General features: G+C 44.6%; 56 protein-coding genes (2 of these 56 running past the window's edge). 23 read left to right on the forward strand and 33 right to left on the reverse strand.

Translation table 11 applies throughout. From position 1 onward, the window contains the following. From tsaA to OCV56_RS12280, 6 genes are all read left to right on the forward strand, one after another. Positions 1-127 carry the end of a tRNA (N6-threonylcarbamoyladenosine(37)-N6)-methyltransferase TrmO gene (gene tsaA / locus OCV56_RS12255; protein WP_086715213.1) on the forward strand. 569 nt of this gene lie to the left of the window's left edge, so the window shows 127 of its 696 coding nt (coding positions 570-696); its start codon lies off the left edge, out of view; its stop codon occupies positions 125-127. A 101-nt stretch (positions 128-228) separates the two neighbouring features. Next, on the forward strand, positions 229-1,944 hold the full coding sequence (locus OCV56_RS12260; protein ID WP_086715215.1) for a proline--tRNA ligase: 1,716 nt from the start codon (positions 229-231) through the stop codon (positions 1,942-1,944). A 170-nt stretch (positions 1,945-2,114) separates the two neighbouring features. Beyond that, a complete protein-coding gene (locus tag OCV56_RS12265; protein ID WP_086715217.1) occupies positions 2,115-2,804 on the forward strand; it encodes a tellurite resistance TerB family protein in 690 nt (229 codons plus the stop codon). A 164-nt stretch (positions 2,805-2,968) separates the two neighbouring features. Beyond that, positions 2,969-3,172 carry a YaeP family protein gene (locus OCV56_RS12270; protein WP_008222923.1) on the forward strand — a complete coding sequence of 68 codons (204 nt, stop codon included), beginning with the start codon at positions 2,969-2,971 and terminating at the stop codon, positions 3,170-3,172. A 1-nt stretch (position 3,173) separates the two neighbouring features. Then, on the forward strand, positions 3,174-3,365 hold the full coding sequence (locus tag OCV56_RS12275) for a DUF4250 domain-containing protein (RefSeq protein WP_004738555.1): 192 nt from the start codon (positions 3,174-3,176) through the stop codon (positions 3,363-3,365). A gap of 231 nt (positions 3,366-3,596) precedes the next feature. After that, entirely contained in the window at positions 3,597-3,923 is a 327-nt protein-coding gene (locus OCV56_RS12280; protein ID WP_086715219.1) for a hypothetical protein, read from the forward strand. Between the two features lie 332 nt (positions 3,924-4,255). Here the strand turns inward: OCV56_RS12280 and glyA are convergent, their stop codons facing one another. Further along, positions 4,256-5,506: a serine hydroxymethyltransferase gene (glyA, locus tag OCV56_RS12285; protein WP_048612231.1), complete on the reverse strand. Its 1,251-nt coding sequence runs from the start codon at positions 5,504-5,506 to the stop codon at positions 4,256-4,258. A gap of 347 nt (positions 5,507-5,853) precedes the next feature. Between glyA and OCV56_RS12290 the strand changes: the two genes are divergently transcribed. The 3 genes from OCV56_RS12290 (at position 5,854) to OCV56_RS12300 (ending at position 9,127) form a co-directional block, all read left to right on the forward strand. Beyond that, entirely contained in the window at positions 5,854-6,456 is a 603-nt protein-coding gene (locus OCV56_RS12290; protein WP_017060757.1) for a YitT family protein, read from the forward strand. 82 nt (positions 6,457-6,538) lie between these two features. After that, on the forward strand, positions 6,539-8,047 hold the full coding sequence (locus tag OCV56_RS12295; protein WP_086715222.1) for a winged helix-turn-helix domain-containing protein: 1,509 nt from the start codon (positions 6,539-6,541) through the stop codon (positions 8,045-8,047). Between the two features lie 144 nt (positions 8,048-8,191). After that, positions 8,192-9,127: a hypothetical protein gene (locus tag OCV56_RS12300; protein ID WP_228761201.1), complete on the forward strand. Its 936-nt coding sequence runs from the start codon at positions 8,192-8,194 to the stop codon at positions 9,125-9,127. Positions 9,128-9,223: 96 nt separating this feature from the next. Here the strand turns inward: OCV56_RS12300 and treC are convergent, their stop codons facing one another. From treC to gmhB, 5 genes are all read right to left on the reverse strand, one after another. Next, on the reverse strand, positions 9,224-10,909 hold the full coding sequence (treC, locus tag OCV56_RS12305; protein ID WP_086715224.1) for an alpha,alpha-phosphotrehalase: 1,686 nt from the start codon (positions 10,907-10,909) through the stop codon (positions 9,224-9,226). Positions 10,910-11,050: 141 nt separating this feature from the next. Next, positions 11,051-12,475: a PTS trehalose transporter subunit IIBC gene (gene treB / locus OCV56_RS12310; RefSeq protein WP_086715226.1), complete on the reverse strand. Its 1,425-nt coding sequence runs from the start codon at positions 12,473-12,475 to the stop codon at positions 11,051-11,053. Between the two features lie 204 nt (positions 12,476-12,679). Beyond that, a complete protein-coding gene (treR, locus tag OCV56_RS12315; RefSeq protein WP_086715228.1) occupies positions 12,680-13,624 on the reverse strand; it encodes a trehalose operon repressor TreR in 945 nt (314 codons plus the stop codon). Positions 13,625-13,713: 89 nt separating this feature from the next. Then, positions 13,714-14,049, reverse strand: a complete 336-nt coding sequence (locus OCV56_RS12320) for an MliC family protein (RefSeq protein WP_048664565.1) — start codon at positions 14,047-14,049, stop codon at positions 13,714-13,716. Between the two features lie 63 nt (positions 14,050-14,112). After that, a complete protein-coding gene (gmhB, locus tag OCV56_RS12325) occupies positions 14,113-14,697 on the reverse strand; it encodes a D-glycero-beta-D-manno-heptose 1,7-bisphosphate 7-phosphatase (protein WP_017060762.1) in 585 nt (194 codons plus the stop codon). A gap of 207 nt (positions 14,698-14,904) precedes the next feature. On the opposite strand from gmhB, the gene metN reads away from it, so the two are divergent. The 3 genes from metN (at position 14,905) to OCV56_RS12340 (ending at position 17,503) form a co-directional block, all read left to right on the forward strand. Continuing rightward, positions 14,905-15,939, forward strand: coding sequence for a methionine ABC transporter ATP-binding protein MetN (gene metN, locus OCV56_RS12330; protein ID WP_017060763.1), 1,035 nt, complete (start codon positions 14,905-14,907; stop codon positions 15,937-15,939). Beyond that, positions 15,929-16,612 carry a methionine ABC transporter permease gene (locus tag OCV56_RS12335; RefSeq protein ID WP_017060764.1) on the forward strand — a complete coding sequence of 228 codons (684 nt, stop codon included), beginning with the start codon at positions 15,929-15,931 and terminating at the stop codon, positions 16,610-16,612. The genes metN and OCV56_RS12335 overlap by 11 nt, the downstream gene beginning before the upstream one ends. A gap of 81 nt (positions 16,613-16,693) precedes the next feature. Further along, positions 16,694-17,503: a MetQ/NlpA family lipoprotein gene (locus OCV56_RS12340; protein WP_086715231.1), complete on the forward strand. Its 810-nt coding sequence runs from the start codon at positions 16,694-16,696 to the stop codon at positions 17,501-17,503. A gap of 109 nt (positions 17,504-17,612) precedes the next feature. Here OCV56_RS12340 and OCV56_RS12345 read toward each other — a convergent pair whose 3' ends face one another. From OCV56_RS12345 to syd, 3 genes are all read right to left on the reverse strand, one after another. Continuing rightward, entirely contained in the window at positions 17,613-18,818 is a 1,206-nt protein-coding gene (locus OCV56_RS12345) for a carbohydrate porin (protein ID WP_086715232.1), read from the reverse strand. Positions 18,819-19,221: 403 nt separating this feature from the next. Beyond that, positions 19,222-19,998, reverse strand: a complete 777-nt coding sequence (locus OCV56_RS12350) for a Zn-ribbon-containing protein (protein WP_017630798.1) — start codon at positions 19,996-19,998, stop codon at positions 19,222-19,224. 4 nt (positions 19,999-20,002) lie between these two features. After that, entirely contained in the window at positions 20,003-20,548 is a 546-nt protein-coding gene (gene syd / locus OCV56_RS12355; RefSeq protein WP_017089736.1) for a SecY-interacting protein, read from the reverse strand. Positions 20,549-20,679: 131 nt separating this feature from the next. Between syd and queF the strand changes: the two genes are divergently transcribed. The 6 genes from queF to OCV56_RS12385 all read left to right on the forward strand — a co-directional run bounded on the left by queF (position 20,680) and on the right by OCV56_RS12385 (position 28,994). Continuing rightward, positions 20,680-21,525, forward strand: coding sequence for an NADPH-dependent 7-cyano-7-deazaguanine reductase QueF (gene queF / locus OCV56_RS12360; RefSeq protein WP_086715234.1), 846 nt, complete (start codon positions 20,680-20,682; stop codon positions 21,523-21,525). 59 nt (positions 21,526-21,584) lie between these two features. Next, on the forward strand, positions 21,585-23,843 hold the full coding sequence (locus OCV56_RS12365) for a tetratricopeptide repeat protein (RefSeq protein ID WP_086715235.1): 2,259 nt from the start codon (positions 21,585-21,587) through the stop codon (positions 23,841-23,843). A gap of 118 nt (positions 23,844-23,961) precedes the next feature. Further along, a complete protein-coding gene (locus OCV56_RS12370; protein ID WP_086715237.1) occupies positions 23,962-25,527 on the forward strand; it encodes a sensor domain-containing diguanylate cyclase in 1,566 nt (521 codons plus the stop codon). Between the two features lie 242 nt (positions 25,528-25,769). Further along, complete coding sequence (ppnN, locus tag OCV56_RS12375) at positions 25,770-27,134, forward strand: nucleotide 5'-monophosphate nucleosidase PpnN (protein WP_086715239.1); 1,365 nt, start codon at positions 25,770-25,772, stop codon at positions 27,132-27,134. Positions 27,135-27,294: 160 nt separating this feature from the next. Then, the gene (gene xni / locus OCV56_RS12380) at positions 27,295-28,065 is read left to right on the forward strand and encodes a flap endonuclease Xni (RefSeq protein ID WP_086715241.1); all 771 of its coding nucleotides are present in this window, start codon (positions 27,295-27,297) and stop codon (positions 28,063-28,065) included. Between the two features lie 167 nt (positions 28,066-28,232). Continuing rightward, complete coding sequence (locus tag OCV56_RS12385) at positions 28,233-28,994, forward strand: DNA/RNA non-specific endonuclease (RefSeq protein WP_086715243.1); 762 nt, start codon at positions 28,233-28,235, stop codon at positions 28,992-28,994. Between the two features lie 59 nt (positions 28,995-29,053). Here the strand turns inward: OCV56_RS12385 and rlmM are convergent, their stop codons facing one another. The 7 genes from rlmM to pomA all read right to left on the reverse strand — a co-directional run bounded on the left by rlmM (position 29,054) and on the right by pomA (position 36,211). Then, positions 29,054-30,145 carry a 23S rRNA (cytidine(2498)-2'-O)-methyltransferase RlmM gene (gene rlmM / locus OCV56_RS12390; RefSeq protein ID WP_086715245.1) on the reverse strand — a complete coding sequence of 364 codons (1,092 nt, stop codon included), beginning with the start codon at positions 30,143-30,145 and terminating at the stop codon, positions 29,054-29,056. Next, complete coding sequence (locus OCV56_RS12395) at positions 30,142-30,540, reverse strand: DUF423 domain-containing protein (protein WP_086715247.1); 399 nt, start codon at positions 30,538-30,540, stop codon at positions 30,142-30,144. Before OCV56_RS12395 ends, rlmM begins: the two co-directional genes overlap by 4 nt. After that, positions 30,530-31,153: an alpha/beta fold hydrolase gene (locus OCV56_RS12400; protein WP_086715249.1), complete on the reverse strand. Its 624-nt coding sequence runs from the start codon at positions 31,151-31,153 to the stop codon at positions 30,530-30,532. The genes OCV56_RS12395 and OCV56_RS12400 overlap by 11 nt, the downstream gene beginning before the upstream one ends. Further along, complete coding sequence (locus OCV56_RS12405; protein ID WP_086715251.1) at positions 31,146-32,054, reverse strand: transcriptional regulator GcvA; 909 nt, start codon at positions 32,052-32,054, stop codon at positions 31,146-31,148. The genes OCV56_RS12400 and OCV56_RS12405 overlap by 8 nt, the downstream gene beginning before the upstream one ends. Before the next feature lie 668 nt (positions 32,055-32,722). After that, complete coding sequence (gene thiI, locus OCV56_RS12410) at positions 32,723-34,171, reverse strand: tRNA uracil 4-sulfurtransferase ThiI (protein ID WP_086715253.1); 1,449 nt, start codon at positions 34,169-34,171, stop codon at positions 32,723-32,725. A gap of 315 nt (positions 34,172-34,486) precedes the next feature. Next, positions 34,487-35,434 carry a flagellar motor protein MotB gene (locus OCV56_RS12415; protein WP_086715254.1) on the reverse strand — a complete coding sequence of 316 codons (948 nt, stop codon included), beginning with the start codon at positions 35,432-35,434 and terminating at the stop codon, positions 34,487-34,489. A gap of 12 nt (positions 35,435-35,446) precedes the next feature. Beyond that, on the reverse strand, positions 35,447-36,211 hold the full coding sequence (gene pomA / locus OCV56_RS12420; RefSeq protein ID WP_086715256.1) for a flagellar motor protein PomA: 765 nt from the start codon (positions 36,209-36,211) through the stop codon (positions 35,447-35,449). A gap of 298 nt (positions 36,212-36,509) precedes the next feature. Between pomA and xseB the strand changes: the two genes are divergently transcribed. The 3 genes from xseB to dxs are packed head-to-tail and all read left to right on the forward strand — an operon-like array spanning position 36,510 to position 39,562. Continuing rightward, positions 36,510-36,752 carry an exodeoxyribonuclease VII small subunit gene (gene xseB, locus OCV56_RS12425; protein WP_004734405.1) on the forward strand — a complete coding sequence of 81 codons (243 nt, stop codon included), beginning with the start codon at positions 36,510-36,512 and terminating at the stop codon, positions 36,750-36,752. A gap of 20 nt (positions 36,753-36,772) precedes the next feature. Continuing rightward, on the forward strand, positions 36,773-37,657 hold the full coding sequence (gene ispA, locus OCV56_RS12430) for a (2E,6E)-farnesyl diphosphate synthase (RefSeq protein WP_050649650.1): 885 nt from the start codon (positions 36,773-36,775) through the stop codon (positions 37,655-37,657). 21 nt (positions 37,658-37,678) lie between these two features. Then, positions 37,679-39,562: a 1-deoxy-D-xylulose-5-phosphate synthase gene (gene dxs, locus OCV56_RS12435; RefSeq protein WP_086715258.1), complete on the forward strand. Its 1,884-nt coding sequence runs from the start codon at positions 37,679-37,681 to the stop codon at positions 39,560-39,562. Positions 39,563-39,678: 116 nt separating this feature from the next. On the opposite strand, the gene OCV56_RS12440 is transcribed toward dxs, so the two are convergent. From OCV56_RS12440 to OCV56_RS12510, 15 genes are all read right to left on the reverse strand, one after another. Beyond that, a complete protein-coding gene (locus tag OCV56_RS12440) occupies positions 39,679-40,038 on the reverse strand; it encodes a putative quinol monooxygenase (RefSeq protein WP_008218634.1) in 360 nt (119 codons plus the stop codon). Positions 40,039-40,111: 73 nt separating this feature from the next. After that, positions 40,112-40,618, reverse strand: coding sequence for a phosphatidylglycerophosphatase A (gene pgpA, locus OCV56_RS12445; RefSeq protein ID WP_086715260.1), 507 nt, complete (start codon positions 40,616-40,618; stop codon positions 40,112-40,114). Then, the gene (gene thiL, locus OCV56_RS12450) at positions 40,618-41,592 is read right to left on the reverse strand and encodes a thiamine-phosphate kinase (RefSeq protein ID WP_086715263.1); all 975 of its coding nucleotides are present in this window, start codon (positions 41,590-41,592) and stop codon (positions 40,618-40,620) included. The genes pgpA and thiL overlap by 1 nt, the downstream gene beginning before the upstream one ends. An 87-nt stretch (positions 41,593-41,679) precedes the next feature. Next, on the reverse strand, positions 41,680-42,147 hold the full coding sequence (gene nusB, locus OCV56_RS12455; protein ID WP_004734399.1) for a transcription antitermination factor NusB: 468 nt from the start codon (positions 42,145-42,147) through the stop codon (positions 41,680-41,682). Next, on the reverse strand, positions 42,147-42,617 hold the full coding sequence (gene ribH, locus OCV56_RS12460; protein ID WP_004741508.1) for a 6,7-dimethyl-8-ribityllumazine synthase: 471 nt from the start codon (positions 42,615-42,617) through the stop codon (positions 42,147-42,149). The genes nusB and ribH overlap by 1 nt, the downstream gene beginning before the upstream one ends. Before the next feature lie 279 nt (positions 42,618-42,896). Beyond that, entirely contained in the window at positions 42,897-44,006 is a 1,110-nt protein-coding gene (gene ribBA / locus OCV56_RS12465) for a bifunctional 3,4-dihydroxy-2-butanone-4-phosphate synthase/GTP cyclohydrolase II (protein ID WP_086715265.1), read from the reverse strand. A gap of 108 nt (positions 44,007-44,114) precedes the next feature. Continuing rightward, positions 44,115-44,771 carry a riboflavin synthase gene (locus tag OCV56_RS12470; protein WP_008218644.1) on the reverse strand — a complete coding sequence of 219 codons (657 nt, stop codon included), beginning with the start codon at positions 44,769-44,771 and terminating at the stop codon, positions 44,115-44,117. Between the two features lie 69 nt (positions 44,772-44,840). After that, the gene (gene ribD / locus OCV56_RS12475; RefSeq protein WP_086715362.1) at positions 44,841-45,920 is read right to left on the reverse strand and encodes a bifunctional diaminohydroxyphosphoribosylaminopyrimidine deaminase/5-amino-6-(5-phosphoribosylamino)uracil reductase RibD; all 1,080 of its coding nucleotides are present in this window, start codon (positions 45,918-45,920) and stop codon (positions 44,841-44,843) included. A 40-nt stretch (positions 45,921-45,960) separates the two neighbouring features. Beyond that, the gene (nrdR, locus tag OCV56_RS12480) at positions 45,961-46,410 is read right to left on the reverse strand and encodes a transcriptional regulator NrdR (RefSeq protein ID WP_004734394.1); all 450 of its coding nucleotides are present in this window, start codon (positions 46,408-46,410) and stop codon (positions 45,961-45,963) included. Between the two features lie 154 nt (positions 46,411-46,564). Then, entirely contained in the window at positions 46,565-47,815 is a 1,251-nt protein-coding gene (locus OCV56_RS12485; RefSeq protein ID WP_086715268.1) for a glutamate-5-semialdehyde dehydrogenase, read from the reverse strand. Positions 47,816-47,881: 66 nt separating this feature from the next. Further along, entirely contained in the window at positions 47,882-49,066 is a 1,185-nt protein-coding gene (gene proB / locus OCV56_RS12490; protein ID WP_171349567.1) for a glutamate 5-kinase, read from the reverse strand. Positions 49,067-49,142: 76 nt separating this feature from the next. Then, positions 49,143-49,532 carry a sigma factor-binding protein Crl gene (gene crl / locus OCV56_RS12495; protein ID WP_086715272.1) on the reverse strand — a complete coding sequence of 130 codons (390 nt, stop codon included), beginning with the start codon at positions 49,530-49,532 and terminating at the stop codon, positions 49,143-49,145. 144 nt (positions 49,533-49,676) lie between these two features. Beyond that, positions 49,677-50,930, reverse strand: coding sequence for an esterase FrsA (gene frsA, locus OCV56_RS12500; protein WP_086715274.1), 1,254 nt, complete (start codon positions 50,928-50,930; stop codon positions 49,677-49,679). 89 nt (positions 50,931-51,019) lie between these two features. Then, the gene (gene gpt, locus OCV56_RS12505) at positions 51,020-51,484 is read right to left on the reverse strand and encodes a xanthine phosphoribosyltransferase (protein WP_086715276.1); all 465 of its coding nucleotides are present in this window, start codon (positions 51,482-51,484) and stop codon (positions 51,020-51,022) included. Positions 51,485-51,568: 84 nt separating this feature from the next. Continuing rightward, complete coding sequence (locus OCV56_RS12510; RefSeq protein ID WP_086715278.1) at positions 51,569-52,858, reverse strand: NCS2 family permease; 1,290 nt, start codon at positions 52,856-52,858, stop codon at positions 51,569-51,571. Positions 52,859-53,921: 1,063 nt separating this feature from the next. Here OCV56_RS12510 and OCV56_RS12515 point away from each other — a divergent pair. Next, complete coding sequence (locus OCV56_RS12515) at positions 53,922-55,394, forward strand: aminoacyl-histidine dipeptidase (RefSeq protein ID WP_086715280.1); 1,473 nt, start codon at positions 53,922-53,924, stop codon at positions 55,392-55,394. Positions 55,395-55,530: 136 nt separating this feature from the next. Here the strand turns inward: OCV56_RS12515 and OCV56_RS12520 are convergent, their stop codons facing one another. Then, complete coding sequence (locus OCV56_RS12520; protein WP_086715282.1) at positions 55,531-56,070, reverse strand: DUF3332 domain-containing protein; 540 nt, start codon at positions 56,068-56,070, stop codon at positions 55,531-55,533. A gap of 272 nt (positions 56,071-56,342) precedes the next feature. Between OCV56_RS12520 and OCV56_RS12525 the strand changes: the two genes are divergently transcribed. Continuing rightward, positions 56,343-57,389 (forward strand): succinylglutamate desuccinylase/aspartoacylase family protein, encoded by a 1,047-nt coding sequence (locus OCV56_RS12525; RefSeq protein WP_017060792.1) that lies wholly within the window; start codon positions 56,343-56,345, stop codon positions 57,387-57,389. A 173-nt stretch (positions 57,390-57,562) separates the two neighbouring features. On the opposite strand, the gene OCV56_RS12530 is transcribed toward OCV56_RS12525, so the two are convergent. Continuing rightward, positions 57,563-57,671, reverse strand: the 3' portion of a protein-coding gene (locus OCV56_RS12530) for a DUF3622 domain-containing protein (RefSeq protein ID WP_017056240.1). 209 nt of this gene lie beyond the right edge of the window; 109 of the gene's 318 nt are visible here — the last part of the coding sequence; its start codon lies off the right edge, out of view; the stop codon is at positions 57,563-57,565.

The following is a 57,671-nucleotide window of genomic DNA, read 5'->3' on the forward strand; positions in this document are numbered from 1 at the left end:
TCCTCGTCCTGCCTATAAGAAAGGTAGGCCAGACAACAAGGAATATGCGGTAAATTTGTTCGATCTGAACGTGAAATTCGTTGTTGAGGCGCTTTTCATCAATGTAACTGACATTGAACGCTTTTGAGATCCCAAATAGGCTGATATTATATGCGGCTATATCAGATTTGCTGTGGTCACGAACGACAGCAAGTTTTCTTTTATCAATGATGAAACGGATACCATAGAATGCGTACCAGTAACTACCTTCTTTCTACTCTGAAAGAGACTCCAAACGACGCAGAAGTTATCAGCCACCAGCTGATGCTACGTGCAGGTATGATCCGTAAGCTAGCTTCAGGTTTATATACTTGGCTACCTACTGGTCTACGTGTACTGCGTAAAGTCGAAAATATCGTTCGCCAAGAGATCGATAATGCAGGTGCCGTTGAAATCTTGATGCCCGTAGTTCAACCGTTTGAGCTTTGGGAAGAGACTGGCCGTTCTGAAAAGATGGGTCCAGAGCTACTTCGTTTCACAGACCGTCACTCTCGTCCGTTCGTTCTTAGCCCAACAGCTGAAGAAGTAGTGACGAGCCTAGTACGCAACGAGATCAGCTCTTACAAACAGCTTCCTCTAAACCTGTACCAAATCCAGACTAAATTCCGTGATGAGCGCCGCCCTCGTTTTGGTGTAATGCGTGCACGTGAATTCTCTATGATGGATGCATACAGCTTTGATATCGACAAAGAAGGCTTAGAAAAGTCTTACCAAGCGATGCACGATGCTTACTGTAAAGCATTCGACCGCATGGGTCTTGAGTACCGTCCAGTATTGGCAGACTCTGGCGCAATCGGCGGCAGCGGCTCTCAAGAGTTCCACGTTCTTGCTGAAAGCGGCGAAGACCTAATCGCATTCTCTTCTGAATCTGATTACGCAGCAAATATCGAGAAAGCAGAAGCACTAGCTCCTACTGAAGAAGTTGCAGCGCCAACTCAAAAGATGGAACTGGTTGATACGCCAAACGCAAAAACAATTGCTGAGCTTGTAGAACAACACGGTCTAGCTATCGAGAAGACCGTTAAGACTCTATTCGTTAAAGCATCTGATGAAGTAGAAGCAGATATCATCGCTCTAATCATCCGTGGTGACCACGAGCTTAACGAAGTGAAGGCAGAAAACCTTCCACAGGTTGCTTCTCCACTAGAGATGGCTTCTGAAGAAGAAATCCGTGCACTTGTTGGTGCAGGTCCTGGTTCACTTGGCCCTGTTGGCCTAGAGCTACCATTCATCGTTGACCGCTCTGTTGCTGTAATGAGCGACTTTGGCGCTGGTGCAAACGTAGACGGTAAGCACTACTTCGGTATTAACTGGGGCCGTGACGTAGAGCTTGCTCAAGTTGAAGACCTACGTAACGTAGTTGAAGGCGACCTTAGCCCATGTGGTCAAGGTACTATCCAACTTAAGCGTGGTATCGAAGTTGGTCACATCTTCCAACTAGGTAATACTTACTCTAAAGCAATGAACTGTAACGTGCTTGGCCCTGATGGTAAGAGCGTAATCCTAGAAATGGGTTGTTACGGTATCGGTGTTTCACGTGTTGTTGCATCTGCTATCGAGCAAAACCACGATAAATTCGGTATCACTTGGCCAGACGCACTAGCGCCGTTCCAAGTAGCTATCGTACCAATGAACATGCACAAATCTGAGCGCGTTAAAGAAGCCGCTGAGAAGCTATACGCTGAATTAACAGCTATGGGTATCGAAGTTCTATTCGATGACCGTAAAGAACGTCCAGGTGTTATGTTTAAAGATATCGAGCTAGTGGGTATTCCTCACACTATCGTTATCGGTGATCGCAGCATGGACGAAGGTAACTTCGAATACAAAAACCGCCGCACTGGTGATAAAGAAGCTATCGCAATGGACACGGTTATCGAGCACCTTAAAGCTCAACTAGCTTAGTAATCCGATTACTGACTAGATAAACATTGAAAGGCTGCCATTAGGTAGCCTTTTTTGTTCCTGCTATTAATCACCTAACGTAAAGAAATGTCAGTTAATCCTCTGTTCATCTAACAGTCCGTATATTGATGTCATCAACTTTTTAGACATGCTCACCATTGGAGGTATCGATGGATATCAAAAGCTTACTGAACCAAGCACTTAAATCAGATCTCGTTAAACAAGGTACTCAGAAACTTTCACAAGGGTCTTCTAGTTTAAGTGGCCTTTCTCAAAGCAGTAATGGCAAGAGTAGCAGTAAAAGTACACTCGGCGCCTTCGGTGCTGGCGCTGTTGGTGGTGGACTGTTAGGGGCGTTAATGGGCTCTAAAAAGACCAAGAAAATGGGTAAGAAAGCGGCAGGGATTGGCGGCGCAGCAGCACTGGGCGCTTTGGCTTATAAAGTCTATAACGACTACCAATCTAAACAAGGGCAGACTCCCAATGTCGAACAGGCTCAGTTTGATGAAAATGATGCAAACCACAGTGTTCTGATTCTACGATCGATGATAGCCGCGTCTAAAGCTGATGGCCATGTTGATGAAGAAGAGATGGCTAAGATAGAACAAGCCGTCGAGAATATAGGCGCTGATTATCAACTGACTAAATTGGTATCTGAAGAACTGCACAAGCCACTCGACCCAAGCGAAATCGCTCAACTGGCAACGTCACCTCAACAGGCGAGTGAGATCTACTTAGCCTCTTTAATTGTGGCCGACGAACAGAACTTCATGGAAAAGGCGTACCTAAAAGAGCTCGCGAAGCAACTCAACCTTGCTGATGAAGTCACCTATCAACTTGAACAACAAGTCTCTGGCTAATCGTTAAATACCAAACAAATCAGTAAAGAGAAGCCTAAGCAGCGAACTAACCAAGTCAGATATTGAGCAAGGACAAACTAACTCTGAACTTGATCAGATCCACTTTGTTTTTGCTTATCTCTATGTGTATATTGAGATCAGTTATCATTTGGTTAGGTATAAAAATGAAAGTATACGATTGTTGTGATTTGGTTCGTGAACTGTATTCTCAAATTGGCAGTGGCGACCAAGGCTATATCCCTAAAGCGATCACCTGCGCAGTAAAAACATTGAATGACCTTGCTGCCGATGAGTCTCTTCCTAAAGAAGCTCGCGAACGTGCAGCCTTTGCCGCTGCTAACTTACTGATTTCAGATTTCGAGGACTAATATGAACCTCGCTAACTTTGAAAAAATGGATCCAGTGATGTTGATGAGCATCGTCAACATGAAGCTTCGTGACGACTTCGGCGGTGATTTAGATCGAGTGGTCAACTTCTACGAAATCGACAAAGCGGCATTGATCGCGAAGCTCGCGTCTGCTGGTTTTGAGTATCTTCCAGAAGCCAAACAGTTTCGATAACCATCAAAACAAGCTTGATTTTGAAAGGCCAACCTCAGTGTTGGTCTTTTTTATTGGTGATACGTATTAAATAAACATGTAGTTAGCCAGTTATAAATTATCTGTCTACATCTATACTTTTATATCTTAGAGTCAGCGAACGCTCCTTGAACCAAGGCATATTGTTGTATAGTCTAACTAAAATAATACGTAAAACTCATCACTCAATATGATGACACCGAAGGATTAACAATGAAAAAACTCGGACTTTTGGCAGTTTTTGCTGCAACACTGATGGCAGGTTGCGCTTCAAATACACAGCAAGACAACTTTCGTGAAGCCTCTTTTGAGCTGTGTAACACTGAAGTCGATATTTACTCGGTAAGCCATGATGAAAGAGTACGAATTGTCTGTTCTGATGGCTCTAAATTCGCTTTAAACAACGAAGATACGCTAGAAGTAATGCGTGATATCAATATTGACTACTGTGACGGCGAAGGCTTAGGTAAATTTAACGAGAGCCGCCATTATTACTCATTCAAGTGTAAGTCTGGCACCCTGCTTAGTATCAGAAAGTAGAACCAACATAAGAAAATCACCAAGGGTTGATGTGCAAATATCAGCCCTTTTTTAGTACCCGCCTTTTTGTGCCTCAGACTCTGCTGACCACCAGATACAAAAAAGGCTCCCAACAGGAGCCTTTCAAACCGTATTTTTCAATCAAATAACTTTGGTTCAAGGAAAAGGCGTAGAGTTTTCAACACCCTTCCCTAAAACAAAAAGGCCCCCAACAGGAGCCTTTCAAATCGTACTTTTCAGTCAAATAGCTTTAGTTCAAGGAAAAGGCGCGGAGTTTACGAATGTAAATGAGCACCTTTGACACAGAAATTAAGCTATTTGAGCCAGAAAAATTAAGCGTAAACAGGTAGACGCTTACAGATCTCTAATACTTTTGCTTTAGTCGCTTCGATAACAGACTCATCACCCATGTTATCTAGGATGTCACAGATCCAACCTGCTAGCTCTTTCGCGTCTGCTTCTGAGAAACCGCGACGAGTGATAGAAGGAGAACCGATACGGATACCTGAAGTAACGAATGGGCTACGTGGGTCGTTTGGTACTGAGTTCTTGTTCACAGTGATGTTCGCTGCACCTAGTGCCGCATCTGCTTCTTTACCTGTGATGTCTTTGTCGATTAGGTCAACTAGGAACAGGTGGTTCTCTGTAGAACCTGAAACGATGTTGTAACCACGTGCTAGGAATTCAGCAACCATTGCTTTTGCGTTAGCCACTACACGAGCTTGGTATTCTTTGAACTCTGGCTCTAGAGCTTCTTTGAACGCTACTGCTTTACCCGCGATAACGTGCATTAGAGGGCCACCTTGGCCACCTGGGAATACTGCTGAGTTTAGCTTCTTGTAAAGATCTTCGCCTTCGTTAGAAAGGATAAGACCACCACGAGGACCCGCAAGCGTCTTGTGCGTTGTTGTTGTAACAACGTGAGCGTGTGGAACTGGGTTCGGGTAAACGCCCGCAGCGATTAGACCAGCAACGTGAGCCATATCTACGAAGAAGTAAGCACCTACTTTGTCAGCAATTTCACGCATGCGCTTCCAATCACAAACTTGAGAGTAAGCTGAGAAACCACCGATGATCATCTTAGGTTTGTGCTCGATAGCTAGCGCTTCCATCTCTTCGTAATCGATTTGACCTGCTTCGTCGATACCGTAAGGAATGATGTTGTAAAGCTTACCTGAGAAGTTTACTGGAGAACCGTGAGTTAGGTGACCACCATGTGCAAGGCTCATACCTAAAACGGTATCACCAGCATTCAGTAGCGCCATGTATACAGCGTTGTTTGCTTGAGAACCTGAGTGAGGTTGTACGTTTGCGTATTGAGCGCCAAACAGTTCACATGCACGTTCGATTGCTAGAGTTTCAACTTTATCTACGTACTCACAACCACCGTAGTAACGCTTGCCTGGGTAGCCTTCAGCGTATTTGTTTGTAAGCTGAGAACCTTGAGCTTCCATTACACGTGGGCTTGTGTAGTTTTCTGAAGCGATAAGTTCGATGTGCTCTTCCTGACGAAGAGTTTCTTCTTGGATAGCTGCGAATAGGTCCGCATCGTAATCAGCAATGTTCATGTCACGCTTAAGCATCTGTATCTCCTGACTCAGATTGTACTGAAAGTTTCAAAAAAACCACACAACGACCGAAAGCAAACGTTTCCGTCACCGTTTTGATGTGACGCATTCTACATAATTTGAGCTAGGTCATAAAGAGCTAATTGCAATTTTATCATGCAGTTTTTTCATAATCACAAATAAGATTCATCATGGTTATTAAGCTGATCCAACCAAAGATGACGCTTACTGTCAATTTTACGCTTTACACCCTGTAAAACGCAGATTACATAGGTTTACCTTAATTTTGCACCTCAAGCTACCGAAAGCTAAGGTTTTTATCTACTATGCACGCCTTTATTGGTTAGGTAATTATAAAAACGATGGAAAAACACTCACGTAAAGAAGATTGGGTAGCAATCCTCACTGGCACATTTTTAGTAGCGTTAGGCGTCTTCTTTTTACAGTCAGCGAACCTGCTTACTGGTGGCACTACTGGCTTGGCTCTGCTTTTGAGTCAATTCTTGCCTGTAACCTTTGGTATTTTGTACTTTGTTGCCAACTGTCCATTCTATTTATTGGCATGGAAACGATTCGGCCGTAGCTTTGCTATTAGCAGTGCGATTTCTGGTGCTTTAGTGTCTGTGTTTGCCGACCATTTATACTTAGTTATCTCGCTAGAAGTTCATAACGAAATCTACTGTGCAGTTGCTGGCGGCTTGTTAATGGGCTTAGGTATGCTAATCCTATTTCGTCACCGCTCAAGCCTGGGTGGTTTCAACGTATTGTGTTTGTTTATCCAAGACCGCTACGGTATCTCCGTAGGCAAAACCCAAATGGGTATTGATGCCTGTATTCTGTTTGCATCGTTCTTCTTTGTATCGCCTTGGGTGATTGCCGTATCTGTTTTAGGCACCGCAGTATTGAACATCGTATTGGCAATGAATCACAAACCAACTCGCTACTCGGTGAATTACGCGTCTTAATACCAATCACCTTATGAATTACTAGCTGTTTTTAATAACAAAAACAGCTAGTATTTAGGTTTTATAAACCGTCGCCTTTTCTATGCAAGATTACCTCTCTAGCGCCAAAGACCAACAAACCTCTATTTATATTGAAGGCTTGGAATTCAACCCCAACACACGAGTCTTAAGCTGCAACGAGCAGGTCATCGATCTAGAACCTCGTTCTATTGAATTACTCGAACTGTTTCTGACTAGCGTGGGTCAACCGCTCGCAGCTGAGCAGATCATCGAGTCGGTTTGGCAAAGTAACTTCATCTCGAAGAATGTACTTACCAACAGGATCAGTACACTGCGCTCTGTGCTGCAGAAGTACCTACCAGAAAGTGATGCGACTAAGATCTTGGTCACCTACCCACGCAAAGGGTACTTCCTTAACCCAAACTCTGTAAGTTTGGTCAACACAGAGCCCGCTCCCCTTGAGAGCACCGAACAACCTCAAGCGAATGCAAATACATCACCGTTTAATCTTTTGTTACTGTCCTTCTCTGTTGTGCTGCTGATAAGCACCGCGACTTTAGGTTATATGTTTTGGCACTCTTCAAACCAAGCCTCTGAGCTTGAACGCACACAGAGACTGATCCCCAAAGTCGAGCTACTGCTAAACCGTATCGATGCTATTGGAGACAATGCGAGAACGCATCGCAAAGCCGTTAAAGCGCTACTGCTTCAACAACAAATTGAATACGCTTATACCGACTTAGCAAATCAAGATGCACCAAGTTACTTCGTAGACCCAATAGACAGCACGCCCTTCTTTCCGGGCGCCAAGAACATGCGCACCAGTGATTACCTGCTTAACATCCAGCTAAAGGATCAAGAAGTAGATAAACGCCTTGCGGCTAAAGTCAGCCTTATTTACCCAAGCTCAGGGAAGCTTGCTTTCCGCGGTGTCTATTCAATAGGGATAGATAACCTCAGTGAAGACTTGATGGAGATAAATAGGGAACTAGCAAATTACTTCGCTTTGCCTGCTCCGCTATCACCAGAATGGTCTGTCAATGACAAAGAGCTCAGAAACTTGCTTGACGGTGAAACACTGAAGCTTGATAGCGTGCCACTCAACGTGATGACTTCAACATTGATCGCACGACAAATGGCACTCTTTGAGACTGACCACCAGCGACTGAACAGTTTCACTAGCCTGGTGCAAACACGCTTTAAGTTGATTCCCGACGAGCTCAAACTCTGGCTTGGGATCATTCATTTTAAGTTAAGAGATCTACAAACCGCGAAGGAATTTCTGACCAACACGGCAGGTAATTCGACCATTGAGAACGCACTGGTCTATATGATGATTTCCCATATAGCTTACAAGCAAGGGGACATGGATAAGTTTCGCCTCAACTACATGGAATCCTTAGTCGCGTTATTGCGAGTGGTTCCTTCAGAAGAGTTGTTTGCTCGCTTATCCAAACCTGAGTCGAAATCGACCTGTCTCCAGCCTTGGAAAAATCTAAAATTGAGCATCAAGGAGCCACTGATCATCAAGCAATGGGAAAACCTAATGCTTAACTATTGCACGAATGTCGGTCATCAACTTTCTGAATGAACAAACATAAAACATTTAAAAACAAAAGCTTAAATATAAATTAAGATCTTATGTATCTTCATTTTTTGCCCTATTAACTCTCTCACCAATAGCATTCCTAAAAACATCAGGCCGCTCTAGGCCAACTATATTAGGAATGCTCACATGAAAAAATCCATGACGCTGCTTGCGACTTCTCTCTTTGCTCTTTATGGCTGTGGCGGCGGAGGTGGCTCATCTTCATCTGGCTCTACTGGTACAACTCAGTTCGATTACCCGATCAACAACTCTCAGTTTGCACCAAAGAACATCACATTATTGTCTTACCTAATATCAGAAGATGGCGGAGAAAACGTAGCACTGGATCTTGCATACCGAGATATCAGTTCACAGCAGATGTTGGCCAATATTCAGTTGGAATTAGATAAATTGGCGATCTCTAACAAGACCGAAGGCGTAGTTGAATTGGAGAAGCTAAAAACAACGTTAGAGAGCATGGTAAACAGCGGCATCAACGACTTCTACGCCGCTGATATGACAGTACAAGGTGAAACAGGCAGTGAGTTGTTTTACAAAGGTAGTGATGGCTTTGTTAACTCAGTTGATTCCAATATAGAATTAAGTAATGGTGAGACTGTCGACTTTTTGGTGACCAACCCAGTATTCAAATCTTCAGGCAGTACGGTAAAAGAAAAAAGCCCCAATATTAGTCACAGCAGTAGTTCTGTCGGGCTTTCGTTTGAAGTTACTACTGGTCAACTAGAGGCCTTGCTTGATGATTTCTACGAAGGCGATATTAATGATTTAGGACCGTCAGACACACGATGTGATTTCCATTGGCAGCAACAAGTTTCCGAAAATGGTCAGCGCTCAACGGTAACTGTTCAAGACAAGAAAATTGAAACGGCGTACCTGAAAGTTGAAAACACTTACAACGTTGTTTGTGATGGGTATGATTCAGCTGAATTTCAAAGCAATGCTGAAACATGGTTCAACCCAAGCTTTGGCGTTGTGAAAATGATGGACTGGGATGAAAAGAATGGCACCCAACTGAGCGAAGCGACGTGGATTCTCGATTCATTTACGGTCAACAAAGGCTAGCAACCGAAGCCTTCCATTAGAGAATAGGAAGGAAAGCTTTGAGCCTGACACTTAGATTTCAGGCTCAAAGCTTATACTCGCATAGGGGAACGAGTATTATTGCTCTATCAAGAGAATTCTTGTTTCATACGGTCGTAAGGTTACCGTGTTTGCAGAAACTGGCGACTGCTCATCAGGGTAGTTTCCTAATAACAATTGCGCTTTATCCAGTTCAAATTCTTTAGATAACTCAACCTGACACGCCTCACCATAATAGTTGTTAATGCACAGCAAGCACTGACTATCAGTCTCGCGAGAATACGCAAATACCGATGGGTGCTCAGGCAACAAATCTTGATAACTACCATGAGTAATCACGGGCACTTCTTTGCGAAGTTCAATCAAGCTCTTGTAGAAGTAAAAAACAGAGTCTTTATCTTCTAGCGCTTGCTCAGCATTGATCTCAGTGTAGTTATGCGCAACATCTAGCCATGGCTGTGATTTTGAAAAACCGGCATTCGCTTCACTATTCCACTGCATCGGCGTGCGAGAGTTATCTCGAGATTTCTGCGCCAAAATCGCCATCATATCTTGATGCGCCACACCATCACGGTTCACCATGATGTCGTACATATTGGTACTCTCAACATCACGATACTGGCTGATCTCGGTGTAACCAGGGTTGGTCATGCCAATCTCTTCACCTTGATAGATATACGGCGTGCCTTGCATCATGTGGACAGACGCAGCCAGCATCTTGGCCGATTCAACACGATATTGCTGATCATCGCCTAAACGGCTCACGACTCTTGGTTGGTCGTGATTACACCAGAATAATGCGCCCCAACCCTTGCCGTTCAAACCTGTTTGCCAATGGTTGAAGATCGATTTTAGCTGTAAGAAATCAAACGGTGCACTAGTCCACTTCTCACCATTGGTGTAATCCACCTTGAGGTGATGGAAATTAAACACCATCGATAACTCGCTGCTATCAATATTTGAGTACTGCTGACAGTGCTCCAGTGTTGTTGAAGACATCTCGCCTACTGTCACGCTACCGTATTTCTGGAATACCGCTTCGCTGATCTCTTTCAGATATTCGTGTACACGCGGGCCGTCAGTGTAAAAACGACGACCATCACCGATATCATCATTAGGGAAATCTTGCTGTTTCGAAATCAGGTTGATTACATCCAAGCGGAAACCATCAACGCCCTTCTCAGCCCAGAAACTGATAACGTCTTTCACTTCTTCGCGTACAACCGAGTTCTCCCAGTTAAGGTCGGCCTGCTCTTTCGCGAATAGATGTAGGAAATATTGACCAGTAGCCTCATCCATCTCCCATGCATTACCACCGAACTTAGACTGCCAGTTGGTTGGTGCTTGACCGTTAACTGGGTCTTTCCAGATGTAGTAGTCGCGATATGGGCTGTTTTTGTCACCCAATGCCGACTGAAACCACGCATGCTCTGTTGAGGTATGGTTTACCACGATATCCATCACGATACGGATACCACGTTGGTGTGCTTCAGCAAGCAATAGGTCCAAATCTTCCATGGTGCCGAATTGCGGGTTAATCGCATAGTAATCTGAAATATCGTAGCCGTTATCGATCATTGGGGATGCGTAAACCGGGGTTAGCCAAATCGCATCGACGCTCAAATGTTTGAGGTAATCCAGTTTCGAAATGATCCCTTTGATATCGCCAGTACCTTTACTGCCACTGTCGCAGAAGCTCTTTGGGTAGATTTGATAGATGGTCGCGGTTTTCCACCAGCTTTCATCATGTTCAGTCATCGCCATCTATAACACTCACTTACCAGAAAATATAAAATAAAAATCACCATGCAAATCATGGTCGAATAACCGTTATAACTAAAAGAAAAAGCTATAACTAAGAGAAAAAGCGATGGCTCACTTTGGAGTCATCGCTTATTTAATGCATTACGCGTTGACGGTTTCTAGCTCGCCTTTCATCTGTGCTCGCTTATAGAAGAACAGTGTTAACGTGACGGGTAGTACAATCGCCACCAGCATTGCAACTAGGTAAATCGACCAATATTGAGGTTGAATCGATAGGATGCCCGGCAAGCCACCGACACCGATACCATTCGCCATCACACCTGCACTACCACAGATTGCAGCCGCTGCGGCACTGCCGATCATTGCGCTCAGCATTGGGAATTTATATTTAAGGTTGATGCCGTACATCGCAGGCTCTGTCACACCTAAGTAAGCTGATATTGCAGCTGGAACTGAGATATCTCGCTCACCTTCACGCTTACTCAAAATGATGATGCCGACAACCGCTGAAGCTTGTGCAATGTTTGATAGCGCAATCAAAGGCCAGATTGGCGTGCCGCCTAAATCTTGCATCAATTGCAGATCCACCGCGTTGGTTGTGTGGTGAATACCCGTGATAACCAAAGGTGCGTATAGGAAGCCAAAGACCACTGAACCAAGAATCGCGAAGTCACCCGTCATTGCCGCTTTAGCCGCGAATGCCACACCATCACCTAACATACGACCGAATGGGCCAATGAAAGCGTGCGCTAGAATCACAGACAAAATGATCGATACAAATGGCACAACGACTAGGTACAAATAAGCAGGGACGATGCGCTTAAGATTGGTTTCAATGAAAGCTAAGGCCACACCCGCGAGCATCGCAGGGATCACCTGTGCTTGGTACCCAACTTTCTCAATCACAAAAAAGCCAAAGTCCCACACTTCAGGAACGGCTTTACCTATCATGTAAGCGTTCATCAGCTGCGGGGAAACCAAGGTCACACCGAGCGTGATGCCCAAAATAGGAGTTCCGCCGAGCTTCTTAACCGTCGCCCAACACACACCAACCGGTAGGAAGAAGAAAATAGCTTCGCCGATCAACCATAAGAAAGAGTGAACCGTCGCCCAGAATTGACTGATTTCAACTAGGGTTTTGCCGTCGAACATGCGAATGTCGCCAATCACATTACGGAAACCAAGAATCAAACCACCAGTAATGATGGCAGGCAGCAGTGGTACGAAAATTTCGGCTAAATGGGATATACCACGCTCAAGGAAGTTCATATTTTGACGAGCAGCCAGCTTCGCCTCATCTTTTGATGATGCCTCTTTACCTGTCTGTTCAATCAGAAGTGCGTACACTTCATCAACTTCAGTGCCAATCACAACTTGGAATTGACCTGCGTTAGTAAAGCAGCCTTTTACAAGCTTCAATTTTTCGAGTTCAGCTTTGTTTGCCTGCTCTGTATCGTTCAATACAAAGCGCAGTCGAGTCAGACAGTGGCTGACGCTTGCAATGTTTTTTTTACCACCGACTAACTCGATAAGACGCGCAACGTCTTGCTTCGCTATCTTACTCATACTACCCCACCCTGGTTTCATTCAATTACTCATCTAAACCATGCAGCTATAACCACTCAGATTTAGATTTATGGGAACATTCCCAATTGCGATTATTATAATGCCTGCATGAATGATAAATTAAAATGGGAACAGTCCCATTAATTGAAAGAGATCACACTCTAATTTTAATCTAAGCGGTTCAATTTCGCTTAATTGAGTGGATTATAGAACCGGAGATTGAGTGTGATGAGAAATATCTGAATTGCCTAAAAGCTGAGAGATCAATAGATTAGCAGCCAGTTTACCTGCAGATTGGTAACCAGGATCAATGCTAAATACTCGTGGGAATAAAAAAGAGAGAAGATCATTACCACCAACGCCGGTGACGACCACATCTTCACGTTGTCGCTCTTGCAGACGTTTGATCACACCAAGAGCCAATGTGTCACTAGCACAGACTATAGCTTGGGTGTTAGGTGTTAGTACCTCATCCACCAGCTGATAAGCACTTTCGTGATGAAGTTGACCAGTACGATAGTTTGCCACCGAACCTGTGTTTTCACACCAATCGAGATAAGCCTTAAGACGCAGTTCACCGGTTGATTTGTCGCTAGGATCAACCCCGATGAAGCCAACATCAGAGATCCCCTGATCCGACAGATGCGCTAACGCACTATTGATCACCTGTCGGTTATCATAGTTAATAGACGTTACGTTCTCGGTATCTAGAGCAATCACCACCGCTTTGTGTTCCCAAGCTTCAATTGCAGGAATGTCACAGTCAGTAAAGCCAAACACAATGATCCCATCAACGTTACGACGCTTTAGAACTTGTAGGTGCTCATTGGCTTTTTCTCTATCTAGCTGACTTTCCATGATCACGACATCGTAATCCGCTCGATACAACTCGGCCAGCATGGTGCTAACAGCTTTGTTTTCTGATGGAGAATCTAAACGTGAAATGATCACGCCGATGACTTTTTGACTGCCACCGCGCATTGATTGCGCAGATTTCGAAGGCGTGTACCCAGATTCTTGAATTACTCTTTCCACCCTTTCACGGGTTTCAGGTTTCACTTTTGGATCATTGGTCAGAACACGAGATACGGTTGACTTACCAACACCGGACAGCTTTGCAATATCAAGAATAGTGAGTTTTTTGCTCATAAAAAGTCTAACATTAAAAGGAAGAGAATAAAAAGTGAGGGTGGATTCCCTCACTTAACTGTTTGTAAATCTCAGAAGTTAACTATGACTTACTTTCGACAATTTTTATAGACGACACGACCAAGTTCTAGACGTGCGTTGTCACCTTTAGTGCGTAAAGTGACACTATTGATCAGTTCAGAGGTGCCATCATCTAAGATGTACTTCGTTCCTGAACCTGCCGCTATTTGAGTGAGACGATATTCATTCTCAGGCAAACGTAATACCGCTTTTTCATTACCAAGGTAAGCGACCTTAAATGAAGCGTCAGACTCACATTGATAAGTCACAAATTGATCGTCCGATACTGCACCATCAGGCGCTGCGGATTTAGAACACCCGAATAACGCTACCGTACATAGAGATGCTATCAACAATGCTTTCATACTGCGTTCCTCATCTTTATATAGTGAACAACACTTATATCTAAGTGAAGGAGACTTAGTGTCTTAACCTTTTAAGAAAGCTGGCACGTCTTTAATGCTATCAAGCACAACGCTCGCCAAGGCTTCACCTTTTTCAGTTATTGGTTTGCCTGTTCTTACTAAGACTTTAGTACCAACGCCTGCTGCTTCTGCAGCCATCATGTCTTCAGCTTTATCGCCGATCATGACCGAGTTAGCCATATCAATCTTCAGAAAGTCACGAGCAGAAATGAACATACCTGGCTTTGGTTTACGACATTCACAATCTTGCTTGTAGTCACCAATACCGTGTTCAGCGTGGTGCGGGCAGTAATAGATGCCATCAAGCTCAACGCCGTTATCAACAAAGTTCCAATCCATCCACTGCGTCAAAGAAAGAAAACGGTCTTCACTAAACATGCCGCGAGCAATACCAGACTGGTTGGTCACTAGCACCAATAAATAACCCATATCTTTAAACGCTTTCGCCGCTTCAAACACACCGTCAATGTATTCAAAGTCATGCTCATCATGTACGTAACCGTGATCAACGTTAATCACACCATCACGATCTAAAAAAACAGCAGGTTTAGACAAAATTTTGTTCTCTATCAACTCTCTATTAATCATTAATTATTACACGCTTTATTTGCTTCATCACTATCTATTTAGTTTTGCGTTCGTTAACGAATTGTTTCTAGCTTAGCCATACAATCGACGTTTAGCCGTCTAGACGTAAAAATATCTATTGACTTAGATCATAGAACACCATAGCATCGTCTGTAAATCGAGCGAGCTATCGACATATTATTCTGTTCTACCTGCACAGGTTTCTCTATGATTAAAGTGAATCAAGTCAACAAGGTTTTTTATCAAGGTACTAAAGAAATCAATGCCTTAATTGATATCAACCTCCACATTCCTCAAGGTCAAATCTTTGGAGTCATCGGCTCTTCAGGTGCAGGCAAAAGTACCCTAATCCGCTGTGTAAATATGTTGGAAGCACCGACCTCTGGTGAAGTGATTGTTGACGGTATCGACCTAACAAAACTCAGCAAATCGGAACTTAGCGAAGCGCGCCGTAACATCGGCATGATATTCCAGCACTTCAACCTGCTGTCTTCTCGTACTGTATTTAACAATGTAGCACTGCCTTTAGAACTTGCTGGTAAAGATAAAGCGATTATTGAAGCAAAAGTGAGTGAGTTACTTGAACTCGTTGGCTTAGCGGATAAGCGAGACACCTACCCTGCAAACCTAAGTGGCGGTCAAAAGCAGCGTGTTGCGATTGCTCGTGCACTGGCCTCTGATCCGAAAGTACTGCTGTGTGATGAAGCGACCAGCGCATTGGATCCTGCAACGACTCAATCGATTCTTGAGCTGCTACGTGAAATCAACCGCAAGCTGAACATCACTATTCTGCTTATTACGCACGAGATGGATGTAGTGAAAAGCATTTGTCACGAAGTGGCGATCATTGGCGGTGGTGAATTGGTAGAGAAAGGCACAGTTGGTGACATCTTTGCTCACCCTAAAACTGAACTAGCGCATCAATTCATTCGTTCAACGTTGGATCTGACGATCCCTGAAGATTACCAAGCACGCCTGCAAGAGACTCGCGTAAACAGCAGCTACCCGTTAGTACGCCTTGAGTTTACTGGCGCGACGGTTGATGCTCCGCTGATGACTCAGATTGCACGCAAATTCAATATCGATGTCAGCATCCTAAGCTCTGACCTTGATTACGCCGGCGGCGTGAAGTTCGGCATGATGGTTGCTGAACTGTTCGGTAATGAAGCAGATGATAATGCTGCTATCCAATTCCTACGCGACAACAATGTAAAAGTAGAGGTGCTTGGTTATGTCCTTTAGTTTCAACGAGATTGCTGACTGGATCAGCCTTAACGGTAACCTTCTATTAGGTGCAACCGGCGAGACGCTTTACATGGTTGCAGTTGCGGGCATTGTTGGCTTTGCTGTCGGTATTCCATTAGGCGTGATTCTACACACGACTAAAAAAGGTGGCCTGTTAGAGAACACCAAAGTAAACAAGATTCTAGGTGCGATTGTGAACGTGGGTCGTTCAGTGCCTTTCTTAGTGTTGATGGTTGCGATTATCCCACTAACTAAGATGCTGATTGGTACCTTCATCGGTACAACAGCAGCGATTGTTCCACTGACGATTGGCGCTATCCCATTCGTGGCTCGACTTATCGAGAGTGCGCTACTTGAAGTACCAACAGGTCTAGTAGAAGCGGCTCAATCAATGGGTGCAACACCAACACAAATCATCAATAAGGTTCTGCTTCCTGAAGCACTACCGACTATTATCAACTCAGTAACGATTACGCTAGTGACACTTGTGAGCTACTCAGCAATGGCGGGCACGGTTGGTGGCGGTGGTCTAGGTGATGTCGCGATTCGTTACGGATTCCACCGTTACGATGTGACCATCATGGCTGTAACGGTAGTGATGTTGATTGTGCTTGTACAAATTATTCAATCAATCGGTGATTCCTTAGTTCGCCGCGTTGACCACAGATAAAGACTCAGCGTTAAAACGCAAACTCTCTAAGACAAGAGTCGTCTGAACCAAATTAAATAGATTTATTAAAAGGAGATTATTATGAAATTTAGCCTTAAAGGTTTACTTACTATCGCAGCAGCGGCATCAGCGCTAGTACTAGCAGGTTGTGGTGATAAAGAAGTTGATACTTCTAAAGTAAAAGTTGGCGTAATGGCAGGTGCTGAAGCGCAGGTTGCTGAAGTTGCAGCGAAAGTAGCAAAAGAGCAGTACGGCCTAGACGTTGAACTGGTTACTTTTACGGATTACGTAACGCCAAACGCGGCACTGGATGATGGCTCTATCGACATCAATGCATTCCAACACGCACCGTACCTAGATCAGCAAGTGGCTGACCGTGGTTACAAACTGACTATCGCTGGTAACACGTTTGTTTACCCTATCGCTGGTTACTCTAAAGAAGTGAAATCTGTCGACGAAATCCAAGACGGTGCTCGTATTGCGGTACCAAACGATCCAACAAACCTAGGTCGTTCTCTACTGCTTCTTGAGCAACAAGGTCTTCTTGAGCTTCGTGAAGGTGCTGGTCTTCTAGCAACAGTTCGTGACATCGTTAAGAACCCTAAAAACCTAACGATTGTTGAACTAGACGCAGCACAACTGCCACGTTCTCTTGATGATGTAACGCTTTCTATCATCAACACAACTTACGCAAGCTCTATCAACCTGACTCCACAAAAAGATGGCGTATTCGTTGAAGACAAAGATTCTCCTTACGTAAACCTAATCGTTTCTCGTGAAGACAACCTAAACGCTGAAAACGTACAGAACTTCGTTAAAGCTTACCAAACCGAAGAAGTGTACAACGCAGCTTCTGATATCTTCCAAGGTGGCGTAGTTAAAGGTTGGTAATCACCTAAACTTCAGCATCGTATAGATACCCGAAGGGGCTGACATAACGTCAGCCCCTTTTTTATTTACGGCAGTTTTTATGTACCGAATTTCGTTAGAAAAGCTCGGCTTACCACCAAGCTTCCACTTGCATACCGACACTCATTTCACTGTTCTTACCTTCACCGAAAGCATTGTCATTTTCAGCATCGTTTAGGTAAGTCGCAAAAATACGGAATTCAGGACGAGACCAAAAACCCACTTGCGGTACCCAAGCCTGAGCGACAGTGAACTTACCACCCGCGCCGTCTTGGTTATCAATGGTTTCCACAAAGCCGCCAATTTCAAGAATGGTACGCATACGCTTGTCCCACTTATAAAGCGGACGGATTACGGCACTGAACGACTCATCATCACTGTTATTAGCACCAACACCCGATGACGCAGCATAACGAACCGTGTGGCCAAATTCGATGTTCTCACCGATAGCAAGCACACCCCAGTTAATCAATCGGAAGCCATCGGCGTCGTTGTTGTTTGCATCACGAACGATACCCTTACCTGTACCAAAGGTGGTCATCTGCTCGGCATAGCCAGAGTTAGCGACTTGGAGAATGGTTTTGTTGAAGCCACCAGAAAGGTTTTGATTTAAGCTTGCCGTTAACATTACGCTGTCATCCGCGTCTACCGTTTGACCTTGCTTTTCATTGGCAAAGTTCATATCAATACCGACCTCAAGATCCGCATTGTTCCACAATGGAATACCCGCATAACGTATATCAGCAATCATGGCTGTGGTTTCTTTGCCATCAAACACATCGCCTGTCACTGTATCTTGAATCAAAGCCACCGATAATTTACCTGGGCCCATATTGATGTGTTCAACACCTGCACCAATACCGCTCACATCCCAGTAGTAGTTATCAACGATGTGTACATCATGACGTTGGTAGTAACGTTCACCCGCCCAAATACCAATGTCCTTGTCTTCAAAAAGCCCTACCGCTTGAACATTGAGCTGAACTACATCAACGCTTTTATCCGCCGCGTTCTCATCTTGGCCTTGCCAGTACGACAACATGGAATCAACTACAAATGAAACGTCGTCCTCAGCATACACCTCTTTCTTAAAGCCAAACTCGCCATACAGGTCATTCTCGTTGCCGAGTCGCCCAACTTTACTCACCTCCCACTTGCTGTTTGAGCCACCTTCATTACTCAGGCCAACGCCTCCGCGCATGTAGCCATTGAACTCTAATGGTGTGGTTTCATCAGCGTATAAATTAGGTGCAAGTAAAGCAGTAGAGAGTGCAGCAGCAATAGGTAACAGTTTCATCGTCCATTCCTTTCAGATCTAGAATCAGGTTATTATTTATAAATGGGAACATTCCCATGGGATCGATCCCATTTATATTGAGCAGAATATAAATTGAAAGAGAACTGATTGATTACTGTGATCCAGTTAACTATTGAAATAATCAAAAGTTGATGAGTGTGGGATTATCTTGGTGAATACTTGAGGGCTACAGAGAGAGATAGACAGCACAAAATGAGCGCATTTAAGGGCGAAATATTGGCAAGCCCAATACTTGATTAATGCTCAATATGGAGGGCAAAGAAACAGAAACAGAAACAGAAACAGAAACAGACGAGAAGCTAACAGGGAGAAAACAAAGGAATAAGTATCGAAGTATTGATTAACACTTCGATACATTGAATCGATAATTAAGCTTTATGGATTACTTAAGGTGATCCCAAGAGATGTTTGATACCAGACGGCAGTCATCACACTTGAAATAGAAAATATCGTGGATCGGCGCATCTAGCAGCCATTCGCCACCACATTGCGGACATTTACGCTCTTTTTCAGCTTTTAAGCTGATGCCACCAACGCGGTACAAGTAGTAATAAGTCGGGATCTTCGTGAGATATTCAATTCGCCCTCTTAGGCCCCAACCGCGTTTGAACAACACGCTTTTGGTATCACTGATCTCCGTCAGAGTTGCGTGTTCAGCACGACAGCCCCCACCCATTTGGACTTCATCACAGGCTTGCCATTCTGTCTGCCATTTCAGCACAGCTTTATGGTCGCCATTAAATGTAGGTGGGTTGCGATACAGAGGGATAGGCAGCAAACTATCGCCACTGCGCAGCGGTGAACAGGTATGAACGAACGTTGTATACAGTACTTGCCAGCTTGGTGCTTCGTCTTCAGCTACTTCTTCTGAGTTAAGATCTCGCCCCAGTAAACGCATTTTAGGCGCAAGAAGGCTCGCGTTAGACAAGCGATCAAAACACACTTTTACAAAATCAGAGTGGTTACGCGGGTGTAAGCTGTCTTGCTCTGGGCAGACAACGCGAACATAAAATTCGCCGTCGCCCATCACGATAGGAAACTCACGACCCAACACTTGCCCGTTATAACGAAGTGCGTCCATTAAGCCATTAACAGCCTTGTCGACAGCGCTTACCGTTGTGTTATCAAAACACTCAAATTGAAGTTCTAGTACGTACATCTATTTATACCGCTGGTTGTAGCTTTTCTAAAAATTCTGCCAATGTCTCGGCTAATACATCACGGTTTTTGGTGCCTAAGCGCTCCAAAATCACGTTACCCGTTAGGTTACAGATAGAGATAACGTCTAGCTCTGCATCGGTCGCGGCAATGAAAACCGTTGGTTTTAGCTTTAGACGACGCTGAGTCACTAGATGACCCAAAATGTTTTCTTGTAGACATTCGAAGTCTTCATCACTCCAAATCTGTAACAGAGTCAGTTCGTTACCATCAAAAGTCGCGTTCATATCTGCGCTGAATTGTGCGCCGTAGAAAGTCTTGATGTCTTCATGCAAGGTCAGCTCAATACCGGTTTCAACATTAGTGAAATCCGCGAATTGCTCACGTGGATAGTGTTTCCACAACACTGCGTCGCCACTCTTTTCTTCTACGCATGGCGATACGATGTCCACTAACTCCTCATTACGAGGTAAGCTTTGGTGTTGCTGCTGCCACGCGTCAACGTATCGCTGACTAAAAGAAAGTAGTGCGTCTTGAGCACGTTGAGTCATGAAAATCTCCTAAACACAAAATAATAAATAGAATCCGAGCCCTTTCCGCGCCGATTAAGCGATGACTTAATGACAGGGTAATGGGGATTCAGTAAAATCGACCCCATTCTAATCGAATTTGAAACGAAAGTATGAGCAAATATTCTGACGCAAAAGAGCTAGCGGGTTTAACCCTTGGCCAAAAAACTGAGTACTCTAACCAATACGATGCAAGTTTATTGCAACCAGTACCTCGTAGCCTTAATCGCGATGATCTTGCGCTAAACGGCGATCTGCCTTTTGTTGGTCATGATATTTGGACGATGTATGAGCTTTCGTGGCTAAACACCAACGGCCTACCTCAAGTGGCTGTGGGCGAGGTTTTCATCCCTGCAACCAGCCCAAATTTAATTGAATCAAAATCTTTCAAGCTGTACCTGAACAGCTACAACCAGACTCAATTTGAAAACTGGGATCAAGTAACTGAGCGCCTGACCCAAGATTTGTCGGCATGTGCAGGCGAAACGGTGATTGTGAATGTAAACTCAGTAACCGAATACACCAACCAACCTATCGTGACAATGGAAGGCGACTGTATCGACAACCAAGATATCCAAATCACTAGCTACGATTTTGAAGCGTCGCTACTTGAAGGCGCTGCTGGTGAGCAAGAAGTTGAAGAAACATTGCATAGCCACCTATTGAAATCGAACTGTTTGATCACCAATCAACCGGATTGGGGTAGCGTTGAGATCGCATATTCTGGTAAGCAAATTGACCGTGAAGCCCTGCTACGCTATTTAGTTTCTTTCCGTGAGCACAACGAATTCCACGAACAATGTGTTGAGCGTATCTTCACTGACATCATGAAATACTGTGCACCATCGAAGCTAACCGTATTCGCACGTTACACGCGTCGTGGTGGTCTGGATATCAACCCATACCGTTCAACAGAACAAGATAGACCGAACCACAATAAGCGTATGGCTCGCCAATAAATAAGGCGTGAACCACCCACACTTATTTGAACCTACCAAATCTTTAAAGGGACATTGAAATGCGTTGGTTATACGTTGTTAGTCTATTTATTTTAAGCTTAAGCACATCGGTCAATGCGTCGGTTTATTCGTCAGCGCTACTCAATGAAGCCAATAACTTGGTTGAGATCGAGCCGAGCCAAGCAAAACAAATGGCCAACAGCTACCTAACACTTCGTGTCCTGTCTGATCAACGCGAGAAAAGCCCTTCTGCTATTTCTCGCGAAGAGACAGACTCTTCGATTCGAACGCCAAACAGCAGTATCGATGCGTATAAGATCTTAGCTAAGGCGGAATACAACCTTGGCAATATGCGTATTGCGATTCAGCACATCGACAAAGCCTCTGAGCTAGCGAAAACCTATAAGCTTGATTACCTAAAACTGGATCTTCAGATCCTAAAAGTTCGGTTACTTTGGCTTAGTGATAGAAAATCAGCCAAAGCAAAAACTGAGCTCACGAGCATTGAAGCAAATTTAGAGTCGGTGAATAAAACCTTACGTTTAACGGAAGGCATCACTTATCGCTTGATTATGTTGAAAGCCGATATCGCCTCTTATGACAACAAGATCGATGAAGCCGAAAAATTCTATCAAGAAGCGAAAACCTACCTCGAGCAACGTTACTCTGAAAAGGTCACCATCGACTATCATATTGCGGTCGGTGAATTTTATCTGACTCACAAAGAGTACAACCATGCGTTATCTGAGTTGCTGTATGGCTACTGGAAATCAGTAGAAGGTAATCTGAGTTCACGCTTAGCCAAAGTAAATCGCCTGCTTGCTCAGCTTTTCTTTGAGCGCCAAGTGTTAGATAAAGCGCTAGAACACCTTTCTCAAGCTGCTGATTTTTATGATAACTTTGAAAACTCGCCTGTTTTAGCACAAGTGCTTAAGAAAATGGGTGATGTGTACTTCTATCAAGGAAAATATAACCTTGCCTTGGTGCATTTCTTCAACGTTCTTGATCATGAAAGCACTGACCGAGATATCCATCAAGTCATTGATATTCGCCTAAGCCTATCAGCGACTTACTTACGCCTTTATAACTACCCTCTAGCAGAACAGTACCTAACCCGTGCCCTTGAGCTGCTGGAATACACCGATATTCCAAAGCTGGAAGGTCGTGCTGCACTGTTATCGGCAGGGTTGGCTTATCACCTGCAAGAAAGCGAAGACGTGATCAAACATGCGACACGTGCGCTTGAGATATCACGTCAGATAGAGAACATGCGTCTTTCACAACGTTCGTACTATTTACTCTCTTTGGGCTATGAGCAGGCAGGCAGGCCACAGCAAGCTTTGGCAAACCTCAAGCAGTACAACAGCCTTGTCTCTTTAGAGCAGCAAAAACTTAACCGTGTTGGCGAAGACGCGTTCCGTCAACAGAAAGAGTTTGCAGAACAAACCCTGCACTACGCTGGCCAAGCACAAGAGCTAGAGCAATACAAACTGGAGCATCGTAAGTTCCAAAAGATATCGTTCGCCCTATTCCTGTTCAGCATTGTCTTGTTCTTCTTTGTGCTGCGCCGAGGCTACATCATCCAAACCTTAGCCAAAGAAGTAGACTCACTGCGCACCGATCTATTTACGCACTCACGTTCTAAGCTTCCAAACCTAAGAATGCTCAATGCGAAGCTCTCGAACTCGCTAGAACAAACCAGCCAAACCTTTGAGCAATGGCAGCTTGGTGAATTGATTCATGAACCACTCAATGACCGTTTACGCTTCGTGATGATCGATTTACCGTTCTTACGCAATATGTACACGCAGAACGGTTACAAAGCCGGTCTAGAGCTCGAAGACGCTTTCGGCGAGTTCCTAAAATCTAAGCTTGAAGGCCCAGCTCGTGTTTACCACTTCTCAGATGCGAACCTGCTTTATATCGAGCCAAACGCGGACCGTGATTTATCGCCAGAGGCCATGTTCAGAAAGATACAATCTTGGGTGAATGACTTCGAAACAGAGCGTAACATCAACCGAACGGTTCGTATGGGCATCGCTGACTACCCATTTTTACCACGCGCTTATACCGCAATTAACGATCAAGAGTTGCTCGACGTATTATTGATGTCGACCAACCTAGCGCGTGAGATCAGTCTCAAAGAACGCAGTAGCCAGTGGGTCTATCTAAAAGCTATCGACAATGCACCCGCAGCGAGCCTTGCAACTGGTAATATAAGAGAAGCATGTAAACATGCGATTAATCAAGGGTTAATAAAAATACAATCCTCGTACCAGAATGAGGACAACATCAAAAAAATGCTAAAAGATGACTGATTTGCGAGCGGTTAAGAGCAGCAAGTCGTGACCTTATTTTTAGTTTTGTTATTATCGATGTAACGGAATTTCATCAAAATGATCGAGCTCGGTCTACGCGGCGCTAATAAATACATCTATGGGCATTCTTGAAAAAGACATTCAGGCGCAACTCCACCAGCTGAAATCTCAGTTGGAGCAGGTCCGTTTGACGCAAAGGGACACCTCGTTCAAATTTATTAGAGAACAGAAAGTTCTGAAACGTATCGTCACATCTTTAAGTGATGCATGTGTTGGCAGTAACAGCCATTTAGATGAAAACCTCATTGCCCTTAGGGAAGAGCTAGAAAAGCAAAAAGACATTAGCTCGATGATCCCAAAGCTGGCAGTATTAGAAAGGATGCTTAAGCAGAAAACGTTGGCTATGGATAAACAGAACGGATATCTGGACGATAGCATTAAGCACAGTGGGGAAACGCTGCAGCGCATAACTGGCCTTCCAGCACAGCTTAAACGCGACCTACGAAACTTACTTAGCTTCTCCGAATGCAATGGCAGTCAAAAAGTCGATCATGCCATGAAACTTCTCGGTATTTATGAGCGTGCCATTAAGATTATGGCGAATAACTCACGCACGCATTTTGCCGACGCTACATATTCTCCGGAACAAGAACTCCTTTCCGACCTATCAAATGAACTACAACATCTGATCACTGAACTCGATTTTGAGGGTGAATCGGGTGATTTACTTACTGATATTCGAGCGAAGTTGCTGCTTGGTGTTTCCACACAAAGCCTACTTGAGCTGACACTTCAGATCCTAAAACTGGTTATTGAAGGCACCAATCTAGAACGTAAAAAGTCTGAACAATTTGTTGATCAGCTTAATTCATCCCTGGCTTCTAGTATCAAAACGGCAGACCAAAACGCTGATCAGAGCCAAAGTTACTTTGAGCACCGCCAAGGCCTTAATTCTGAATTAAATGAACTTGTCACTAAGAGCCAAAACTCGGTAGAGAAAGCGAAGGATATTGATAGTTTAAAGCGTTCGATTAATCCACTACTCAGTGAAATTGCCTCTCTTTCGGAAAGGCTAAATCACGCAGAGCAGAAAGAACAAGCTCTAATAGAGAGAATGAGTTACGGAAAGGCTCAGTTAGATTCACTCTATGAAGTGACCCAAGATTACCGTAAGCGTTTGGAAGATCAGGCTCAGCGCATGCTGCTTGACCCTCTGACTAAGGTTTACAATCGTACTGCTTTTACCGATCGCTTAGAGCTTGAATATCGCCGCTGGATCCGCGCACAGCACTCACTGCGCGTAGTACTTCTGGACATCGACAACTTCAAAGCCATTAACGATAGCTTTGGTTATACCGCGGGCGACAAAGCACTCAAGATCATTGCAAGAACTATCACCAAAGAAGCTGGCACCACCGATACTGTGGCGCGTTTTTCAGGTGAAGAGTTTGTCTTACTGCTACCAGAGCAAACCGATGAATATTGCCACCAGGTCATTCAAAACATTCAGACTCAAGTAAGCCGCTTACCCTTTAAGTTTCGTGACCAACAAATCACCATTACTTTATGCGCGGCAAGTACTCAATTTAAAGAGTCAGATACACCGGAAGAAGTACTAGAGCGACTCAATACAACGTTAAATAAAGCAAAACAACGTGGTAACAACCAACTTGTTTGGCACTAAGCAGCCCTAGATTTAATTTATTTCATTTTTTCAAATACTTATCACATACCATTTCCCTCAATGTTTGCTAAGCTAATGATTAACATTCGCTTAACAAGCATTCTTGGCAAGCAACGCTGTCGTATTCGTTTCGTCTGGTTAACTCTCTCCCACCTTTAACCAAACACTTTCAACGTTTGCTTCTCACTCTCGAGCCAGAGGGTCACTTCAACGCCCCCAGCTCTTTTCAACAAGGAGGCACTATGATCACTCATATCAGCCCTGCCGGTAGCATGGATTTACTCTCTCAACTTGAGGTTGAGCGTCTTAAGAAAACCGCATCTAGTGATTTGTACCAACTGTATCGTAACTGTACGTTAGCAGTCCTGAACTCGGGTAGCCACACCGACAACTCCAAAGAGTTACTCGATAAATATCTCTCATTCGATGTTGAGGTGGTGCGCCGTGAACGTGGCATCAAACTCGAACTGAGTAATCCACCAGAGCATGCCTTTGTCGATGGTGAAATCATCAAGGGCATTCAAGAACACCTCTTCTCAGTGCTACGTGACATCGTTTATGTCAACATGCACTTAGCCGATAACCAAAGGCTCAATCTGACGAATGCCACTCACATTACTAACCTTGTATTTGGCATCTTGAGAAATGCAGGTGCGCTGACTCCAGGCATCGAGCCTAACCTGATTGTATGTTGGGGCGGACACTCTATTAATGCGAGCGAATACCAATACACTCGTGAAGTCGGTAATGAATTGGGACTGCGTGAACTGAACATCTGTACGGGTTGTGGACCGGGCGCGATGGAAGGCCCAATGAAAGGTGCTGCGATTGGTCACGCAAAACAACGTTATACCGAGCATCGTTATCTAGGGCTGACCGAGCCTTCGATCATTGCGGCTGAGCCACCAAACCCGATCGTGAATGAACTGGTGATTATGCCCGATATCGAGAAGCGTCTTGAGGCATTCGTTCGTATGGCGCATGGCATCATTATTTTCCCAGGCGGCCCCGGCACGGCCGAAGAGCTACTATACATCTTAGGGATCATGATGCACCCGAATAACGCCGAGCAGCCAATGCCGATTGTCTTAACTGGCTCGAAAGAGAGTGAAGCTTACTTCCGTTCAATCGATAAGTTCATTGGTGAAACTCTAGGGCCTGAGGCGCAAAAGCATTATGAGATCGTGATTGACGACCCAGCACGCGCTGCGAAAATCATGAAACAAGCGATGCCAGATGTGCGCTCTCACCGTAAAGAGACCGGTGATGCCTACAGCTACAACTGGTCACTGCATATTGAGCCTGAGTTCCAACTGCCATTCGACCCAACACACGAGTCTATGGCGGCGCTTGATCTTCATATGGACCAGAAAACGGAGAGCCTAGCCGCTAATTTACGTAAAGCGTTCTCTGGCATTGTCGCTGGTAATGTCAAAGCCGAGGGTATTCTGGAGATCGAGAAGCACGGCCCATTCCTGATTGATGGCGACAAAGAGCTGATGACCAAAATGGACCAACTGCTGAATGACTTTGTTGAGCAACATCGAATGAAGCTACCGGGCGGCACTGATTACGTGCCTTGCTATAAAATCGCACCTAGCGATTAGGCACAGTCATTCACTAGTAACTAAATAAGTGATAACCAATTGGCAGGCATAAAGTTAATCAGGTGATGACGTTTACGTTGCTAACGTTTCAACTCACCAAGTGATACGTTACTATAAGGGGCTAGCAGCCCCTTTTTTATTGTCTATTTAGTGGAAACTTATGTCTATCCATCTTGTTATTATCGATGCCTTAAACCTCATCCGACGCGTGCACTCCGTTCAGCCGGATCCAACCGATATAGCAAGAACCATCACTACGACAACTCGCACTCTCAATAAAATTCTGACTGAATCAAAGCCCACTCACATCATCGCAGTATTTGATCACCACTTACAAGATCGAGGCTGGCGTGCAGAAGTGCTTCCAGCTTATAAGCAGAACCGAAAACCGATGCCAGAACCATTAATGAAAGGCCTTGATGCTATCCAACAGGCTTGGTGGGAGTTAGGCATTGATTCACTGTTATCTGATGGTGATGAAGCGGATGATCTAGTCGCAACACTGGCAAAAAAAGTGGCTGACCACGGAGAAACTGTCACTATAATCTCGACAGACAAAGGGTATTGCCAACTGTTGTCACCCACTCTGCAGATCCGTGATTACTTCCAGCACCGTTGGTTAGATAAACCCTTTATCGAAGCTGAATTCGGCGTTAAACCTGAACAACTGGCGGATTACTGGGGGTTAACGGGCGTCAGCTCTAGCCAAGTACCGGGCATTCCAGGTGTCGGGCCAAAAGCCGCCAAAGAAATATTAACCACTTATCCAGATATTGAAACTGCCTATCAAGCAGAAGATCTACCGAAAAAGTATCGTAAAAAGTTCGACGAACACATTGAATCAGCTCGTGTATGTAAGCAAGTCTCTGCACTCAAAACCGATATTGATCTTGGGTTCAATCTGCAAGATATTCGCTTCTCTGGTAATTAAGCTTAACACTTATGGATGTTCATCCTTTCTGTTGTGTTCTCCGTTACATTCACAATTTAATCATAATGTTAATCAATACCTTACCAAGTATTGATTAACATTAAGCCTTCATCACAGTCTTATTGATATAAGTATTTAATTTCATTGCTCCAATAAGGAGAAACACAATGAAAAACATACTTTTATTATCATTAACGACCCTCTTACTTAATATCACACCTCTTGCTGTCGCAACCGAAGCTTGTGGTGAACATCTCGCTAAAGGCTTGCCTTCAGAATCTTCTGACCAAGTACTTTGTCGAACCGGTTATGCCATTGGCTACAACTATTCCATGAAGAATGCTGATTGGGTTGCCTACCATGTCACCGCAGAAAGCATCAATGGGCAGTTCAAACGAAGTAATCGCTTTAAAGCCGACTCAGAACTCCCTGAATACGCCCAGTCAACACTAAGTGATTACTCAAAATCCGGCTATGACCGCGGCCACCTTGCTCCGTCTGCTGCAATGGACTTCAGCGAAATATCGATGCAAGAAAGCTTCTTGCTAAGCAATATGTCACCACAGCTTCCTGGGTTTAACCGAGTTGGCTGGCGATTGCTAGAAGAACATGTGCGTGACCTTGCCAATGAATATCAAGAGCTCTATGTGGTGACAGGCCCTATTTATGATGGGAATGAAGCCTTTATTGGCAATGGCGTCGTGATTCCAAGTGCATTCTACAAAGTGATTCTCGACCCGTATTACAACGATGCGATTGCTTTTATTGTGCCTCATCGTGACGTATCGAGCAGTGAACTCGCAAGCTTTGTCACAACCATTGATGAGGTAGAAGCCCGCACCAACTTGGATTTCTTCGCAAACACTAGCGATGATGTAGAAAGTGATATGGAAGCAATGCTTTGGGAAATGTGGCCTACCTCAGAGTAAACCTCTTACAATAAAAAAACGCTCCTTATTAGGAGCGTTTTATGTTCATTAACCGCGTATTAGTGCGGTGAGATGTTTGAAAGCGACTGAATATGAACCGTGATCTCTTCACGATCGTGGTAAAGGTGCTTAGCTTGCATCTTGAACTTCACTTTGTTCTCAATAAGGAACACTTTTAGGTTCTCGATATCCTGCAGTACTTCATCATAACGGCCTTTCATTGGCAGTTTCAGGTTGAATAGTGCTTCTTGTGCCCAACCTTTGATGATCCACTCACCCATAAGGTGTGCAACGCGAGCCGGCTTCTCAACCATGTCACAGATAATCCATGTCACGTTCTTACGGTCTGGTTCGAATTTAAAGCCATCCACCATGTGGTGCTTAATCTGACCCGTTTCCATTAGGCTGTCTGCCATCATGCCGTTATCAACACAGTGAACGAACATAGAACGTTTCACTAGTTGGTAAGTCCAACCGCCTGGGCAAGCACCTAAATCTACACCCCACATACCCGGAGCCAGACGCTCGTCCCACTCATCACGCGGGATGAATACGTGGAACGCTTCTTCTAACTTCAATGTAGAACGGCTTGGTGCATCTGATGGGAATTTCAGACGAGGAATACCCATGAAGAACTGTGAGTTGTTCGACGGGTAAGAGTAACCCACAAAACAGTGACCCGGAGCGATGAAGCATAAATGAAGCACGGGCTTCTTAGCGTTGTCTTTCGCTGTCATCAGGCCTTTGCCACGCATAGCTTGGCGCATTGGCACTGTAAACTTACGGCAGAACTTCAAAAGCTCTTTTGCTTCGTTAGTATCTGGCGTTTCAATACGGATATCACCACAACGAGGGAAACCTTCTTTCTCAGAAAGCGCCTCAAGAATTGGAGAAATACGGTCATCGGTTGGCAGGTCTTTAATTTCAACAGCCACTGCTAGCATTTGACGAGCAAAGATCAGTGATTGGAAATCGATCTCTTTGATCAACTTATCCGCTTCACCTGCTTGGTAACATTCAAACAATACAAAGCCTGTATTGTTCTTTAGGCGAGGAAAACCAAACACTTCCAGTTGTGTTGCCTTGTCTTGAATTTCGCCAGCACATTCTTTTTCAAAACCAGAGCGACAATAAAGTAGTACGTGTTTCACTGAGTTACCTCTTTTATATTCAAAGCAGCGAAGGAGAAGACTCCCCAACCAATGATAAATAGTAGACCACCAAACGGGGTTATTGGGCCAAACCATTTTATTCCTGTCAGTGCCAGCGCATACAGGCTGCCACTAAAACAAAGGATGCCGATGATAAAGCAAATTGCCGCAATGAAAAAATATTTTTGTGATTTAGCGCCAAGTTTCATCTGTAGCAGAGCACCACACGCCAATATCGCTAACGTATGAATAAACTGATACTGAACACCAGTCTCAAATACACCTAACAGATACTCAGGCAAGATAGCTTTCAAGCCGTGAGCGGCAAAGGCACCAAGCATCACTGCAATTGCGCCAGAGAGGCCGGCAAACGTGAGTAAATACTTACTTCTCATTAAGCACCTCTTTGATAAACGCCGATAGTTTCTCAACGGTTAAGGCAATGTTCTGCTGCTCTGTGTAACCCGAACTCTTACGTGGCTTAAAGCTATGGTCGCCATCAGGAATAAATTCGACACGAATAGAATCCGACAGATCAAAGTCAGCAAACTCTTCACGCTTACCAAAAGTATCGCGCTCGCCTTGTAAAATAAGACACGGCTTGGCTAACTCTGCGAGATGTTCGCCTTTATACTTCTCTGGTTTACCTGGCGGGTGGAAAGGAAAACCTAAACACGCCATCGCAGCCACTTTGTCTACTTCAGACAAATGGCTCGCCATACGTCCTCCCATCGATTTACCGCCAATCACAAGCTTATCGGTATCAACCTGCTCAATAACCTCTTGGTAGGCTTCAAGTAGCTTAGGTGCTCTGTCAGGTGGCCGACGCTTACCATCTTCCGCACGCTTAATCATATAAGGGAAATTGAAGCGAACTACTCGTATCCCTTTAAAGGCTAATCCTTTTGCTACCGACTGCATGAACTCATGATCCATGCCTGCTCCAGCACCATGGGCGAAGATAAAGGTAATTGGATTGTCTTCACCATCAATGATGACGTTATTCATCGAGTAAATCCTCTTGTTCACTTTGCGCTTTCGCCAGCATCCAGTCTCGGAAGGTGGCGATACGGCCCATGTCGGCTTGTTTCTCATGACAAACGACATAGAAGGCGTTCTTGCTCACCAACACTTCGTCGAAAGGCGCAATCAAACGACCCGCTTCGATTTCAGGTTGTGCCAATACGTTGTTGCCCAGTGCAATGCCCTGGCCGTGAGCTGCTGCTTGCAGCACCATGGTTGAGTGACTGAAGATAGGACCGTGATTAACGTTAACCCCGTCGATACCATTTTGCTTAGCAAACTGTTTCCAATCCTTTCGAGAGGTATCATGCAATAGCGTATGGCATGCTAAATCACTTAGAGATTCTAATGGTTTGTTTCCGAGCAGCACTGAAGGAGAACAAAGTGGAATCAGATATTCTTGATACAGCTTGTCAGCTCTTAGCCCCGACCAATTGCCTCGACCATAATAGATAGCAACGTCCACATCATCCGTTAGCGAGCCTTCATCCATATCCACGGCTTTGATTCGCACATCGATATCAGGTTCTTGCTGATTAAAATCAGCAAGCCTTGGTACCAACCATTGAATCGCAAAACTAGGCGGTAAACTGATGGTTAATGCGCCCTTTTCACTGCGCTCAAGCACTTTATCCGTCGCTTCTGCCAGTGATGTGAAAATATCTTTGATATCCAAGAAGTAGCTTTGACCTTCTTCAGTCAGCAGCAAAGAACGGTTTCTTCGGCGAAACAGCTTCAAAGATAAGAATTCTTCAAGCGCTTTGATCTGATGACTGACTGCAGCTTGAGTAACAAACAACTCTTCTGCAGCACGCGTAAAACTCAAGTGTCGAGCAGCAGCTTCAAACACTCTTAGCGAGTTTAATGGGGGTAATCGACGAGACATAGTTACTCTCTAAATAAGCATTAGTTTTTTTTATCTGAAACATTATAATTTGTCCATTGCCTAGCGGCCAGAGAAATTCTATATTTCATCCCGCAGTAGCTAGCCTGAACGGCTTGATTCTCTCTAGAATCAATTGGTTTAGCTTCTGCGATGTTGTGTTTGCAAACTCGTTCTTTTCGAGTTGGGTAGAGTTCTACCAAATGTTTTGTTGCAGTTCTATACTGAAACGAGGCATGTACTTCCTGTATTTATTTTGACCTGTCTGTCAAATTTGTTTACACCGCCTTATGGGCGGTGTTTTTTTATGTCCAAAGAAATGTAACAACAAGTTTATCAATAGCTGTGCTAATTAATCCTTATTATTTTTCATCGCTAATCACAGAATCAGATACCCACTCAAATAATCAACTGAACACATACAAATTGGACTATTAAGTTGTACTTAAAAGTAACAGAATACTTCAAGTATACTCACACTTGTTCAGTCACTTATAAACCCGTTTAGAGCTCACTCTCTCAATCAAAATTTCAAAACGGAGCAGACGATAGCACGCCCAAACTCACACCTCTGTCTGACTACTGTAAATCATTGACAATAGAAAATAAAAAAGCCGCTTACTTTTCAGTAAGCGGCTTTGCAAAATTACTAACGATTGGTCAATACACCACTATGGGCGATAAACCTTAACGTTATGGAAGCCTTGCTCTTGTAGGTAAAGCGCCTGTAGACGACTCATTACACCACGGTCGCAGTACAGCAAATACTCTTTCGCTTGGTCTAGGTCACCAAACTGAGTCGAAAGCTTGAAGAACGGGATGTGTTTAATTTCAACACCATCGATCTCTAGTGGGCTTTCGTCTTCTTCTTCTGGGCTACGGATATCAAGAACGATAGCATGCTCAGCAACAGCTTGAACTTGTTCAACTTCAGGTGCTTGCTCTTGGCTCTCTTTCTCGATATCACGGATATCCATAACACGAGCATTCTCGATCACTTGATCAAGCACTTCAAAGTTAAACTTAGCTTCTTCTGCTTCTAGTTTGCCTTTCTTCGCTTTCACTGTTGGCTTCTTAGAGATAACGCCACAGTACTCAGGCATTACCTTAGCAAAGTCTTCAGTACCGATGATGCGAGAAAGATCGATGATGTCTTCTTTATCCCAGTTGATCAGTGGACGAAGAATCAAAGTATCAGTCACGTTGTCGATGTGGCGCAGGTTAGTTAGCGTTTGACTAGAAACCTGACCAAGCGCCTCACCTGTTACTAGCGCTTCAATACCAAAACGCTCTGCAACCATACCACCAGCACGCATGAACATACGCTTAAGAACAACGCCCATTTGGCCGTCTTCTACGTTCTCAAGGATTTCAGCAACCACGGGTTCAAAATCTACAGAAATGAACTTCACCTTTGCAGATGAACCATATTTGTTCCATAGGTAGTGAGCCACTTGCTTAACGCCAATCTCGTGCGCAGGGCCGCCAAGATTGAAGAAACAGTAGTGCACCTTAGAACCACGTTTGATGTGCAGGTAGCTTGAAACGCCAGAGTCGAAACCACCAGAGATCAAGCTTAGTAGATCTTCTTGAGTACCAAGAGGGAAACCACCAAGGCCTTTATGACGAGCCAGTACTTGGTTAAGTTTGTCGTTAGCGACTTCAACCTTAACGGTTACATCAGGGTTCTTTAGTCGAACTTTAGCTGACTCAACGGCTTGGTTCAGACCGCCACCTACGTAGCGCTCTAGCTCGATAGACGTAAAGTCATGCTTACCACGGCGCTTAGCACGAACAGAGAAAGTCTTGCCTTCAATGTCAGCACGGCTGCGTTCTAGTACTTGCTCATAAATATCGTGCAAGTCTTTGAATTCAGACTGTTGAACTTCAAGAGAGTGATGGATACCTGGAGTGTGAGTCAGAGCCTCTAACACTTCTGCGTAGTACTGGTCACTCTCAGAGGTCACTTCGATATGGTCACGACGGTTGAACACCGCAACACTTTCACAGTGACGTTGAATAACGTTGCGAATGTTGCACTCTAGAATCCTTGTGAAGCGCTTACGCACCGATTCACTTTTTACAAAAATTTCCGGATGGGGCTTAACAATAAATTTCATAGTACTTTCACAACATTAATGTTCAAAATTTTGAAAACGCTCATCGCCAAGTAAATTAGAAATTTACACAGCGCTTGAAGCAAGAATAGATCATATCTAAATCTAAGGGCGCGAATTATACATGAGAAAGTGAAGCAAGGAAAAGAGTGCTTGCTCTTACAGCACCATTAAACCGCTGGCTATTAAAAGTAATAGGTTTCGCAACCACATAAATGCAGCAGAGAAAATGATTAAAGGCCAGTAAACAAAAAGCCCAACCTCATTATAAGATTGGGCTTTCGATGCTATCTGCATACTAACGTCTGCACGTATAGGCTATTCATTAATAACAGGCACTTCATCACTGTAAAGCGGTTCGCCCTGCATGATGCTGATTTCAACACGACGGTTAAGGCTACGTTGCCATTCAGTATCGTTCGGCTCTACTGGCTCAGTATCGGCCATGCCACGTACTCTCAAACGTTGATGAGAGAAACCACGCACCTTTTCCATCTCTTGCGCAACAGATACTGCTCGCTGTGATGACAAATCCCAATTCGAACGATAGAGCTCAGAATCAAGACGTTGGTTATCGGTGTGTCCTGAGATTCGGACAATACCCGGAACGTCTTTTACCAGTTCAGCCACCTGTCTCACCAAGGGGCGGAATTTAGGTTGTAAGAAAGCAGAACCTGATGGAAATGCGCCCTTCTCACGAATTCGAATTACAATCTGCTGGCCAAGGTTTTCCACCTCAATCGCGCCTTGGTCGATCTCTCGCTCCAACGCCTTCTTGATGCTTTCCATCAAGGTTTCCATCTCTTGCGATTGAGCTTCAGCTTGTTGTTGCTGTTGGTCTGACTCAGAGTTTTGATTATCGTGAGTCGAAACTTCTGCCGACTTGCCTCCGGTCATTTTGCCTTGGTCACGCATGGTGCCACCAGCGCGCTCAGATTCACCTTCATGAAATTCCAGTGTCTGCTGAGTAATATCAATGGTTTGCTGCATGATCACATCAATCGGTGTCGGCTCTGGACGACCTGGGCGAAACTCTTGTGCAATGATACTGGTCCCTTTCGGGATGTCTTTTACTTCTAAGCGGTTTTGTACACCAAACGCAAACTTCATCGAACCCGCGATCTGTTTGAACTTCAGTACGTCCATCTCAGAGAATGAGAGCAGCAGTACGAAGAAACACATCAGCAATGACATCAAATCAGCAAATGTCCCCATCCATTGAGGTAACCCCGGTGGAGGACATTTACATGGATTCTCTTCATCCATCTTAAACTCCTCTTACGCCGGTTCACCATCAATCGTGCGCTTACCTTCGTTCAGGTAGCTCTTGAGGTAACCATCAATAACTCGTGGGTTCTGACCATCTTGAATCGCTAACACGCCATCCATCACCAAGCGACGGTTAAGTGTCTCTTGGTCACGACGTAGCGCAAGTTTATCGGCAATTGGGAAGAACACCATGTTCGAAAGAATCGCACCATATAGCGTGGTTAAAAGTGCCACCGCCATCGCAGGACCGATCGCTTTAGGATCATCCATGTTCGAAAGCATGGCTACCAGACCAACCAAGGTACCAATCATACCCATCGCTGGGGCAACATCACCGAATGCAGAGAACACTTTCGCACCCTGCTCGTGACGCTCTGTCGTTAATGCGATGTCTTTTTGCAGCGCAGCACGCACCACATCACCATCATGGCCATCCACTAATAAGTCGATGCCTTTTTGCATAAAGCTGTTACTGATTTCCATCTCTTCAAGTGCTAGGAAACCACCTTTACGAGCAGCGTCTGCCATCTCTACTACTTTCGCGATCAGATCTTCAGGCTCGTCCGCTTTAAACATAAAAGCTTTGCCTGCGATTTTGGCCGCACCAAAAAATTGTCCCATGGTGAATTTCATTAGAACAACAAAGGTTGAGCCACCAATTACGATCAAAATGGATGTCGTGTCATAGAACATCCCGAGGCTTCCACCTAGGATCATTGCCATGATTACAAAGGCAAATCCACCAATCAAACCTATTAGGGTTGCTAAATCCACTGAGCACTCCTCATGCTTTTTTGTAGCTCTATGTCGACGATACTCCTTGTATCGGCAAGACTATAAGATCTTTTAGTAAATTCTTGGCCTAAGTATCACACTTTTCGTTTTTGAATCCCAACTATTGGCTTACTTTGCTCTTATACGTAGCGCATAAACTCGATAAAGCTAAGGTTATTCAAGCAAAGTGAGTTCAAGCCCCTTAAAAACGAACTTTCTAGCAAAATTTCTTGGTTACATTTGACCATCTCAGCGGCCTAGGGTAACGTTCGTTCATCTTTCCAAACGCAGATTTATTATGGCTACTAAGAAACCTGAAAATATGAGCTTTGAAGCAGCAATCGAAGAGCTTGATGGCTTGGTTGATCAACTAGAAAATGGTGATCTAGCTTTAGATGATGCGCTTAAGAAGTTCGAACGAGGTATCTCCCTCGCTCGTGCTGGTCAAAGCAAACTAAATGATGCTGAACAGCGTGTTAGCATCCTACTGCAAAATGATGAAAACGCAGAACTTAGTGACTTTAACCCACAACCAGAATAACGAATTGTATGAGATCCCCTATGATCGAGACTTTATTGTCTTATCAAGCACGTAATAACGAGCAACTGAACCTTTGGCTTGATCGCCTGCCACACCAAAATCAGAACCTTATCAACGCGATGCGTTATGGGTTACTTTTAGGCGGCAAACGCGCACGTCCATTTCTTGTCTACATTACAGGGGAAATGCTTGGCTGCACCGCTGAAGAGCTCGACACTCCAGCATCTGCAATCGAATGTATTCATGCCTATTCTCTGATTCACGACGACCTTCCAGCAATGGATGATGATGAACTGCGTCGTGGCCATCAGACTTGTCACATCAAATACGATGAAGCAACGGCCATTTTAACGGGCGATGCACTACAAACTCTCGCGTTTACTATACTTGCGGAAGGCACATTAAGTGCTGACGGTGAAAGCAATCGCGTTCGAATGATTCAACGCCTAGCAGAAGCCTCTGGTGCACAAGGCATGTGCATTGGACAAGCACTTGATATTGAAGCTGAAAATCGCTCTGTCACGCTAGAAGAGTTAGAAGAAGTTCATCGCAATAAAACGGGCGCTCTAATGAAATGTGCGATTCGTTTAGGAGCACTCGCTGCTGGCGAAAAAGCATTTGAAGTGATGCCCCAATTAGACAAGTACGCCGATGCCATTGGATTAGCATTCCAGGTTCAAGATGATATTTTAGATATCACTAGCGATACTGAAACTTTGGGTAAACCACAGGGTTCTGACCAAGAATTGAACAAAAGCACCTACCCTTCTTTGCTAGGTTTAGAGGGCGCTCAAGAAAAAGCGCAAACTCTGCTACAGGAAGCGCTTCAAGCTTTGGCTGCAATCCCATACAATACCCAGTTACTCGAAGAGTTCGCCCGATACGTCATCGAGCGCAAGAACTAAGACAATAAGCGCGCATTACCTATGACTCTTGATATATCAAAGTACCCAACTCTTGCTTTGGCTGATAAGCCAGAGGATTTGCGTCTACTTCCAAAAGAGACGCTAACACAGCTTTGTGATGAATTACGCACCTATCTTCTTAACTCAGTGAGCCAGTCAAGTGGCCACTTAGCGTCAGGTTTAGGTACGGTAGAGCTAACAGTGGCTCTGCACTACGTGTACAACACGCCTTTTGACCAATTGGTTTGGGATGTTGGCCACCAAGCATACCCGCACAAGATTCTTACAGGTCGTCGCGATCGCTTGTCGACTATCCGTCAGAAAGATGGACTGCACCCATTTCCATGGCGTGAAGAGAGCGAATATGACACTCTTTCTGTTGGTCACTCTTCAACATCGATCAGTGCTGCTCTCGGCATGGCAATCAGTGCTAAGAAAGAAGGCAAGAATCGTAAAGTCGTGAGTGTGATCGGTGATGGCGCGATTACTGCTGGTATGGCATTCGAAGCCATGAACCACGCGGGTGATATTCACAATGACATGCTGGTTATCCTGAACGATAACGAGATGTCTATCTCTGAAAACGTAGGTGCGCTAAACAACCACCTAGCTCAAGTTCTTTCTGGCAGTCTTTACACGTCAATTCGTGAGGGCGGCAAGAAAGTGCTATCAGGCGTTCCGCCAATTAAAGAGCTGGTTCGTCGTACAGAAGAACATCTAAAAGGCATGGTTGTCCCTGGCACCATGTTTGAAGAGTTAGGCTTTAATTACATTGGTCCAATTGATGGTCACGATGTGAATGAGCTAATCAAGACGCTGAAGAACATGAGAGATCTTAAAGGCCCTCAGTTCCTGCATATCATGACCAAGAAAGGCAAAGGCTACGAGCCAGCAGAGAAAGATCCTATTGGCTACCACGGTGTGCCTAAATTCGATCCTGCACACTCAAGTCTGCCTAAGAGCACTAGCTCTAAACCAACTTTTTCTAAGATTTTTGGTGACTTCCTGTGTGATATGGCAGCTCAAGATCCTAAGCTAATGGCGATCACGCCAGCGATGCGCGAAGGTTCTGGCATGGTGCGTTTCTCGAAAGAGTACCCAGAACAATACTTCGATGTAGCGATTGCTGAGCAGCACGCAGTGACGCTAGCAACCGGTATGGCGATTGCGGGTGATAAGCCGATTGTGGCTATCTACTCGACATTCCTACAACGTGGTTACGATCAACTGATCCATGATGTCGCTATCATGGATCTACCGGTTATGTTCGCGATTGACCGTGCAGGTCTTGTGGGTGCCGATGGTCAAACACACCAAGGTGCATTCGACTTAAGCTTCATGCGTTGTATTCCTAACATGGTGATCATGGCACCAAGCGATGAAAACGAATGTCGCCAAATGCTATACACAGGCCATCAGCATAAAGGGCCAAGTGCCGTTCGTTATCCTCGTGGTAATGGCATGGGTACTGAGATCCAAAGTGAGTTTACTGCGCTTGAGATTGGTAAAGGTCGTATCGTTCGCGAAAGCACAAAAACAAAAGATGGATCGAAAGTCGCCATTCTAAGCTTCGGTACTTTCCTAGAAAATGCACTTCAAGCTGCTGATGCAATGGATGCCACCGTTGCAGACATGCGCTTTGTTAAGCCGCTAGATGAAGCTCTAATCAAACAACTTGCCGCTGACCACGATGTGCTGGTCACTATCGAAGAAAACGCAATCGCAGGTGGTGCAGGTGCAGGTGTGATTGAGTTCTTGATGCAAGAGAAACTGCTAATGCCTGTACTGAACCTTGGCTTACCGGACAAGTTTATTGCTCAAGGCACTCAAGGTGAGCTGCATGAAGAGCTAGGCCTAGACGCGAAAGGTATTGAGAAGTCTATCTCTGACTACCTTGCTAAATAGCTTTCAGTAGCAAACTGCATAAGCAACAAAACGAAAAAGGTTGGCCCTAGGGTCAACCTTTTTAGTATTCGCTAACTCATTAGCTAGCCACTGTTTAAGTCAGTTGTTATAGCAAATTAGCAGCACGGCTTAAGAACAGGCGCGTCGTAGTTCTCAGGTTCGTCAGAGTAGATAGCAACATTAAAGTTCTCAACTAAACCTGTTTCATCAACGCACTGCTCTTGGAAGAACTGTTGAATTTCACGACGTTGGCAGTGCGCTTCAAACGCTTCGTTATCCGCCCAGATTTCGTTGAAAGCAATTGGAAAACTCTGGCCTTCCGCAAACGGACTCTGGATGTGGCGAGTCACTGTGTATTGAATACAACCATCTTCACGCAGAGTGTTTGGCTCTAGTGCTTTTAAAACCTCAAACAGCTCGTTCAGTTTGCCTTCTTTTGGCTGAAATTGAGCGATGCAGTAAACCTTCTTAGACATTGTAATTCCTTGTTTTTGTATTTTAAACTTAAGCCGTTATATCTAAATCTTTATAGCAAATACAGCCTAGATCTTAAACTAGCCAACCTGCAAAATGCGCCACGGCATACAGCGAAATCGCCGCCATAATACCCGCCACGATATCATCAATCATGATACCTAAGCCGCCATGAACTCGAGCGTCTAACCAACCAATCGGCCACGGTTTTACCATGTCAAAGAAGCGGAATAGAACAAAGCCTGTCAGTAACCATTTCCAATCATCGGCAGGAATACTCAACATTGGTACTAGGCTCATGGTGATCCAAAAGCCCGCAAATTCATCCCATACGATAGAGCCATGATCGTGAACACCCATATCATCAGACGTCACTTGGCAGATCTTGATGCCAATAATGCAGCTTACCACCACGATGGCAACATAAGCCGGGAACGGCAATTGAACCAACAATAAATACAATGGAATAGACGCAAGCGTACCCATTGTTCCGGGAATAATAGGCGATAAGCCACTGCCAAAACCCGTTGCTAATAAGTGCCAAGGGTTTTTAAGAGAGATTGCAGATAGTGGGTTTGTCATCAATTAACCTTAAAGTGATCGTAACCAGTTAAGCTCCAGCTTAGTGGCTCACCATTATTGTGTAGTTCAAAATATTCTACAGGTCTTATCTGGCCAATGCAGGTGACTTTTGTTCCAGTGTGTGACAAAGCACTTTCTAGCGACCCTTTATTTTCTTCTGGTACCGTAAAGCAAAGCTCGTACTCTTCACCACTGGTAAGTGCGTACTGCTGTGCTGTCGTAACATCAAGCGCGAATTGACGTAACTCCTGAGAGATAGGCAGACAACTCACATCAATGCTTGCACCAACCTCTGAACGCTTCAGAATATGCTTTAGGTCAGCAATCACGCCGTCAGAGATATCAATCGCAGACGAGGCAAGGCTCACGAGAGCCTGACCCGCTAGCACTCGTGGAGAGCTGATGTAGTGCCTCTCTTCAAGTTCAAGTGCATAAGGCTTAGCTTGATTCTGTTCAGGGTTCAATAACACCTCTAGCCCAGCTTTACTGTCACCTAGGTTACCTGTGACATATATCCAGTCCCCTACTTTCGCACCATCTCGGCGTAGAGCTCGCCCTTCAGGAACAAAGCCCTGTACAGTCAGTGTCAGACTTAGTGGACCTTTGGTTGTGTCACCACCAATTAACTGAATACCAAAGTAGTCTGCCAGTTTGAAAAAAGAGTCACAAAATGGGGCAAGCCAGGCTTCGTCAACTTCAGGCATGGTTAACGCAAATGAAACCCATGCAGGTGTTGCGCCCATAGCCGCAAGGTCACTGATGTTAGACGCCAAGGCTTTGTGTGCGACCCAAGCAGGATTCGCTTCCGCTAAAAAGTGAGTACCCGCAACTAAGGTGTCCGTGCTGATCGCTATCTCAACATTGCTTGGCGCTTTGACCAAAGCACAATCATCGCCAGCTGCCAAATGCACGTCTTTACGTTGTGGTTGTCGATTTACAAAATATTTTTCAATCAGGTTAAATTCGCCAGACATCACATGCCCTATCTTTGGTATTACAGAAATTTAGTTACAAAAAAGGCCAGCATAAAAGCTGACCTTTAGATTCAATATACGAACGTCTTATTTCTTACGAACGTGCGGTGCAGCTTTATCAAGCACACCGTTAACAAACTTATGGCTGTCTTCTGCTGCGAATACTTTCGCAAGTTCGATAGCTTCGTTGATAACCACTTTGTATGGTACATCTTCGCGACGAGTCATCTCGTACATAGCTAAACGTAGAAGCGCTAGTTCCATCAGATCCAGATCTTGCATAGGGCGAGATACGAATGGACGAAGCTTGCTATCAAGTTCCATGTGGCTAAGAGCAACACCAGTTAGCAGGTCGCGGAAGTATGCAACGTCTGTTTCTGGCATAGCAAGTGCAGGTTCTGCAGCATGATGCTCTTCTTCATCATACTTACCACCAGATAAGAACTGTTCTTCAACGGTAGCAATATTTTCTTTAGTAATTTGCCAAGAATAAATTGCTTGTAGAGCAAATTGACGTGCGTTACGACGTGCGGCTGGTTTCACACTGGCCCCCATTAGGAATCGATTTCAGAAAGAACGTTGATCATCTCAAGTGCGCTAAGTGCAGCTTCTGCACCCTTATTACCAGCCTTGGTTCCTGCGCGTTCAATAGCTTGATCGATCGTATCAACAGTAAGAACACCAAACGCTACTGGAAGAGAGTATTCCAGAGACACTTGTGCCAAACCTTTATTACATTCACTACAAACATAGTCAAAATGAGGCGTACCGCCACGAATTACTGTACCAAGAGATACAATCGCATCGAACTTACCTGTTTTTGCAACGCGCTGCGCTACAAGTGGAAGTTCAACTGCACCAGGGCAACGAACAACAGTGATGTTGTCTTCGCTTACTTGTCCGTGACGCTTTAAAGTATCGATTGCACCAGAAAGTAAACTTTCGTTAATAAAACTGTTGAAACGAGCAATAACGATAGCAATTTTTGCATTTGGCGCTGGGAAGCCACCCTCGATCACTTTCATAAGCCTTCCTTTAACTATTTTCATCAAGTGAGAATCGCCGGATTCTAGCACAAAACTGTGAGCAATATCTAATGCTAATTTAGCAGAACAGACACCGGAGATGTAAAGATGATAACGCAGTGCTGCTCCCAAGCGTATAGGAACAACAAGTCGCCAAGCATCTGCATTTAACGCACGAAAAATTAAGCTTAGCGACTGTGCTCTTTTAGCCTAATTCATCACCAAAAGAGCAATCAGAGTCATCATTGATTGTGTTGCTACAAATTAATCTGTGAGTGGTTACTCACAGACGTATTCAACCACGTTAAGACCAAAACCACCTAGTGCATGGTAACGCTTAGTGCTTGAAGACAACAGACGCATATCATGAACACCGAGGTCTTGTAGGATCTGAGAACCTACACCCACACGACGTGAAGTACCTTGCTTCTTCGCCATGGTTGGTTGTTCATTCTTATCTTGAGCTTCGAACGTCTTCACTTTGTGAATCAGAGAATCAGACGACTCTTCATTGCCAAGAATAACCAGTACACCGCCTTCATCGCCAATGCGCTTCATCGCTTTATCTAGCGACCAGCTACGTTCAGTGCCACGATCAGAATGAAGCAGATCGGTAAACGTATCATGTAGGTGAACACGCACTAAAGGAGCGCCATCAGACAAGTCGCCTTTTTGCATTGCGTAGTGGATCTGGTTATCAATTGTGTCACGGTAAGTCACCAACTCAAAATCACCAAACTCTGTTGGTAAATGACATTGTGCAACGCGCTCGATCGTTGTTTCTGTGTTGTTACGGTATTCGATCAAATCAGCAATCGTGCCTAACTTGATGTCGTGTTTTTCAGCAAACACTTCAAGATCTGGGCGACGTGCCATGGTGCCGTCGTCATTTAAGATCTCAACGATAACCGATGCTGGCTCACAGCCTGCTAGACGAGCTAAATCACAACCCGCTTCTGTATGACCCGCGCGAGTTAACACACCGCCTTCTTGAGCCGTCAATGGGAAGATATGACCTGGTTGAACCAAGTCGGCCGCTTTTGCGTCTTTCGCTACTGCTGCTTGAACCGTAACAGCACGATCTGATGCAGAGATACCCGTCGTCACACCTTCAGCAGCTTCAATCGAAACCGTAAAGTTAGTGGTGTACTGTGCATTGTTGTCTTGAACCATAGGCGCTAGGCCCATACGGTTTGAACGCTCTTTAGTCAGCGTCAGACAGATTAAGCCGCGGCCGTACATTGCCATGAAGTTAATTGCTTCTGGCGTAACATGTTCTGCTGCCATGATCAGATCGCCTTCATTCTCGCGATCTTCATCATCCATCAGGATAACCATTTTTCCTAGGCGAATGTCTTCAATAATTTCTTGAGGAGTACTAATTGGCATTGTTCTATATCCTTTGAAATGGTTCTGCTTCCTAGAACCGACACTATTTAAACCTGATGATATTGCTTCGCTTTACAAAGTGGCGCTAAATGCACTTCGTATCAACGGTTAGGCAAAACCATTCTGTTGTAAGAATTCCATCGTCAATCGAGATTCAGGTTCAGACTCTTGTTGCTGACCTTGCAGTAGGCGCTCCATGTAGCGCGCTAACACATCCACTTCTAGATTCACTTTACGACCAACATGGAATTGATCGATGGTGGTTTCTGAAGAAGTATGAGGAACAATCGTCAGCTTAAATGCATTCTTACGTAAATCGTTCACAGTAAGACTAATGCCATCGACGGTAATCGAGCCTTTTTGAGCAACGTACTTTGAGATTTCAGCGGGCATTTCGACCCAGAACTCAATCGCACGGCCAACTTGGTTGCGCTCAACAATCTCACCTACACCATCTACGTGACCCGATACGATATGACCACCGAAACGTGTCGTCGGTAGCATCGCTTTCTCTAGGTTCACTTTGTCACCCGCTTGGTAATCAACAAAACCCGTTTTTTTCAGGGTCTCAAGTGACAAATCTGCACTGTAGCTGTGGTCGTTAAATTCGACGACCGTCAAACACACACCGTTGGTAGCAATACTATCGCCTAACTGAACGTCGGCCATATCAAGCTTACCTACGTTAACCGTTACGGTAATGTCTTCTCCGCGGGGAGTAATTGCACTCAATGTACCTACGGCTTCTACAATTCCTGTAAACATTTTAAAACTCTTTTTGTTGTCAACGACATGTATGTAGTGAGCGGATTTATTCCCACTATAGTTTCGTTACTATCGGTTTCGAAATACGGGTTTCGCTACTATGCGAATATCCACACCAACTTGTCGAACATCTTTAATTTCTAGGTCAATCACATCAGACATTGAGGTGAGCCCTAAAGCGCCCATCAAACCTCGTCCGTCACTGCCCATAAGTTTAGGTGCTAAATAAAGGATTAGCTCATCCACCAACTGCGCTTCAATCAAGCTTTTTGATAATGTAGCGCCTGCTTCGACCCAAATATGGTCGATATGATTCGCAGGTAATTGACGCATCAGGTCGTGTAAATCGAGCTGACCTGTCTCAGTGGTGCCGACCTCAATATCTGCAGATGCCTCTGCGACTCTTAATACAGGTGTTGGCGATTGGTATAACTTGAGCTCAGGGCGCAGTTGGTTTTGACGGTCAAGAATCACACGAACAGGCTGACGCACGTCAGCTTCAGCGTAATGAGCTTGTGCGCTACTTGGTAATTCAGCCCTGCGAACATTCAGTGAAGCATTATCATCAATCACCGTTTGGCTGGTTGATAATACTGCGCCCGCCTTTGCTCGATAATTTTGAACATCACGACGCGCTGCTGGCGATGTGATCCACTGGCTCTGGCCATTTGCTAGCGCCGTTTGCCCATCGAGACTGGCTGCCATCTTAAGCTGAACAAAAGGCATGCCTGTTTGCATGCGTTTAATAAATGCAGGGTTCAAGTCTAAAGCATCTTGCTCCAGTAAACCGATTTCAACCTCAATGCCCGCATCACGCAGCATTTTGATGCCACGGCCAGCGACTTTCGGGTTTGGATCCTGCATAGCGCAAATGACTTTAGCCACTTGAGCCTTAATCAAGCCCTCGGCACAAGGCGGCGTTCGACCGTAATGAGAACAAGGCTCTAGGGTGACATAAGCCGTCGCACCTTTTGCCTTATCACCCGCCATTCGCATGGCATGCACTTCAGCGTGAGGTTCACCCGCTTTGGCGTGAAAGCCTTCACCAACAATTTGTCCATCGGTTTGTACAATCACACAACCGACATTTGGATTTGGCGCAGTGGTGTAAATGCCGCGTTTCGCTAAATGGATAGCACGCGACATCATTTGAAAATCTAGGGGAGAGAAGTTAGACATGATTGAGGGATTAATCCTCTAATTTAGCGATTTCTTCGCCAAACTCTCGGATGTCTTCAAAGCTGCGGTAAACAGAGGCAAAACGGATGTACGCCACTTTGTCCAATTCTTTCAATTGGCCCATCACAAGGTTACCAATCATTTCGCTTGGTACTTCACGCTCACCAGTTGCACGGAGTTGTGACTTAATCGTACTGATCGCAAGTTCAATCGCATCAGCACTCACTGGGCGCTTTTCTAGGGCGCGCTGTACACCACCCACCATTTTATCTTCATTAAATGGTTCGCGGTTTCCATTCGACTTAATTACTTTAGGCATCACAAGTTCTGCCGATTCGAACGTAGTAAAACGTTCGCTGCATGCAAGGCATTGACGGCGACGACGAACCTGATGGCCATCGGCTACCAGTCTTGAATCGATTACTTTAGTGTCGTTCTCTGAACAAAAAGGACAATGCATATCACCTCCAAATAATTGAATATCAGTGTAACGGAATTGCCAAACGTTAGGAAAGAAAAAGGGCCAATTAAGGCCCTTTTGTGTGGTGATTCATTGATTATTGCTACGCGATAGCAATTTCTAAATGAGCTGAGGAGGAAAATTAACGTGAACGTTAACCTCGAACTAAATAGTTCGCTTTACCCACCCATTTGTAGCTTGTCAGTTCTTCTAAACCCATTGGGCCGCGAGCATGCAGTTTCTGAGTAGATACCGCCACTTCTGCACCTAGACCAAACTGTGCGCCATCGGTGAAGCGAGTTGATGCATTCACGTAAACCGCAGCAGAACCTACCGAGTTAATAAAGCGCTCAGAGCTTTCTAGACTGTTAGTCATGATTGCGTCTGAGTGACTCGCGTTATGTACGCGCATGTGGTCAATCGCTTCTGCAACGTCCGCAACCACTTTTACGCCAAGTGTGTAGCTTAGCCATTCGGTGTCAAAGTCATCTTCACCTGCATCACGCACGTCAGTAAAATCAGCAAGAAGTGCCTTCGCGCTTGAGTCTGCTACTAATGTCACTTTATCCGCTAAACGTGTTTTAAGCTTATCAAGGAACTCCTCAGCCACCGCTTCATGAACAAGTAAAGTATCTAATGAGTTACATGCAGATGGACGTTGAACTTTCGAGTTTTCAACCACATCAACAGACTTCTCAAGGTCAGCGCTCTCATCAACAAAGATGTGGCTGATACCGAAACCACCGATGATAACTGGAATAGTACTGTTCTCTTTACACATTTTGTGTAGACCAGCGCCACCACGAGGGATAATCATATCTACGTAGTCATCTAGCTTAAGCAGCTGAGAAACCAACTCACGATCTGGCTTTTCAATGTACTGAACAGAAGCGGCAGGAAGTTCCGCTTTCTCTAGTGCAGACTGGATAACTTTTACCAGCTCCATGTTCGAGAAGAAGGTCTCTTTACCACCACGCAAAATGCTTGCGTTGCCTGTTTTCAGACACAGTGCCGCAATATCTATCGTTACGTTCGGGCGTGCTTCGTAGATAACACCAACAACACCAAGCGGTACACGACGACGAGACAATGACATACCGTTTTCCAGTACCTTGCTGTCGATTTCGCTGCCCACAGGGTCGTTTAGGCTAATGACATTACGAACGTCGTTAGCGATGCCCGTTAAGCGTTCTTCATTCAGAAGTAGACGATCAAGCAGTGCGTCCGTTAGACCCGCTTCGCGACCCAGGTCGATGTCTTTCGCATTCGCTTCTAAAATCGTTGCTGCGTTTGCTTCTAGCTCATCAGCGATGATCGCCAATGCTTTATTCTTTTGCGCCGTAGATGCGGTCGCTAGGTGGAAAGCAGCCTCTTTTGCTGCGATACCCATGTTAGTTAAATCCACGTTTAACTCTCCCTAAATTCTGTCTGTCTTTGGATGCAAAAAGGCGGTTCGCCTTCTCATCACGAGCTATTCTTGGATTACAACAAGGTCGTCACGGTGAATGACTTCTGACCCGTAATCGTAACCAAGAATGTCGCCAATATCTTTACTGTGCTTGCCTGCTATTTTTGCTAGGTCTTGGCTTGAGTAGCTAGCGATACCACGCGCCACTACCTTGCCTTTACTGTCTGTGACTTGGGTGACTTCACCACGAGAAAACTCGCCTTGAACTCGAATAACCCCTTTTGCCAACAAGCTACTGCCTTTGGTGTTAACAGCGTTTACTGCGCCATCGTCTACCACGATGTCACCTGCAGAAGCAGGGCCCGCTAAAATCCAACGCTTACGGTTTTCTAGCGCTTCAGCTAACGGTAGGAAACGTGTGCCTTGTGGGTTGTCACTTAATGAGTCGAACACCACGTTTTCAGCACTGCCTGCTGCAATAATAACTTCAATACCTGCACGACGAGCGATATCAGCCGCCTGCAGTTTTGTCGCCATGCCGCCAGTACCCAACGTAGTACCACTGCCGCCTGCGATCTTACGCAGTGTGTCATCAATCGTTTTCACTTCTTTGATGAGCTCAGCATTTGGATCTTTACGAGGGTCAGCCGTAAACAGGCCTTTTTGGTCAGTTAGCAGCAAAAGCTTATCAGCACCGCATAAAATACCAACCAGTGCCGACAAGTTATCGTTGTCGCCCACTTTAATTTCGTTGGTCGCAACTGCGTCGTTTTCATTAACGACAGGAATAATGTCGTGTTCAACGAGTGCATTGATCGTGTCACGGGCATTCAGAAAACGCTCGCGATCATCAAGATCAGCACGAGTCAGCAGCATCTGGCCAATTTTAAGGCCATAGATAGCAAACAAAGACTCCCAAACTTGAATCAACTGACTTTGCCCAACTGCCGCAAGCAACTGTTTGCTCGCCATTGAGTTGGGAAGTGCGGGGTAACCAAGGTGCTCACGTCCTGCTGCAATTGCACCAGACGAAACCATAACCACAGAGTGGCCTTGTTTTTTTAATTCAGCACATTGACGAACCAGCTCAACCATATGAGCGCGGTCTAATGCCAATGTTCCACCAGTTAAGACACTGGTACCCAGTTTAACAACGACAGTTTTACGCTGTGTTGTTGTCCCGCTTTGATGATTTGTTGTCATGAAGTCTTTTATGGATAAAACAAATAAGAGGTGATGTTTTAGCAATCAAAAGGGGAATTCACAAGCAGAAAAGGTGCGAAATCGCACCTTTTTGCTTTATATAGAAGAGTAACCTTTAAAATCAGACGAATTCGACAGACTCTTCGTCTAACTGAACGCTGATTTCAAATTTCTTTTGAAGTTCATCAACCAGCTTTTGGTGAAAGGCTTCCTGAGTTCGAGAGACCTCAGCCACCGCTTTTTTCGGTAATGGCAAAGGATCCCAGTTGCCATCGATATTGTATTTACCCGTGTTGTATTTCGCCGAAAATCCGTCTTCCGACTTATCCAACTCCAACCACCATCCCCAGAATTCACGCTCTTCTGGTGACTTTTTATCGTTCACACACACAGACAAACAATCAAAAATGTAGTGGCCTTCTTCTGATTGCGGTTCCCTCAAGTAAGGCCCGATAGCCTTTAAAACATTCAACAAGCGGTAATGCGTAGGTTGTTGTGTCACTTCTGACATATTGAATCTCCATTTTCAATGTTAAGAATGACGTTACTCAGATTGTTATACGTAAAAACTACGCAATTAGGTTTTATAAATTATCTCTGAGTATCAGGTACTTAGTTTGTACACTTTTCATGCTTAACTAATTTTGGAGAAATGTCATCTAAATAATTCATCCTCAAGCCACTTTATCGCCAATTCGAGGGATTGCTCATAACCTTGTGTAATTGACTTAGCTTTGATTTTCTTCGCTTTTCCGTAATCACTGTAAATAGCAACCAGTTGATTATCCATTGGTGGTGAAACAGGATCGCCTTCCAAAGCCATTGCCAAAATAGGAACACTGGTTTTACTGTTTGACAGTAAACCTTGTACCTTGAGTGACCACGCCATCAACTGCCCAGAAAGGCTATTGATATCGACCGCCCCTTTACCCAGGCGAGAAGCCAACACATCTAAATGCATCTTAGGCATTTGCTTAAGTTTGTCGGCATGAACAAAGATATCGTGAATTGGAGCGCCTAGAGAGATACACGCTTTAAGCTTATGCTGCTCAAGGAAAGATAATCTTACCATCGCATTGCCACCAAAACGGAAACCAAACAAGCCAACCTTATGATGATCGACCCAAGGGATATTAGGCAGTTCATTCAGTACGGCTTGGTGCAGGCAAGACGAGTCTTCCGTTAAAGGCCAGTGCGCACTGTGCCCTATCGATGGCATGTCGACTGTTAGCATAGCAATGTTCTTTGGTGCTAAGTAATCCCTAAACAAGCGCCACATATCGGTCTGCAAACTGTCTAGGCCAGCACTGACAATCACAACCGGTTGTGGTTTGTCTGTTTTGGTTAGATGTAAGTTCGCTTTAATCTTCTTGTTTTTGTATGGCACTTCAATCTGTTTAACGATCAGCTTGGTGTGCTTAATTGCTTCGGAATAGGCTGTATTCGCTAACACTTGAGCCTGAGCTGCCAAGTTATCGTTTTTAAGATGTGGGTAGCCCGCGATACTGAAACACAACGAAGCTGAAAATAGCTCTTCAGCCATTTCTTCTCCGTTCTTTTCATTAGAACGGTTTTGGTGCTGCATACCCAACTTAGTCCATTCGTATGCCCAGTTACCACTTCGGTAACCCATGACCGTATCAAGCCACTCATCGGTTGTACGAGAGTTATCTGATGATGCGATACGAGCCAATACCGCTTCTTGCTCAATTGGGTTAACGCCTTGCCATACCCACTGAAGACGTCTTAGATTTCGGTACCATGATGAGTTTTGCTGTTCACGCTTCTCATCCAATAACGCTTCAGAGCTTGGCATGTATTGTGTCAACATTGAGGTCTCTTTCGCCTGCTTGTGCTTTACAAACAAGGTTTCCGAAAGGTTCGAGCTCGTTTCTTCTGATTCAGACATTGGGATACTTAATAAGAAATGGTTGTCACTAATAATATAAAAAAAAATGACCCTATAAAGGGTCATTTCTCAAAAAACTAAGTTTACGCTTATTTTGACTTGCGATTTACTGGCTCAACATAGCTTAGGCTAGTATCCCAAGGCTGCTCAATCCATGTGTCTTGAGCGATATCAACAATGTACTCGTCTAGTAGGTGTGCGCCAGAAGGCTTAGCACATACAGCAATTAATTTTGCTTTAGGGTACATTTCGCGAAGCTTACGTGCAGTGTCGCCACTATCTACAAGGTCTTCAACGATTAAGAAACCTTCGCCGTCACCTTCAGGAGCTTTAACGACTGTCATATCACGTTGGTGATCGTGGTCGTAGCTAGAAATACAAATCGTATCTACGTGACGAATACCCAATTCACGAGCCAAGATTGCACCAGGAACCAAACCACCACGGCTTACAGCCCAGATACCTTTCCACTGCTCTGCTGGCATTTGCTTTTCAGCTAGTTGACGGCAGTAAGTCTGCATGTTGTCCCAAGTGATAATGAATTTGTTGCTCATAGTATAAAACCTAATAATTTTGTCATGTTATTAGAGGCTATCTCAAACATAGCCTCTTCAGCGATGAAGCAGAAATGTAGACGATTAAGCGAAAATGTATTTAAGAATAAAGATAACTGACATTACCCACACAGCAGGTGAAACATCGCGACCTTTACCACTTAGCAGCTTAATTGCAGCGTAAGCGATGAAACCTAGTGAAATACCCTCAGCGATAGAGTACGTCAGCGGCATAAGCAGGCATGTTACCACGACTGGTGCTGCTTCCGTAAGATCACGCCAATCAATGCCAACTAGACCAGACATCATCAAAATTGCTACATAGAAAAGCGCGCCTGATGTTGCGTAAGCCGGAATCATACCTGCAAGTGGCGAGAAGAAAAGAGCCAGTAGGAATAAGATACCAACAACAACGGCCGTTAGACCAGTACGACCACCTTCAGCGACACCCGCAACACTCTCAACGTAAGAAGTTGTGTTTGATGTACCTAGCAATGCACCAATAGATGTTGCTGTAGAGTCAGCAAGCAGTGCTTTGTTTAGACGAGGAAGTTTGCCGTCTTCTTTGATTAGGTTTGCTTTTGTTGCAACACCAACCAGAGTACCCGCTGTATCGAACAAATCGACGAACAAGAATGCGAATACCACTGAAATCATACCGATTTCAAATACAGCAGAGAAATCAAGCTGCATGAACGTTGGTGCAAGGCTTGGTGGTGTAGACATGATGCCGCCGTATTGAACGTCACCAATAATAATACCAAGAGCCGTGATTGCTAGGATTGCAATCATTACCGCACCTTTCACACCACGGTGAACAAGAGCAATCGTAAGGAAGAAGCCTAATGAGCCAAGGATAGGAGCAATCGCGGTAATGTCGCCCAGAGACACCTTAGTTGCAGGGTTAGAAACAACGATGCCAGCATTGCTCAGAGCAATAAACGCTAAGAAAAGACCGATACCCGCAGAGATACCAACACGCAGAGACATAGGAATCGAGTTGATAATCCATTCACGAATCTTAAAGATACTTAAGAAAATGAAGATTACGCCTGATACGAAAACCGCTGCCAGAGCAACTTGCCACGTATAACCCATCCCCATAACAACTGCATAGGTAAAGAATGCGTTCAAACCCATACCTGGTGCCTGAGCAATTGGGTAGTTAGCAACAAAGCCCATGATGAAACAGCCAATAGCAGCCGCTAAACAGGTTGCTACAAATACAGCGCCGTGGTCCATACCAGCATCAGCTAGGATCATTGGGTTTACAAAAATGATGTAAGCCATTGTTAGGAAGGTTGTTAGACCTGCGATGATTTCAGTGCGCACATTGGTGCCGTTTTCACTGAGTTTGAATAGCTTTTCGAACATTATCGAATCCTATAAGGGTAAAAGTAAACGGTTGCGTAATCGATTGGCTGTGGATTATAAAGTTATCAAATAACAAATTCCAGATAGAATTAAGGCTCTAATCGATATTTATCAGAATGCCGTATGAAACAAAGCGATTAAAAACGAAGTAATTACCAGGAAATAATCTTAATAAACAGTCAATTAAGACTATTAAACACAATAAGAAATCTTGGTTACTTTTTCGACCATCGGTTATTTTGATAGAGAATTTAGCCATTAAATTCTGAATTCAAACCCACAAGAGTTGTGTATTTTTCAACAGGATCAGTAATAAGGCGCAAATTGATATTTTGGCGTTTAAAAAACAACCATGCAGAACAGCAGGGAAAGTGACGAGATAAAGCGGTTTGGAAAAGTAGCAGGCAAAAAAAACGCCACTCAAAACTGAGTGGCGGTAGAATCTGTCAACCAAAAGGGCTGTAAAAGAATTCCAATATATAGGGGTGAACAAAACTGTTCGAGTTACATGCTTACGGTATTAGTAACCAAAGCTTGTAGGGTATGCAAAGTTGCTAGTGTAAACAGAGCTGTTAAGCCAGAACATTGCAGATGGTAAACCTTTCATAACTATCACCTTAATAAATCAATAAAAAACGAATTTGATTTCTCGGTTCCTTGGAGGCGATAAAACGGACTCATCCTTTGAGCATTTACTCTTCATCTCAGAAGTTGGTTATTAATATACCTCAAAGAAAAAAGATTACAAGTATTTTTTGCTACGCGTCACACTTTTGGCTAATTCCGGTTATTTTACAAACCCGATTATGTAATTAAATTACAAAATTGAATTAAACAAACGTTTGCCTGTGCTATTTATAAGCATCAAGGCGCCTAATTATGATCAGATAGACAAGATCGCTTTCAAAATTTGAGCTATTTGAGGTTTAGAAGCGCTACTCGTCAAAACACTCAAGTGGTATGCTGTTGCCATCAAAACAGACCCATATTTTAGTTTTTTGTTCTAGGTTTTTATCTATACAAAACCTAAATATATGGTTATCAAATAAAAAAGGAGTCATCCGTGTCTGAATTCCATTCTGAGATCAGTAAATTATCCCCTGCCCCTATCTGGCAGTTCTTCGATAAAATTTGCTCAATCCCACACCCTTCTAAGCATGAAGAAGAGCTTGCTCAATACATTATTGCTTGGGCAACAGAGCAAGGCCTAGACGTACGTCGTGACCCAACGGGCAACGTATTCATCAAGAAGCCTGCAACGCCGGGTATGGAAAACAAAAAAGGTGTGGTGCTACAAGCTCACATCGATATGGTTCCACAAAAGAACGAAGACACAGTTCATGACTTCGCTAAAGATCCAATCCAACCATACATCGATGGTGAGTGGGTTACAGCAAAAGGCACAACGCTTGGCGCTGATAACGGCATGGGCATGGCTTCTTGTTTGGCAGTTCTTGCTTCAAACGAAATCAAGCACGGCCCAATCGAAGTTCTACTAACAGTAGACGAAGAAGCAGGCATGACAGGTGCTTTCGGTCTTGAAGCGGGTTGGTTAGAAGGCGATATCCTTCTTAACACCGATTCTGAGCAAGAAGGCGAAGTATACATGGGTTGTGCTGGCGGTATCGACGGTGCAATGACATTTGATGTGGCACGTAACGCGATTCCTGCTGATTTCGTAACACGCAAGCTAACGCTGAAAGGTCTTAAAGGCGGTCACTCTGGTTGTGACATCCACACAGGTCGTGCAAACGCGAACAAACTGCTTGCTCGCTTCCTAGCGGGTCACGCGAAAGAGCTAGACCTACGCATCGTCGAATTCAAAGGTGGTAGCCTACGTAACGCGATTCCTCGTGAAGGCTTCGTAACGGTTGCAGTACCTGCTGCAAACCAAGAGAAACTTGCTTCGCTATACAACTACTACACAGAGCTTCTTTCAACAGAGCTAGGTAAAGTAGAAGATAGCATTGTGACTTTCAACGAAGAAGCTTCGGTTGAAATGGGCGCCCTAGCAGCAGCTGACCAAGCTCGCTTCATCGCAGCACTTAACGCGGCACCAAACGGTGTGATCCGCATGAGTGATGAGATCGAAGGCGTTGTTGAAACATCTCTAAACGTGGGGGTTATCACAACTGAAGAAAACTCAATCACAGTGCTTTGCCTGATCCGCTCTCTTATCGATTCTGGCCGTAGCCAAGTTGAAAGCATGCTGAACTCAGTTGCGGAACTAGCAGGCGCGAACATCGAATTCTCTGGCGCTTACCCGGGTTGGAAGCCAGACGCTGATTCAGAAATCATGCACATCTTCCGCGACATGTACGAAGGTATCTACGGTCACAAGCCAAACATCATGGTTATCCATGCTGGTCTTGAGTGTGGTCTATTCAAAGAACCTTACCCGAACATGGACATGGTTTCTTTCGGCCCTACTATCAAGTTCCCTCACTCTCCAGACGAGAAAGTGAAGATTGATACGGTTGAACTATTCTGGAACCAAATGGTTGCGCTATTAGAAGCAATCCCAGAAAAAGCATAGTTCGAGCTATTATGTTGTCGATAGATAGGATTTCGCGGTAAACACTATCCATCTACACAAAATAAAACAGGTACTCAATGAGTACCTGTTTTTGTATCTAATCTTTGTAATCAACTAGTTGTGACTAAAGAAACAATTAAGCGCGTGAAGCCGCATAGCTTTCTAGCTCATCAATTGAAGTTTGTGCAACCACTTCGCCATCGATGAAGTACGTCACCATCTCGCCATCGCGAACACCGATTAGCGTCGCTCGCTCACCTGATTGGTACGTAATGTCCATTTGGATGGTGTTTTCATCAATCTGCTGCATCTGACCTTTTTCGATCATATTTACATTAGTGATTGGACCTACAGGCGCTTCCGTTAGAGACGGGTCTAGCTGATGGTTAATATCAAGGTAAGTATCAACCTTAGTATCAAAGATATGTGGTGCCCCCGTAAGTGGGTTGCTACCTGTCCAGAATTCTAGAGAGTTAAATACTAGGTAATCCGCAGCAACGGTTAGACCGTACGCCGGTGCCAACAGTAAGTTTAAGCCGCCACGTGCGTAACGGTTATCAACGGCTTTAAGGTTGAACTTCATTAGGTAACCCGTTACTGCGTTGCTACCAACACAGCCAGACAAAGCAACAGATACCACTGCAAGTGCTACAACTTTTGAAATTGTTTTTTTCATTTTCATCTCGATATTTGAAATTGGCCGCCAAAAAATGGCGATGGATAATAGCAAGTACAAAAAACACAATTATCAGAGTTAAATCAATAAATTGTCAGAAACCTTACAAATAAAAAGCGTATTCCAAACAGGCTACCATCCATGGAATACCGTTCACCACACCCTTCCACAAAAAAGTTTTGTCGTTACCGTAAACCGATTGATTCGTACTAAAAATCAACGATTGCTACATTCCGTGTTAACGAATTATCACCATGTTGAGAACAACCTAAATGGCAAGACTAAAACCTAATCAACCATTCGAATTACTTGGTTATACTGTTCAGCCAGGACAGCGAATGGAGATTGAACTGCAAGCGGCTCAGCTTTACACGCACTCTCCACTTTCGATCCCGATTGAAATTATTCACGGTCGCCAAGCAGGCCCGACACTGATGGTAAATGCGGCTATCCACGGCGATGAGCTAAACGGTGTTGAGATTGCACGACAACTAACGAATGCGATTGATCCAAAGAAACTGAAAGGGACATTAATTGTTGTGCCTATCGTTAACGTGTTCGGCTTTATTCATAAATCTCGTTACCTACCAGACCGTCGCGATCTAAACCGTTGCTTCCCTGGAAGTGAGAAAGGTTCACTAACATCACGCATCGCTTACACCTTCTTCGAGAATGTGGCAAAGCACTGTGATTATATTCTAGATCTACACACGGGCGCGATTCACCGTACCAATCTGCCACAGATTCGTGCAAACCTATCGAATCCTGAAACACTGCGCATCGCAAAAGCGTTCGCAACGCCTGTGATCATTGATTCTCCACTGCGTGACGGCTCACTTCGTAGCGAAGCGGAAAAACTTGGTATCCCTGTATTAACTTACGAAGGTGGTGAAGCGCTGCGTTTTGATCACCTAGCAATTCGTGCAGGTTACCTTGGCGTGCATCAAGTGATGAAAGAAATCGGTATGCTACGCCCTAACCGTAAGAAGTTGCCAGAGCCAGTATTGAGTAAGTCCACCAGCTGGATCCGCGCTGAGTCAGACGGCATTTTGCGTAACATGGTAAGACTTGGCGAACAAGTTGAAGCAGGGCAAACTCTGGCTTACATCAGTTCTCCGCTAGGTCACCAAGAAGGCCAAGTGATCACGACCAAAGGTGGTATCGTGATTGGTCAGCAGACTCTTCCTTTGGTAAACGAAGGTGATGCTGTGTTCCACATAGCTTACTTCAAGCAAGACGATGAAGAAGTGGGACAATCAGTAGAGAGCTACATTGAAGAAGTAGCAGAAGACGATTGGCTAACAGCTCTAAACAACTGATTAAAGATTAAGAGATCGACGTCAAAAGCGACAAGCTAAAGCCGTCGATCTTAAGCAAAATAGAAACGAACTCCACAAACGAAAAAGCCCCAATATAGGTGACTATATTGGGGCTTTTTTTATAAGTCCCTTATCTTAAAATTAAGGGAACTATAAATTAATCGTGCACTGAATTACTCAGCGTCTTCTTGCTCTTCTGCACGAGCTTTAGCGCGCGCTTCACGTGCTTGCTCAGCTTTAAGCTCTTTAGTGTGACGTAGTTCGTCACGCTCTTTACGCTGC

The sequence above is a fragment of the Vibrio gigantis genome, from assembly GCF_024347515.1.
GTDB classification, from domain to species: domain Bacteria; phylum Pseudomonadota; class Gammaproteobacteria; order Enterobacterales; family Vibrionaceae; genus Vibrio; species Vibrio gigantis.

Coding starts and splice junctions, on each gene's coding strand:
- OCV56_RS12470 (WP_008218644.1), bottom strand. CDS start 44,771: ATGTTTACAGGAATTGTAGAAGCCGTAGGTACATTGAGTGCAATTACT.
- OCV56_RS12295 (WP_086715222.1), top strand. CDS start 6,539: ATGCAAGATTACCTCTCTAGCGCCAAAGACCAACAAACCTCTATTTAT.
- treC (WP_086715224.1), bottom strand. CDS start 10,909: ATGGCGATGACTGAACATGATGAAAGCTGGTGGAAAACCGCGACCATC.
- OCV56_RS12345 (WP_086715232.1), bottom strand. CDS start 18,818: ATGAAACTGTTACCTATTGCTGCTGCACTCTCTACTGCTTTACTTGCA.
- ppnN (WP_086715239.1), top strand. CDS start 25,770: ATGATCACTCATATCAGCCCTGCCGGTAGCATGGATTTACTCTCTCAA.
- xseB (WP_004734405.1), top strand. CDS start 36,510: ATGGCTACTAAGAAACCTGAAAATATGAGCTTTGAAGCAGCAATCGAA.
- xni (WP_086715241.1), top strand. CDS start 27,295: ATGTCTATCCATCTTGTTATTATCGATGCCTTAAACCTCATCCGACGC.
- OCV56_RS12335 (WP_017060764.1), top strand. CDS start 15,929: ATGTCCTTTAGTTTCAACGAGATTGCTGACTGGATCAGCCTTAACGGT.
- thiI (WP_086715253.1), bottom strand. CDS start 34,171: ATGAAATTTATTGTTAAGCCCCATCCGGAAATTTTTGTAAAAAGTGAA.
- dxs (WP_086715258.1), top strand. CDS start 37,679: ATGACTCTTGATATATCAAAGTACCCAACTCTTGCTTTGGCTGATAAG.
- OCV56_RS12395 (WP_086715247.1), bottom strand. CDS start 30,540: ATGAGAAGTAAGTATTTACTCACGTTTGCCGGCCTCTCTGGCGCAATT.
- crl (WP_086715272.1), bottom strand. CDS start 49,532: ATGTCAGAAGTGACACAACAACCTACGCATTACCGCTTGTTGAATGTT.
- OCV56_RS12270 (WP_008222923.1), top strand. CDS start 2,969: ATGAAAGTATACGATTGTTGTGATTTGGTTCGTGAACTGTATTCTCAA.
- OCV56_RS12280 (WP_086715219.1), top strand. CDS start 3,597: ATGAAAAAACTCGGACTTTTGGCAGTTTTTGCTGCAACACTGATGGCA.
- metN (WP_017060763.1), top strand. CDS start 14,905: ATGATTAAAGTGAATCAAGTCAACAAGGTTTTTTATCAAGGTACTAAA.
- ispA (WP_050649650.1), top strand. CDS start 36,773: ATGATCGAGACTTTATTGTCTTATCAAGCACGTAATAACGAGCAACTG.
- OCV56_RS12365 (WP_086715235.1), top strand. CDS start 21,585: ATGCGTTGGTTATACGTTGTTAGTCTATTTATTTTAAGCTTAAGCACA.
- OCV56_RS12510 (WP_086715278.1), bottom strand. CDS start 52,858: ATGTTCGAAAAGCTATTCAAACTCAGTGAAAACGGCACCAATGTGCGC.
- OCV56_RS12415 (WP_086715254.1), bottom strand. CDS start 35,434: ATGGATGAAGAGAATCCATGTAAATGTCCTCCACCGGGGTTACCTCAA.
- OCV56_RS12520 (WP_086715282.1), bottom strand. CDS start 56,070: ATGAAAAAAACAATTTCAAAAGTTGTAGCACTTGCAGTGGTATCTGTT.
- gpt (WP_086715276.1), bottom strand. CDS start 51,484: ATGAGCAACAAATTCATTATCACTTGGGACAACATGCAGACTTACTGC.
- gmhB (WP_017060762.1), bottom strand. CDS start 14,697: ATGATTAATAGAGAGTTGATAGAGAACAAAATTTTGTCTAAACCTGCT.
- ribH (WP_004741508.1), bottom strand. CDS start 42,617: ATGAAAGTGATCGAGGGTGGCTTCCCAGCGCCAAATGCAAAAATTGCT.
- OCV56_RS12265 (WP_086715217.1), top strand. CDS start 2,115: ATGGATATCAAAAGCTTACTGAACCAAGCACTTAAATCAGATCTCGTT.
- ribBA (WP_086715265.1), bottom strand. CDS start 44,006: ATGCCAATTAGTACTCCTCAAGAAATTATTGAAGACATTCGCCTAGGA.
- OCV56_RS12340 (WP_086715231.1), top strand. CDS start 16,694: ATGAAATTTAGCCTTAAAGGTTTACTTACTATCGCAGCAGCGGCATCA.
- OCV56_RS12350 (WP_017630798.1), bottom strand. CDS start 19,998: ATGTACGTACTAGAACTTCAATTTGAGTGTTTTGATAACACAACGGTA.
- pgpA (WP_086715260.1), bottom strand. CDS start 40,618: ATGACAAACCCACTATCTGCAATCTCTCTTAAAAACCCTTGGCACTTA.
- OCV56_RS12405 (WP_086715251.1), bottom strand. CDS start 32,054: ATGTCTCGTCGATTACCCCCATTAAACTCGCTAAGAGTGTTTGAAGCT.
- OCV56_RS12320 (WP_048664565.1), bottom strand. CDS start 14,049: ATGAAAGCATTGTTGATAGCATCTCTATGTACGGTAGCGTTATTCGGG.
- OCV56_RS12525 (WP_017060792.1), top strand. CDS start 56,343: ATGGCAAGACTAAAACCTAATCAACCATTCGAATTACTTGGTTATACT.
- syd (WP_017089736.1), bottom strand. CDS start 20,548: ATGACTCAACGTGCTCAAGACGCACTACTTTCTTTTAGTCAGCGATAC.
- OCV56_RS12275 (WP_004738555.1), top strand. CDS start 3,174: ATGAACCTCGCTAACTTTGAAAAAATGGATCCAGTGATGTTGATGAGC.
- nusB (WP_004734399.1), bottom strand. CDS start 42,147: ATGGGGGCCAGTGTGAAACCAGCCGCACGTCGTAACGCACGTCAATTT.
- frsA (WP_086715274.1), bottom strand. CDS start 50,930: ATGTCTGAATCAGAAGAAACGAGCTCGAACCTTTCGGAAACCTTGTTT.
- nrdR (WP_004734394.1), bottom strand. CDS start 46,410: ATGCATTGTCCTTTTTGTTCAGAGAACGACACTAAAGTAATCGATTCA.
- ribD (WP_086715362.1), bottom strand. CDS start 45,920: ATGATGTCGCGTGCTATCCATTTAGCGAAACGCGGCATTTACACCACT.
- treR (WP_086715228.1), bottom strand. CDS start 13,624: ATGAGCAAAAAACTCACTATTCTTGATATTGCAAAGCTGTCCGGTGTT.
- queF (WP_086715234.1), top strand. CDS start 20,680: ATGAGCAAATATTCTGACGCAAAAGAGCTAGCGGGTTTAACCCTTGGC.
- OCV56_RS12260 (WP_086715215.1), top strand. CDS start 229: ATGCGTACCAGTAACTACCTTCTTTCTACTCTGAAAGAGACTCCAAAC.
- OCV56_RS12440 (WP_008218634.1), bottom strand. CDS start 40,038: ATGTCTAAGAAGGTTTACTGCATCGCTCAATTTCAGCCAAAAGAAGGC.
- OCV56_RS12385 (WP_086715243.1), top strand. CDS start 28,233: ATGAAAAACATACTTTTATTATCATTAACGACCCTCTTACTTAATATC.
- treB (WP_086715226.1), bottom strand. CDS start 12,475: ATGAGTAAGATAGCGAAGCAAGACGTTGCGCGTCTTATCGAGTTAGTC.
- OCV56_RS12370 (WP_086715237.1), top strand. CDS start 23,962: ATGGGCATTCTTGAAAAAGACATTCAGGCGCAACTCCACCAGCTGAAA.
- OCV56_RS12400 (WP_086715249.1), bottom strand. CDS start 31,153: ATGAATAACGTCATCATTGATGGTGAAGACAATCCAATTACCTTTATC.
- glyA (WP_048612231.1), bottom strand. CDS start 5,506: ATGCTTAAGCGTGACATGAACATTGCTGATTACGATGCGGACCTATTC.
- OCV56_RS12290 (WP_017060757.1), top strand. CDS start 5,854: ATGGAAAAACACTCACGTAAAGAAGATTGGGTAGCAATCCTCACTGGC.
- OCV56_RS12300 (WP_228761201.1), top strand. CDS start 8,192: ATGAAAAAATCCATGACGCTGCTTGCGACTTCTCTCTTTGCTCTTTAT.
- thiL (WP_086715263.1), bottom strand. CDS start 41,592: ATGTCTGGCGAATTTAACCTGATTGAAAAATATTTTGTAAATCGACAA.